This is a genomic window from Streptomyces sp. NPDC014861, from assembly GCF_043081625.1.
Lineage (GTDB): Bacteria > Actinomycetota > Actinomycetes > Streptomycetales > Streptomycetaceae > Streptomyces.
The window spans coordinates 580907-637450 of sequence record NZ_JBIBWV010000002.1 but is presented as its reverse complement, the minus strand read 5'-3'; the positions used below and the strand labels follow the sequence as shown (position 1 = coordinate 637450).

Annotated in this window: 49 protein-coding genes and 2 pseudogenes (2 of these 51 only partly in view); 25 read left to right on the top strand and 26 right to left on the bottom strand. The window is 73.3% G+C overall.

Translation table 11 applies throughout. From position 1 onward, the window contains the following. The 3 genes in view from ACF1BN_RS06550 to ACF1BN_RS06540 are tightly spaced (at most 51 nt apart) and all read right to left on the bottom strand, a layout consistent with a single transcriptional unit that may run on beyond the window. A protein-coding gene (locus ACF1BN_RS06550; RefSeq protein ID WP_392330425.1) for an HAD family hydrolase crosses the window boundary here: on the bottom strand, positions 1 to 482 show its 5' portion. The gene continues 481 nt to the left of window position 1, outside the view; the window shows 482 of its 963 coding nt (coding positions 1-482); the start codon lies at positions 480 to 482; its stop codon lies beyond the left edge, outside the window. Continuing rightward, positions 479 to 3094: a phosphoribosyltransferase gene (locus ACF1BN_RS06545; protein ID WP_392330424.1), complete on the bottom strand. Its 2616-nt coding sequence runs from the start codon at positions 3092 to 3094 to the stop codon at positions 479 to 481. The genes ACF1BN_RS06550 and ACF1BN_RS06545 overlap by 4 nt, the downstream gene beginning before the upstream one ends. A 51-nt stretch (positions 3095 to 3145) precedes the next feature. Next, the gene (locus ACF1BN_RS06540; RefSeq protein WP_392330423.1) at positions 3146 to 4321 is read right to left on the bottom strand and encodes an HpcH/HpaI aldolase/citrate lyase family protein; all 1176 of its coding nucleotides are present in this window, start codon (positions 4319 to 4321) and stop codon (positions 3146 to 3148) included. 496 nt (positions 4322 to 4817) lie between these two features. Here ACF1BN_RS06540 and ACF1BN_RS06535 point away from each other — a divergent pair, with 496 nt between their 5' ends. Beyond that, positions 4818 to 5705 (top strand): TerD family protein, encoded by an 888-nt coding sequence (locus ACF1BN_RS06535; RefSeq protein WP_392330422.1) that lies wholly within the window; start codon positions 4818 to 4820, stop codon positions 5703 to 5705. An 83-nt stretch (positions 5706 to 5788) separates the two neighbouring features. Here ACF1BN_RS06535 and ACF1BN_RS06530 read toward each other — a convergent pair whose 3' ends face one another. The 6 genes from ACF1BN_RS06530 to ACF1BN_RS06505 form a co-directional block, all read right to left on the bottom strand. Continuing rightward, positions 5789 to 6526, bottom strand: a complete 738-nt coding sequence (locus ACF1BN_RS06530; protein ID WP_392330421.1) for a Tellurium resistance — start codon at positions 6524 to 6526, stop codon at positions 5789 to 5791. A 147-nt stretch (positions 6527 to 6673) separates the two neighbouring features. Continuing rightward, the gene (locus ACF1BN_RS06525; protein ID WP_392330420.1) at positions 6674 to 7822 is read right to left on the bottom strand and encodes a DUF475 domain-containing protein; all 1149 of its coding nucleotides are present in this window, start codon (positions 7820 to 7822) and stop codon (positions 6674 to 6676) included. 29 nt (positions 7823 to 7851) lie between these two features. Continuing rightward, positions 7852 to 8427, bottom strand: a complete 576-nt coding sequence (locus ACF1BN_RS06520) for a TerD family protein (protein ID WP_360311473.1) — start codon at positions 8425 to 8427, stop codon at positions 7852 to 7854. A gap of 142 nt (positions 8428 to 8569) precedes the next feature. After that, complete coding sequence (locus ACF1BN_RS06515; RefSeq protein ID WP_360311373.1) at positions 8570 to 9145, bottom strand: TerD family protein; 576 nt, start codon at positions 9143 to 9145, stop codon at positions 8570 to 8572. A gap of 165 nt (positions 9146 to 9310) precedes the next feature. Continuing rightward, complete coding sequence (locus ACF1BN_RS06510) at positions 9311 to 9769, bottom strand: peroxiredoxin (protein WP_392330419.1); 459 nt, start codon at positions 9767 to 9769, stop codon at positions 9311 to 9313. A 160-nt stretch (positions 9770 to 9929) separates the two neighbouring features. Beyond that, a complete protein-coding gene (locus tag ACF1BN_RS06505) occupies positions 9930 to 10352 on the bottom strand; it encodes a DUF3052 domain-containing protein (protein WP_392330418.1) in 423 nt (140 codons plus the stop codon). A 444-nt stretch (positions 10353 to 10796) separates the two neighbouring features. On the opposite strand from ACF1BN_RS06505, the gene aceE reads away from it, so the two are divergent. Together aceE and ACF1BN_RS06495 are read left to right on the top strand one after the other, a co-directional pair. Next, complete coding sequence (aceE, locus tag ACF1BN_RS06500) at positions 10797 to 13529, top strand: pyruvate dehydrogenase (acetyl-transferring), homodimeric type (RefSeq protein ID WP_392330417.1); 2733 nt, start codon at positions 10797 to 10799, stop codon at positions 13527 to 13529. A gap of 100 nt (positions 13530 to 13629) precedes the next feature. Then, a complete protein-coding gene (locus ACF1BN_RS06495) occupies positions 13630 to 14616 on the top strand; it encodes a potassium channel family protein (protein WP_392330416.1) in 987 nt (328 codons plus the stop codon). Between the two features lie 100 nt (positions 14617 to 14716). On the opposite strand, the gene ACF1BN_RS06490 is transcribed toward ACF1BN_RS06495, so the two are convergent. Together ACF1BN_RS06490 and ACF1BN_RS06485 are read right to left on the bottom strand one after the other, a co-directional pair. After that, on the bottom strand, positions 14717 to 15145 hold the full coding sequence (locus ACF1BN_RS06490; protein WP_392330415.1) for a peptidase inhibitor family I36 protein: 429 nt from the start codon (positions 15143 to 15145) through the stop codon (positions 14717 to 14719). Between the two features lie 122 nt (positions 15146 to 15267). Beyond that, positions 15268 to 16890, bottom strand: a complete 1623-nt coding sequence (locus ACF1BN_RS06485; RefSeq protein ID WP_392330414.1) for an MFS transporter — start codon at positions 16888 to 16890, stop codon at positions 15268 to 15270. A 129-nt stretch (positions 16891 to 17019) separates the two neighbouring features. Between ACF1BN_RS06485 and ACF1BN_RS06480 the strand changes: the two genes are divergently transcribed. The 7 genes from ACF1BN_RS06480 (at position 17020) to ACF1BN_RS06450 (ending at position 25006) form a co-directional block, all read left to right on the top strand. Beyond that, the gene (locus ACF1BN_RS06480; protein ID WP_392330502.1) at positions 17020 to 17664 is read left to right on the top strand and encodes a TetR/AcrR family transcriptional regulator; all 645 of its coding nucleotides are present in this window, start codon (positions 17020 to 17022) and stop codon (positions 17662 to 17664) included. Positions 17665 to 17864: 200 nt separating this feature from the next. After that, positions 17865 to 19079 carry an alpha/beta hydrolase gene (locus tag ACF1BN_RS06475; RefSeq protein WP_392330413.1) on the top strand — a complete coding sequence of 405 codons (1215 nt, stop codon included), beginning with the start codon at positions 17865 to 17867 and terminating at the stop codon, positions 19077 to 19079. 74 nt (positions 19080 to 19153) lie between these two features. After that, on the top strand, positions 19154 to 20020 hold the full coding sequence (locus tag ACF1BN_RS06470; RefSeq protein WP_392330412.1) for a DUF4429 domain-containing protein: 867 nt from the start codon (positions 19154 to 19156) through the stop codon (positions 20018 to 20020). Positions 20021 to 20369: 349 nt separating this feature from the next. After that, complete coding sequence (locus ACF1BN_RS06465) at positions 20370 to 21713, top strand: sensor histidine kinase (protein WP_392330411.1); 1344 nt, start codon at positions 20370 to 20372, stop codon at positions 21711 to 21713. A 241-nt stretch (positions 21714 to 21954) separates the two neighbouring features. Continuing rightward, a complete protein-coding gene (locus ACF1BN_RS06460; protein WP_392330410.1) occupies positions 21955 to 22632 on the top strand; it encodes a response regulator in 678 nt (225 codons plus the stop codon). Between the two features lie 182 nt (positions 22633 to 22814). After that, positions 22815 to 23813, top strand: a complete 999-nt coding sequence (locus ACF1BN_RS06455; protein WP_392330409.1) for an alpha/beta hydrolase — start codon at positions 22815 to 22817, stop codon at positions 23811 to 23813. Continuing rightward, a complete protein-coding gene (locus ACF1BN_RS06450; RefSeq protein ID WP_392330408.1) occupies positions 23810 to 25006 on the top strand; it encodes an acyltransferase in 1197 nt (398 codons plus the stop codon). The genes ACF1BN_RS06455 and ACF1BN_RS06450 overlap by 4 nt, the downstream gene beginning before the upstream one ends. A 95-nt stretch (positions 25007 to 25101) precedes the next feature. Here the strand turns inward: ACF1BN_RS06450 and ACF1BN_RS06445 are convergent, their stop codons facing one another. Together ACF1BN_RS06445 and ACF1BN_RS06440 are read right to left on the bottom strand one after the other, a co-directional pair. Next, on the bottom strand, positions 25102 to 26124 hold the full coding sequence (locus ACF1BN_RS06445) for an aldo/keto reductase (RefSeq protein ID WP_392330407.1): 1023 nt from the start codon (positions 26122 to 26124) through the stop codon (positions 25102 to 25104). Beyond that, positions 26121 to 26540 (bottom strand): annotated as a pseudogene (locus ACF1BN_RS06440) (MerR family transcriptional regulator). Before ACF1BN_RS06440 ends, ACF1BN_RS06445 begins: the two are co-directional and overlap by 4 nt. 51 nt (positions 26541 to 26591) lie before the next feature. Here ACF1BN_RS06440 and ACF1BN_RS06435 point away from each other — a divergent pair. Then, entirely contained in the window at positions 26592 to 27422 is an 831-nt protein-coding gene (locus tag ACF1BN_RS06435; RefSeq protein WP_392330406.1) for a serine hydrolase domain-containing protein, read from the top strand. Between the two features lie 2 nt (positions 27423 to 27424). On the opposite strand, the gene ACF1BN_RS06430 is transcribed toward ACF1BN_RS06435, so the two are convergent. The 5 genes from ACF1BN_RS06430 to ACF1BN_RS06410 all read right to left on the bottom strand — a co-directional run bounded on the left by ACF1BN_RS06430 (position 27425) and on the right by ACF1BN_RS06410 (position 33170). Continuing rightward, positions 27425 to 28051, bottom strand: coding sequence for a hypothetical protein (locus ACF1BN_RS06430; RefSeq protein WP_392330405.1), 627 nt, complete (start codon positions 28049 to 28051; stop codon positions 27425 to 27427). Then, on the bottom strand, positions 28048 to 29493 hold the full coding sequence (locus tag ACF1BN_RS06425) for an ATP-binding protein (protein ID WP_392330501.1): 1446 nt from the start codon (positions 29491 to 29493) through the stop codon (positions 28048 to 28050). Before ACF1BN_RS06425 ends, ACF1BN_RS06430 begins: the two co-directional genes overlap by 4 nt. A 161-nt stretch (positions 29494 to 29654) precedes the next feature. Further along, complete coding sequence (locus ACF1BN_RS06420; RefSeq protein WP_392330404.1) at positions 29655 to 30338, bottom strand: response regulator; 684 nt, start codon at positions 30336 to 30338, stop codon at positions 29655 to 29657. 61 nt (positions 30339 to 30399) lie between these two features. Beyond that, positions 30400 to 32022, bottom strand: a complete 1623-nt coding sequence (gene murJ / locus ACF1BN_RS06415) for a murein biosynthesis integral membrane protein MurJ (protein WP_392330403.1) — start codon at positions 32020 to 32022, stop codon at positions 30400 to 30402. Next, on the bottom strand, positions 32019 to 33170 hold the full coding sequence (locus ACF1BN_RS06410) for a lipid II:glycine glycyltransferase FemX (RefSeq protein ID WP_392330500.1): 1152 nt from the start codon (positions 33168 to 33170) through the stop codon (positions 32019 to 32021). The genes murJ and ACF1BN_RS06410 overlap by 4 nt, the downstream gene beginning before the upstream one ends. A 264-nt stretch (positions 33171 to 33434) precedes the next feature. On the opposite strand from ACF1BN_RS06410, the gene ACF1BN_RS06405 reads away from it, so the two are divergent. Continuing rightward, positions 33435 to 34616: an Ig-like domain-containing protein gene (locus tag ACF1BN_RS06405; RefSeq protein ID WP_392330402.1), complete on the top strand. Its 1182-nt coding sequence runs from the start codon at positions 33435 to 33437 to the stop codon at positions 34614 to 34616. A 9-nt stretch (positions 34617 to 34625) separates the two neighbouring features. On the opposite strand, the gene ACF1BN_RS06400 is transcribed toward ACF1BN_RS06405, so the two are convergent. Then, on the bottom strand, positions 34626 to 35279 hold the full coding sequence (locus ACF1BN_RS06400) for a pirin family protein (protein ID WP_392330401.1): 654 nt from the start codon (positions 35277 to 35279) through the stop codon (positions 34626 to 34628). An 82-nt stretch (positions 35280 to 35361) separates the two neighbouring features. Between ACF1BN_RS06400 and ACF1BN_RS06395 the strand changes: the two genes are divergently transcribed. From ACF1BN_RS06395 to fabF, 5 genes are all read left to right on the top strand, one after another. Then, complete coding sequence (locus tag ACF1BN_RS06395) at positions 35362 to 36543, top strand: PucR family transcriptional regulator (RefSeq protein ID WP_392330400.1); 1182 nt, start codon at positions 35362 to 35364, stop codon at positions 36541 to 36543. Positions 36544 to 36632: 89 nt separating this feature from the next. Continuing rightward, positions 36633 to 37550: an ACP S-malonyltransferase gene (locus tag ACF1BN_RS06390; protein ID WP_392330399.1), complete on the top strand. Its 918-nt coding sequence runs from the start codon at positions 36633 to 36635 to the stop codon at positions 37548 to 37550. Positions 37551 to 37568: 18 nt separating this feature from the next. Then, positions 37569 to 38600: a ketoacyl-ACP synthase III gene (locus ACF1BN_RS06385; RefSeq protein ID WP_392330398.1), complete on the top strand. Its 1032-nt coding sequence runs from the start codon at positions 37569 to 37571 to the stop codon at positions 38598 to 38600. Between the two features lie 57 nt (positions 38601 to 38657). Continuing rightward, positions 38658 to 38906: an acyl carrier protein gene (locus tag ACF1BN_RS06380; RefSeq protein ID WP_030756408.1), complete on the top strand. Its 249-nt coding sequence runs from the start codon at positions 38658 to 38660 to the stop codon at positions 38904 to 38906. A 109-nt stretch (positions 38907 to 39015) separates the two neighbouring features. Beyond that, positions 39016 to 40278 carry a beta-ketoacyl-ACP synthase II gene (gene fabF / locus ACF1BN_RS06375; RefSeq protein ID WP_392330397.1) on the top strand — a complete coding sequence of 421 codons (1263 nt, stop codon included), beginning with the start codon at positions 39016 to 39018 and terminating at the stop codon, positions 40276 to 40278. 74 nt (positions 40279 to 40352) lie between these two features. Here the strand turns inward: fabF and ACF1BN_RS06370 are convergent, their stop codons facing one another. Beyond that, positions 40353 to 41048 carry a hypothetical protein gene (locus ACF1BN_RS06370; protein ID WP_392330396.1) on the bottom strand — a complete coding sequence of 232 codons (696 nt, stop codon included), beginning with the start codon at positions 41046 to 41048 and terminating at the stop codon, positions 40353 to 40355. 79 nt (positions 41049 to 41127) lie between these two features. Next, complete coding sequence (locus ACF1BN_RS06365) at positions 41128 to 41622, bottom strand: DUF3145 domain-containing protein (protein WP_392330395.1); 495 nt, start codon at positions 41620 to 41622, stop codon at positions 41128 to 41130. 265 nt (positions 41623 to 41887) lie between these two features. Here ACF1BN_RS06365 and ACF1BN_RS06360 point away from each other — a divergent pair, with 265 nt between their 5' ends. Next, complete coding sequence (locus ACF1BN_RS06360; protein WP_392330394.1) at positions 41888 to 42823, top strand: SGNH/GDSL hydrolase family protein; 936 nt, start codon at positions 41888 to 41890, stop codon at positions 42821 to 42823. 47 nt (positions 42824 to 42870) lie between these two features. Here the strand turns inward: ACF1BN_RS06360 and ACF1BN_RS06355 are convergent, their stop codons facing one another. Further along, positions 42871 to 45333, bottom strand: a complete 2463-nt coding sequence (locus ACF1BN_RS06355; protein WP_392330499.1) for a glycoside hydrolase family 3 protein — start codon at positions 45331 to 45333, stop codon at positions 42871 to 42873. Between the two features lie 117 nt (positions 45334 to 45450). Between ACF1BN_RS06355 and ACF1BN_RS06350 the strand changes: the two genes are divergently transcribed. After that, positions 45451 to 46047 (top strand): TetR/AcrR family transcriptional regulator, encoded by a 597-nt coding sequence (locus tag ACF1BN_RS06350; RefSeq protein WP_392330393.1) that lies wholly within the window; start codon positions 45451 to 45453, stop codon positions 46045 to 46047. A 304-nt stretch (positions 46048 to 46351) separates the two neighbouring features. Next, positions 46352 to 47077 carry a carbon-nitrogen hydrolase family protein gene (locus ACF1BN_RS06345; protein ID WP_392330392.1) on the top strand — a complete coding sequence of 242 codons (726 nt, stop codon included), beginning with the start codon at positions 46352 to 46354 and terminating at the stop codon, positions 47075 to 47077. A 149-nt stretch (positions 47078 to 47226) separates the two neighbouring features. Here the strand turns inward: ACF1BN_RS06345 and ACF1BN_RS06340 are convergent, their stop codons facing one another. Next, positions 47227 to 49419: a M4 family metallopeptidase gene (locus ACF1BN_RS06340; protein WP_392330391.1), complete on the bottom strand. Its 2193-nt coding sequence runs from the start codon at positions 49417 to 49419 to the stop codon at positions 47227 to 47229. Positions 49420 to 49555: 136 nt separating this feature from the next. Between ACF1BN_RS06340 and ACF1BN_RS06335 the strand changes: the two genes are divergently transcribed. Further along, entirely contained in the window at positions 49556 to 50536 is a 981-nt protein-coding gene (locus ACF1BN_RS06335) for a LysR family transcriptional regulator (RefSeq protein WP_392330390.1), read from the top strand. A 160-nt stretch (positions 50537 to 50696) separates the two neighbouring features. Here ACF1BN_RS06335 and ACF1BN_RS06330 read toward each other — a convergent pair whose 3' ends face one another. From ACF1BN_RS06330 to ACF1BN_RS06320, 3 genes are all read right to left on the bottom strand, one after another. Then, positions 50697 to 51524: an EI24 domain-containing protein gene (locus ACF1BN_RS06330; protein WP_392330389.1), complete on the bottom strand. Its 828-nt coding sequence runs from the start codon at positions 51522 to 51524 to the stop codon at positions 50697 to 50699. A gap of 109 nt (positions 51525 to 51633) precedes the next feature. Next, the gene (locus ACF1BN_RS06325; protein ID WP_030756379.1) at positions 51634 to 52056 is read right to left on the bottom strand and encodes an organic hydroperoxide resistance protein; all 423 of its coding nucleotides are present in this window, start codon (positions 52054 to 52056) and stop codon (positions 51634 to 51636) included. A 64-nt stretch (positions 52057 to 52120) separates the two neighbouring features. After that, the gene (locus tag ACF1BN_RS06320) at positions 52121 to 53140 is read right to left on the bottom strand and encodes an NADP-dependent oxidoreductase (RefSeq protein ID WP_392330388.1); all 1020 of its coding nucleotides are present in this window, start codon (positions 53138 to 53140) and stop codon (positions 52121 to 52123) included. Between the two features lie 91 nt (positions 53141 to 53231). Between ACF1BN_RS06320 and ACF1BN_RS06315 the strand changes: the two genes are divergently transcribed. The 4 genes and pseudogenes from ACF1BN_RS06315 to ACF1BN_RS06300 all read left to right on the top strand — a co-directional run. Continuing rightward, positions 53232 to 53666 (top strand): MarR family winged helix-turn-helix transcriptional regulator, encoded by a 435-nt coding sequence (locus tag ACF1BN_RS06315; RefSeq protein ID WP_392330387.1) that lies wholly within the window; start codon positions 53232 to 53234, stop codon positions 53664 to 53666. Positions 53667 to 53713: 47 nt separating this feature from the next. Next, entirely contained in the window at positions 53714 to 54706 is a 993-nt protein-coding gene (locus tag ACF1BN_RS06310) for a hypothetical protein (RefSeq protein WP_392330386.1), read from the top strand. A 445-nt stretch (positions 54707 to 55151) separates the two neighbouring features. Then, the gene (locus tag ACF1BN_RS06305; RefSeq protein ID WP_392330385.1) at positions 55152 to 56249 is read left to right on the top strand and encodes a rod shape-determining protein; all 1098 of its coding nucleotides are present in this window, start codon (positions 55152 to 55154) and stop codon (positions 56247 to 56249) included. A 96-nt stretch (positions 56250 to 56345) separates the two neighbouring features. After that, a pseudogene (locus tag ACF1BN_RS06300) lies at positions 56346 to 56544 on the top strand (GAF domain-containing protein); its annotated part runs 1425 nt beyond the window's last position; the annotation flags it as partial.

The following is a 56544-nucleotide window of genomic DNA, read 5'->3' as shown; positions in this document are numbered from 1 at the left end:
ACGGAGGCGTGCCAGTCGTCGTCGGTGACGCCGTCGACGAGGATGTGACCGCCGTTGGAGCAGATCGCGTACTTCGGTGTGGTGCCGGGGAGTTGGATGCGCTGGTACTGCTTGCGCGTCCTGGTCGTGGTGGGCACGAAGACGGTCTCGGCGGTGAGGCGCGCGAGGAGCTCGGCGGCCTCCTCGGTCATGTACGAGAGCGGCTTGGACTCGTGGACCTCGACGCACAGCAGCCGGGGCGCCTGCGCGTCCGGCATGCCGAGGGCGAGGGCCGCGGTCGAGTAGATCAGGGTGCGGTCGAGGTCGCTGGCGACGAGCGTCGTCCCGGAGACGGGCGCGGGCGCGGAGGCGCGCGCGGACTCGGAGTCGGGAGCGGATGCGGGCGCGGAGACGGGCGCGGGCGCGGAGACGGGAACAGAGACGGAGGCGGGCGCGGAAGCGGGGGCGGTGGCGGTGGCCGGGGTGGTGGCGAAGGCGTTCATCGGGACACCACTGCCTTGCCGTCGGCGCCTGTCGCACCCCGTGTGTACTGGGGGTGGATCAGGCCCACGCAGGTGTACGGGAGGTCGTCGACCTCCTCGACCGGGACGCCGCGCTGCTCCGCGAGCAGGCGGACGTGGGCGAGGTCGGCGCCGGCGCCGCGTCGGGCGAGGATCTTCCAGGGGACGCGTCGGAGGAGGACGCGGGTGGTCTCGCCGACGCCCGGCTTCACCAGGTTGACGTCGTGGATCCCGTACTCCTCGCTGATCCGCTCGACGGCCGCCCAGCCCTCCCAGGTGGGGGTGCGGTCGCCGGCGAGGAGGTCCTTCACGTCGCGGTCGACGGTGTCGGCGACCTCGTCGAAGCGGGCCTCCACGGCGTCGAGGAAGGCGTTCGAGACGTCGGCGCCGGCCAGGTCGCGGTAGAACTTGGCGCCGTGGAAGTCGTCCGCGCCGACCAGGTCGGAGCGGAGCACCGTCCGGGATATCAGGCCGGAGACGGTGGAGTTGAGGCAGGCGGAGGGGATGAGGAAGTCCTCGCGGGTGCCGTAGGTGCGGACGCAGGAGCCGGGGTCGGCGAGGACCGCGATCTCCGGGTCGAAGCCGGCGAACTCCTCGGACTCCCGCAGGGCGGCGGCGAGTTCGCGGGTGATCGCGCCCTTGCCGGTCCAGCCGTCGACGAAGACGACGTCGGACGGGTCGTGGTGGGCGGCGAGCCAGCGCAGGGCGTTGGCGTCGATGCCGCGGCCGCGGACGATGGAGACGGCGTAGTGGGGCAGTTCGAGGCCGTGGCGGCGGTGCGCCCAGCGGCGCATGAGGACGCCGACGGGGGTGCCGGCGCGGGCGAGCGAGACGAGGACCGGAGGGCCGGGGCGGCCGGCCTTCTCGGCCAGGACGGTCTCGGTGACGGTGCCGACCGCGTGGGCGATGCGGGCGGCGGAGGACTCCAGGGCGCTGTGGAAGAGCTCCTGGTAGCGGGCGCTCGGCTGGTACTCGACGGGCAGCGACTCGGCGTAGTGCGCGCCGCCGCTCTGGATGGCTTCCTCGCGTTCCTCGGTGGGCGCCTCCAGCTCGACGTCCGAGAGGTCCTGGAGCAGCCAGCCGACCTCCTCGGGGGCGTACGAGGAGAAGGTCGGGCCGCGGAGGGGCTCGGGCAGCATGGAGCTCCTTTCGGGAGCTTCGGATCCGATGGCTACGGATGATCCGACGGCTACGGATGACCGGATCGACTCGGATGATCCGATCGCTTCGGATTCGGTTTCGGCGACCGGTTCCACGGCCGCCTGCGGGTGCGGGTGCGGTGCGGAGGGCGACGCGGCCCGCGGCGCGTACGACGGGACGACCGCCAGGACGACGTGCGGGATGTGGGCGGCGAGCTGGGCGAGCAGGCCCTCGGGGGCGTGCAGCTCCGGGGTGTCGGCGGCCGAGTCGACGACGGCGACGACGGCGTCGTAGCCGCCGCCCGCCACGTTGTAGGCGTACCGCTCGCCGGGGCCGTCGGCGGGGGCGTCGTGGGCGGGGAAGACGAGCCGGGTGCGGATGGCGTAGCCGGGGTCGTCGACGGCGAGGACGGGCGAGCGGGTGGTGGTGGAGTAGCGGACGTCGAGTCCGGCGTCCTCCAGGGCTCCGGCGAGCCGCAGCGGCGCGTACATCAGTTCCTCGAAGCCGAGGACGAGCACGCGGGGGGCGCGGGGGGCGCCGCCGGGGGCCGGGGCCGTCGTACCGACGGCGAGCGCCTCGGTGAGGGCGTCCGTCATCACCGGCAGGGCCGCCTCCAGGCGGGCGCGGTGGGCGGGCGTGAAGCCGTGCCGGCCGCCGTCGGGGAGCTCGGCGGGCCAGTCGAGGTCGACGCGTACGGGGGTGGCGACGGCCGCGTACCCGCCGCGGGAGCGCGGTGCCGGGGCGGTCCCGCCGGCGGGCTCGTGCCGGGCGACGAGCTCCTGGCCCTTCTCCAGGACGCCGTCCGGGAGGCCGACGGTGCCGGCGGCGAGGCTGATCAGGTCGACGCGGGCGCCTATCTCGGCGGCGAAGCCGGTGAGCCGGTCGCGGTCGGCGGGGGCGCGCATGTCGACCAGGGCGACGACGACGTACCGGTCACGGGGGTAGCGCTCGTGGAGGCCGCGGATGGTGTTGAGGACGGTGTTGCCGGTGGAGAACTCGTCGTCGACGAGGACCAGGGGGCCCTTGCCCGCCAGCAGCTCGGGGTCCTCGGGGAGGAGGAGGTGCGAGGTGGCGTGGGAGTGGGACTCCTCGAAGCCGCCCGCGGTGGCGACGCCGGCGACGGGGCGGCGGGTGGAGTGGAGGTACGGGGCGGTGCCGAGGCCGTCGGCGACGGCGTGGCCGAGGGCGGTGGCGGTCTCCGCGTAGCCGAGGACGACGGCGTTCTCGGCCTCGTCGGCGCCGAGGAGCTCGCGGACGCGCAGGCCGAGGCCGAGGCCGGAGCCGTAGACGACGGAGGGGTGCTGCGGCACGTGCTTGCCGAGCACGCTGGAGACGAGCAGGTGGGCCCGCTTGGGGTTGCGGCGCAGCGCGAGGCCGAGGAGCGCCGTCAGATCCTCGTCGCCGACGAGCTCGACGCCGAGTCGCTCCGCGACCCATGTTCCGGTCCACACCACGTCGCCGCGGTCCTTTCGTTCGGCCGGCCAGGAGGCCGGCGGTGAGGGCAGTCAGCCGGCGAGGCCGGCGGTGAGCAGTTCCACGAAACCGACGTCCTCGCGGGCGACGCCGAAGACCTCGGCGCGGACGAGGGTGCGCTCGGCCCAGGCGCGGTGCGGTTTCACTTCGTTCATCTTGTTCGTGTAGGCGGAGCGGAGCACTCCGCCGCCGTCCCGCTCGGGCCGGAGGATGTCCTGGGCGTCGCTCCACTCCTCGTGGCTGACCACGGAGAGCGCGTGGACGGGCAGCACGTGGGTGGGGTGGATGCAGGTCTTGCCGAGGAGGCCGTTGGCGCGGTCGAGCTCGATCTCGCGGAGCAGGCCGTCCATGTCGTGCTCGATGAGGGCGGTGCGCAGGTCCTCGGCGCGGCCCTCCAGGAAGGGGCTGCGGCGCAGCTGGGGCTTGAAGATGCGCTCGCCGGGGCGGAAGTACTCCCAGACGGGTCCGGTGATGGTGAAGCCGGTGCCGTCGGCGCGGCCGAGGACGTTGACGACGTCGGCGATGACGTGGGCGACGACCTTGACGTCGTAGGCGGTCATGTCGGGTGAGCGGCGGAGTCCGTAGGCGGAGCAGAAGTCGGTGACGCCGAGGCGGAGGGCGAGGACGTGCTCGCGGTACTTCTCGGTGATCGAGGCGATGCCGGCGAGGGTCTCGGCCCGGGTCTCCAGGTGGAGGAGCTCGGGGGACTCCAGGACGGGCATGGCGTAGAGGCGGCGCCCGGCGGTGTGCTCGGCCCGGGTGAGGGCTTCGAGGAAGGCGGCGCCGCGGGCCTCGGTGAATTTGGGCAGTACGAATCCGGCCAGCAGGCCGATCGTGTCGCCGAGGCGGGCGGTGAGGTCGGTGATCTGGTGGGGTTCGCGGACGCGGACGAAGAGGAGGGGTACGTCGGGGCCGCCGGCGGCCCGTGCGTCGGCGAGGTCGCGGAACTGGCGGACCAGGTTCTCCTCGCCGGCCTCGACGTCGGCGTCGCTGATCGAATCCTCCAGGCAGAGGACCATGGAGACGACTCCGCGGGCGGCCTGCTTGCGGATGTCGTCGGCGAGCCGGGGCCGGGTGGCGGGGCTGTAGAGGGTGGCGCCGAGGGCTACCGCGAGCGTGCGTGCGGGCGAGTCGGCGGTGAACTCGGCCGGCTCGTGGTGGAACAACCCGTTCCGCACCGCGGACGGGATGTGCCCGAAATGACGCATGTGAAGCCCCCGTCTGGTTGCCTGGGCCGTGTTGATAGGTGGCCGGTAATAGTACGTAGGTGCGGGTGTCCGTAGTTCCCACCCTGCATGAAATCCAGGTAACTCGTCCCCGTCGGACACCCCGCTTCCCCTTGGTTCCGCCCGGTGGACTCTCCGTGATCCCGCCAGGTGAACCCCTCCGGCTCCGCCGGCCGGGCGCCGCCCGACCCGCCGGGTGGACCGCCTCCCTCCGATTCCGCCGGGTGCGTTCCCTCCGATTCCGTCGGGTGCACCCCTCCGGCTCCGCCGACCGGACGCCCCTCGATCCCACCAGGTGGACTCCCTCCCTCCGATTCCGTCAGGTGCACCCCTCCGGCTCCGCGTCCCGGACGCCCCCGGTTCCGCCGGATGGACGGGTGCGGGCGCGGCCCTCGCGGCGTCCGGGACGCGACCGGTGGCGGCGGCTCCGCTACACGTGGTGCCCCCGCGTTGTCCCCCGGTCGGGCAGGAGGGCAGGATGGCCGTCATGACGCACGCGATGCTGAAGGGCTCCAACGTCCCTCTCGACACCGCGGCCGTACGGGCCGTGCTCCGCTGGACCCCGGGCCCCGGGGTCCCCGACGTGGACGCCTCCGCCCTGGTCCTCGGTCCCGACGGGCGGTGCCGCTCCGACGAGGACTTCGTCTTCTACAACCAGCCCCGCCACCCCTCGGGCCTGGTGCGGCGGCTGCCGAAGAAGCGGGTCGCGGACGGGCTGACGGACACCGTCGAGGCCGACCTCGGGGCGCTCGCCCCCTCCATCGACCGGGTGGTCCTCGCCGCCTCCTCGGACGGCGGGACCTTCCGCTCGGTGACGGACCTGCGGATCGTGCTGTACGACGCCACCGTCGCGCCCGAACGGGAGCTGGCGCTCTTCGACGTGACGGCGGAGACCGGCGAGGAGACCGCGGTCATCTGCGGCGAGCTGTACCGCCGCGGCGAGGGGTGGAAGTTCCGCGCGGTCGGCCAGGGCTATCCGACCGGTCTGGTGGGTCTGGCGACGGACTTCGGGATCTCGGTCGACGAGGACGCCGAGGAGCCGGACGGCGCGCCCGGGACGTCCGCGGAGGCCTCCGTGGACGCGCTCGCCGAGACCGCGGCCGTCGACGCCGCCGAGGCCGGTACGGGCTCCGCCCCGCACGGCGACCTCGACGCGACCGTCGTGCACGCCCCCGTGCCGCCGGTGCCGACCGTCCCGCCCATGCCGGACCGGGCGCCCTCCTACGGCTACCCGCAGCCGCAGGTGCCGGGCCCCGGGCCCTCGTACGGCTATCCGCAGCCCGTCCACGCCGGGCAGGGCGCGGAGCCGGTCCACGAGTTCCGGATGCCGCCGATGGGTCCGCAGTTCCAGAACGGCCGCTCCTAGGTCGTCTCCGCCGGGCCGCGTCATGGGCCCGGCGGGGTCCGGGGGAAGCCGCCCAGGGCTTCCGGGGGGTGCCGGGGGCGCGGTCAGGTCTTCGTCTTGTAGCCGCGGCCCCACTGGAGGCCCCAGCCGTAGAGCCGGTCCAGCTCGGCCTGGAAGCCGTACACGAACCGCACCTCGCGCCGGACGAGCAGTTCGCCCTTGCTGTTGTCCACGGAGAAGACGGCGCAGGAGCGGGCCTGCGGGGCGCGCTCGTCGAGCTCGATCTCGATCCGGGGGCCGTTGCTCGGATAGAGCGTGATCTTGGCGTGCGTCCGGTCGAAGGCCGGCGTCTGGTCGTAGATGTACGCGAAGAACAGCAGCCGCTTGATCTCGTCCTTGTGGTCGAGGTTGACGAAGATCGTCTCGCCCGAGGGGGCGCCGAACCGGTCGTCGCCGCTGAGCTTGACGTACGGGGCGGTGTTGAGGTCGCCGAAGAAGCCGCCGAGCGGCTGCACCACGCCCTTGCTGCCGTCCTTGAGCTCGTACAGGCAGCCGAGGTCGAGGTCGACGTTGACCATGCCCTGGGTGTGGGCCTGGACGACCTCGGGCTTGAAGAACTGGGCGGGGTTGCGCAGCAGCCGGCCGCTCTGCCGGGAGCGGCCCTCGATGTCGGAGGTCCGCATCCGCCAGGAGAGGTTGACGCGGAGGTTGCCGGTGGCGCCGCCCTGCTGGGCCAGCGAGACCGTGGGGCGGCGCCTGGTCAGGTCGATGGTGTGGGACGCGCCCACACCCGTGTCGAAGGACGTCGTCCGCCCCGGAATCAGGTTGTCCCAGAAGGCCATCGGGCCCCCACCCCCCACAATCGGTCGCTTGCCCGGCCGTCACACGCCTGCGGGGCGACCGGACGGGCCGGTCGCCCCGCAGGGAAGCGTTCCTCATTGTCCCCGGTGTCACACCCCGTGGCGGGGCGCACACCAGGGTGCAGGGTGTCACACCCCGGAGCTCACCTCGGCCTTGTCCCCGGAGGAGCCGGAGCCGCCGTCGGCCGCCGCCAGCGCGCGGTTGCGGCGGACCGAGGACCAGAAGGACCAGGCGATCAGGATGACGCCGATGGAGCCGGTGATGACCTCGGGGATCTCGTGCTGGATGGTGACCAGGAGGAGGACGGCGAGGGCGCCGATGGCGTAGTGGGCGCCGTGCTCCAGGTACACGTACTCGTCCAGGGTGCCCTGCTTGACCAGGTAGACCGTGAGGGACCGGACGTACATGGCGCCGACGCCGAGGCCGAGCGCCATCAGGACGATGTCGTTGGTGACGGCGAAGGCGCCGATGACCCCGTCGAAGGAGAAGGAGGCGTCGAGGACCTCCAGGTACAGGAACATGAAGAAGGCGGCCTTGCCGGCCAGCTGGACCGCGGAGACCTTCTTGCCGCTGCGCCGGGCCGCTTCCTCGGCCTCGTGCTCGCGCTCCTCCTCTTCCTCCAGCTTGCCCTCGAAGAAGCCGGAGAGACCGCCGACGACGAGGTACGTGATGAGGCCGGCGATGCCGGAGATGAGGACCGTCTGCGCCTTGTCGACGTGGGCGCCGCCGTGCTGGTGGGCCTGGGTCGCGAAGGTCATCGAGGTGACGAGCAGGACGATCAGCGCGATGCAGACCGACAGCATGTCGACCTTGCCGAGCTTGGCGAGCGGGCGCTCGATCCAGCGGAGCCACTGGATGTCACGGTCCTCGAAGATGAAGTCGAGGAAGATCATCAGAAGGAACATGCCACCGAAAGCGGCGATCGACGGGTGCGCGTCGGTGACGAGTTCCTGGTAGCGGTCCGCGTCGTTGAGCGCGAGGTCGACGGCCTCGATCGGGCCGATCTTCGCACTGACCGCGACGATCAGGACGGGGAAGACCAGTCGCATTCCGAAGACGGCGATCAGAATGCCGATGGTGAGGAAGATCTTCTGCCAGAAGGCATTCATCTTCTTCAGGATGCCGGCGTTGACCACCGCGTTGTCGAAGGAGAGCGAGATCTCGAGGACGCAGAGGATCGCGACGATCCCGAAGGCCTCCCACCCCCCGTAGAACACCGCGGCGACCAGGCCGAGCGCGGTGATCGCGAACGACCAGCCGAAGGTTTTCAGAACCACTGCCTACCCCATTGTGTGATAACGCGGCTTTACGAAACGTTGACCCCGAAGTCTAGAGCGATGCCCCTCAGCCCGGACGCGTACCCCTGACCGACCGCGCGGAACTTCCATTCGCCGTTGTAGCGGTAGAGCTCGCCGAAGATCATCGCGGTCTCGGTCGAGGCGTCCTCGGAGAGGTCGTACCGGGCCAGTTCCTGACCGTCCGCCTGGTTCACCACGCGGATGAAGGCGTTGCTGACCTGACCGAACGTCTGGCCGCGGTTGTCGGCGTCGTGGATGGAGACCGGGAAGACGATCTTGTCGCACTGGGGCGGGACGCGGGTGAGGTCCACGATCAGCGACTCGTCGTCGCCGTCGCCCTCGCCCGTGAGGTTGTCACCGGTGTGCTCGACCGAACCCTCGGGGCTGCGCAGCTGGTTGTAGAAGACGAAGTACTCGTCACCGAGCACCCGGCCGGCCTGACACATCAGCGCGCTGGCGTCGAGGTCGAAGGGGGCTCCGGTGGTGGACCGCGCGTCCCAGCCGAGACCCACGAGGACCTTGACGAGGTTGGGTGCGGCCTTGGAGAGGGAGACGTTGCCTCCCTTGGCGAGCGTGACGCCCATGGTGTTCGGTTCCTCCCCGGTGGATGCTGCTGCCATGAGGCACGTCCGGCGCCGCACGTGAGGTGCGGCGCCGGACGTCGTCGAGCGGGGTCCGGTCCCGGGCCTCGACGGCCCGGCCCGGACGGCCCTGGAGGTGTTCGGCTCAGACGTTGACGCCGAAGTCCTGCGCGATGCCGCGCAGACCCGAGGCGTAACCCTGGCCGACCGCGCGGAACTTCCACTCCGCGCCGTGGCGGTACAGCTCGCCGAAGACCATGGCGGTCTCGGTCGAGGCGTCCTCGGAGAGGTCGTACCGCGCGATCTCGGCGCCGCCGGCCTGGTTCACGACGCGGATGAACGCGTTGCGCACCTGGCCGAAGGACTGCTGGCGGTTCTCGGCGTCGTAGATGGACACCGGGAAGACGATCTTGGACACGTCGGCCGGCACGCCGGCCAGGTTGACCTTGACCTGCTCGTCGTCGCCCTCGCCCTCACCGGTGAGGTTGTCACCGGTGTGCTCGACGGAACCGTCGGCGCTCTTGAGGTTGTTGAAGAAGACGAAGTCCTGGTCGTTCCGCACCTTGCCGGCCTCGCTCACCAGGATGGCGCTGGCGTCGAGGTCGAAGTCCGTACCGGTGGTGGTGCGGACGTCCCAGCCCAGACCGACGGTCACGGCGGTGAGGCCAGGGGCCTCCTTGGTCAGCGAGACGTTGCCGCCCTTGCTGAGGCTGACTCCCACGAGTCCCTCCATCATTGGTTTCCAGGGGCAGCGCCCCCGGTCGTGCGTTGGCATCGGATCAACGACTGGATCCTAGTGACGGGTTCCCAGTCGAAACAGACGATTCGCCCGGGGAATCGGGGGTGTCGGCCCCGAGCCGCCGATTTCCGGTCCGCCGCGGCGGGCTCAGAGGGTTTCGAGGGCCTTCACGTACGCGTCGAGGTCACGGGCGTCCGGCAGGGCGTTGACGACCGTCCAGCGGACGACGCCCTCCTTGTCGATGATGAAGGTGCCGCGGACGGCGCAGCCCTTGTCCTCGTCGAAGACGCCGTAGGCGCGGGACGCCTCGCCGTGCTTCCAGAAGTCGGAGAGGAGCGGGTACTCCAGGCCCTCCTGCTCGGCGAAGACGCGCAGGGTGTGGATGGAGTCGTTGGAGACGGCGAGGAGCTGGGTGTCGTCGTTGACGAACGCCGGCAGGTTGTCGCGGAGCTCGCACAGCTCGCCGGTGCACACGCCGGTGAAGGCGAAGGGGTAGAAGAGCAGCACCACGTTCTTCTCGCCGCGGTAGTCGGAGAGCCTCACGGTGCGCCCGTGGTTGTCCTTGAGCTCGAAATCGGGGGCCTTGGTGCCGACCTCGATCGCCATCGCGTACGCATCCCTTCGACGGGGCCCGGCCTCTGGGCCGAACCGGTGAACCCCACCCTACGGCCTGGCCGGCGGCCCGCCGCGCGCCCGCCGCGGGCCGGGGCGTCGGTGCGCGAAAGCCCCCGCCGTGGCGACGGCGGGGGCTTCGCGCAGCAGGGGATCAGCGCTTGGGAGCGGCCAGGCGGGTGCCCGTCCAGTCCTTGGCGACGCTGATGCTCTTGGTCTGGGAGAGACCTGCGGTCTGCGCGGCATCGTTGATGTCGCTCGGCTCGATGTAGCCGTCGCGGCCGGTCTTGGGGGTCAGCAGCCAGATGTTGCCGCCGTCCTCCAGCAGACCGATGCTGTCCACCAGTGCGTCGGTGAGATCACCGTCCTCGTCACGGAACCAGAGGACGACGGCGTCTGCGACGTCGTCGTAGTCCTCGTCCACGAGCTCCTGGCCGATGATGGACTCGATGCCTTCACGGAGATCCTGGTCGACGTCTTCGTCGTAGCCGATCTCCTGGACCACCTGTCCGGGCTCGAACCCCAGCCTCGTCGCCGGGTTGGTCCGCTCCTCCGCGTGGTCCGCGGTCGCGCTCACGGCTTGCCTCCTGATCATGTATCGGAAAATGCTCGGGCCGCGCATGCGCGCGGCGCTGGCCGTAGTCCACACGTGACGGGGCGGATCGCGCAAGTACCCGGCCGTGGAGACCGCCGAAACGGTGACGTTTGGGGCCGTCTCACCGCAACTTCCGGCCGCTGCCGGCAGCTCTCCGTGATCGGGAGTACACGATTCGTCCCGCTTCGCGGGCTTCTGCGGTTTCAGTCTGCCGAACGCTTTGCCGAAACGCATGCGCGGATTGGGCGTAAGGTTGCGATTTGACCGCACCCTTTGCGCAGGGAGGGCGCAGGGAGGATCTCCTCTCGGTAAAGATGACGTGTGCCGCGAGCCGGGTACACGATGGACGTCCCCGGCCTCGGACATCCCGGCCTCCACGGGGCTCCCCTCCCTCGTGGGGCTCCCCCCGACCAGCGAAGGAACAGCGTGGCTCCCGGATCCGATCGCAACCCGATCATCATTGGCGGCCTTCCCAGCCAGGTCCCGGATTTCGACCCCGAAGAGACCCAGGAGTGGCTCGACTCCCTCGACGCGGCCGTCGACGAGCGGGGCCGGGAGCGGGCCCGCTACCTGATGCTCCGACTGATCGAGCGTGCCCGCGAGAAGCGGGTGGCCGTGCCCGAGATGCGCAGCACGGACTACGTCAACACCATCGCCACCAAGGACGAGCCCTTCTTCCCCGGCAACGAGGAGATCGAGCGCAAGGTCCTCAACGCCACCCGCTGGAACGCGGCCGTCATGGTCTCGCGCGCCCAGCGCCCCGGCATCGGCGTCGGCGGCCACATCGCCACGTTCGCCTCCTCCGCCTCGCTCTACGACGTGGGTTTCAACCACTTCTTCCGGGGCAAGGACGAGGGAGACGGCGGCGACCAGATCTTCTTCCAGGGCCACGCCTCCCCCGGCATCTACGCCCGCGCGTTCCTCCTCGACCGGCTGACCACGACCCAGCTCGACGGCTTCCGCCAGGAGAAGTCGAAGTACCCGAACGGGCTGTCCTCGTACCCGCACCCGCGGCTGATGCCGGACTTCTGGGAGTTCCCGACGGTGTCGATGGGCCTCGGCCCGCTCGGCGCGATCTACCAGGCGCGGATGAACCGCTACATGGAGGCGCGCGGGGTCGCCGACACCTCCAGGTCGCACGTGTGGGCCTTCCTCGGCGACGGCGAGATGGACGAGGTCGAGTCGCTCGGCCAGCTCTCCATCGCGGCCCGCGAGGGGCTCGACAACCTGACCTTCGTCGTCAACTGCAACCTCCAGCGGCTCGACGGCCCGGTCCGCGGCAACGGCAAGATCATCCAGGAGCTGGAGTCGATCTTCCGGGGCAACGGCTGGAACGTCATCAAGCTGATCTGGGACCGCTCCTGGGACCCGCTGCTGGCGCAGGACCGGGACGGCATCCTGGTGAACCGGCTGAACACCACGCCGGACGGACAGTTCCAGACGTACGCGACCGAGACCGGCTCGTACATCCGCGACCACTTCTTCGGCGACGACCACCGGCTGCGGGCGATGGTCGAGTCCATGTCGGACCACCAGATCCTCCACCTGGGGCGCGGCGGCCACGACCACAAGAAGATCTACGCGGCCTACGCCGCGGCCAAGGCCCACAAGGGCCAGCCGACGGTGATCCTGGCGCAGACCGTCAAGGGCTGGACCCTGGGCCCCAACTTCGAGGGCCGCAACGCCACCCACCAGATGAAGAAGCTCACGGTCGACGACCTCAAGCGCTTCCGCGACCGGCTGCACATCCCGGTGACCGACAAGGAGCTGGAGTCCGGCCTGCCGCCGTACTACCACCCGGGGCGGGACTCCGAGGAGATCCAGTACATGCACGACCGCCGCAACTCGCTCGGCGGGTACGTGCCGACCCGGGTCGTGCGGTCCCGGCCGCTGGCGCTGCCGGACGACCAGACCTACGCGGCGGTCCGCAAGGGCTCGGGCCAGCAGTCGATCGCCACCACGATGGCCTTCGTCCGGCTGCTGAAGGACCTGATGCGGGACAAGGAGATCGGCAAGCGCTTCGTGCTGATCGCGCCGGACGAGTACCGCACCTTCGGCATGGACTCCTTCTTCCCGAGCGCCAAGATCTACAACCCGCTGGGGCAGCAGTACGAGGCCGTGGACCGTGAACTCCTCCTGGCCTACAAGGAGTCCCCGACCGGGCAGATGCTGCACGACGGCATCTCCGAGGCCGGCTGCACGGCCTCGCTGATCGCCGCCGGCTCGGCCTACGCCACCCACGGCGAACCGCTGATCCCGGTGTACGTCTTCTACTCGATGTTCGGCTTCCAGCGGACCGGCGACCAGTTCTGGCAGATGGCCGACCAGCTCGCGCGCGGCTTCGTCCTGGGCGCCACCGCCGGCCGCACCACGCTGACCGGCGAGGGCCTCCAGCACGCGGACGGTCACTCGCACCTCCTCGCTTCGACGAACCCGGCCTGCATCTCCTACGACCCGGCGTTCGGCTTCGAGATCGCGCACATCGTCAAGGACGGTCTGCGCCGGATGTACGGCCCCCAGGCGGAGGACGTCTTCTACTACCTGACGGTCTACAACGAGCCGATCCAGCACCCGGCCGAGCCGGAGGACGTGGACGTCGAGGGCATCCTCCAGGGCATCCACCTCTTCAAGCGGGCCGAGGCGGGCGCGATCCCGGCGCAGATCATGGCCTCCGGCGTCTCCGTCCCGTGGGCGATCGAGGCGCAGCGGATCCTGGCCGAGGAGTGGAACGTCAAGGCCGACGTCTGGTCCGCGACCTCCTGGAACGAGCTGCGCCGCGAGGCGGTGGCGGTCGAGGAGCACAACCTGCTCCACCCGGACGAGGAGCAGCGCGTCCCGTACGTGACCCGCAAGCTCCAGTCCGCCGAGGGCCCCTTCGTGGCGGTCTCGGACTGGATGCGCTCGGTGCCGGACCAGATCTCCCGCTGGGTCCCCGGCCCGTACACCTCGCTCGGCGCCGACGGCTTCGGCTTCGCGGACACCCGCGGCGCCGCCCGCCGCTACTTCCACATCGACGCCCAGTCGGTCGTCCTGGCGGTGCTGACCGAGCTGGCCCGCGAGGGCAAGGTGGACCGGGCGGTCCTGAAGCAGGCGGTGGACCGCTACCAGCTGCTGGACGTGGCGGCCGCCGACCCGGGTCCCGCGGGCGGCGACGCCTGACGTACGCGGCGGGAGGCAGGTGCCGGCCAGGGGTGGTGGGAGCGTCGCTCCCGCCGCCCCTGGCGCGTTCCTCCCTGGCGCGTTCCCTACGATGCCCCGCATGTCCGTGAAGAAGGAGCGCCCCCCGCTGGTCCGCTGGGAAGAGCGCACCCAGACCCCGCTGCTGGTGCTGGCGGTGGCCTTCGGCGTCGCGTACGCCGTGCCGATCGTCGCGCCCGGCGCCGAGCCGTGGGTGCACCGGCTGTGCCACCGGGTGGAGTGGGCGGTGTGGGGCGTCTTCGCCCTGGACTACCTCGTCCGGCTGTGCCTCGCTCCGGCCCGCTGGGCCTTCGTCCGCTCCCACCCCCTCGACCTCCTCGCGGTCCTGCTGCCGCTGGTGCAGCCGCTGCGGCTGCTGCGTGTGGTCTCCACCCTCCTCCTCGTGGGCCGGCGGGCCCGGATGGCCCCGCAGATCACGCTCACCACCTATGTGGCGGGCGCGGTGGTCGGGCTGATGATGTTCGGCTCGCTCGCGGTGCTGCACGTGGAGCGGGACGCGCCGGACGGCAACATCAAGACCCTGGGCGACGCGGTCTGGTGGTCCTTCACCACGATGACGACGGTCGGCTACGGCGACCACGCGCCGACGACCGGTCTCGGGCGGGTGCTCGCGGTGGGGCTGATGCTCTCGGGCATCGCCCTGCTGGGTGTGGTCACGGCCAACATCGCGGCCTGGTTCATCGCCCGCTTCGAGCGGGACGACGCGGTGGAGCGCCGCCAGACGGAGCTCCTGGAGGCCCTGACCGGAGAGGTCCGCGAGCTCCGCGCCGAGGTGGCCCGCCTCTCGGCCCCGGTGCCGCCGCAGACCGTACGACGGGCGGCCGGGGCGGGAACCGAGGCGGAAGCTGCTCCGGGAAGCCCGGCGGAGGCCGGGACGCAAGGCCAGGCGGAGGGCGGGCCGGGAGGCGTACCGGAGGGTGCGGCAGCGGACGCCGTACCGGACGGCGCGGCAGCGGACGCCGTACCGGACGGCGCGGCAGCGGACGCCGTACCGGAGGGTGCGGCAGCGGACGCCGTACCGGAGGGTGCGGCGGGAGCCGTGCCGTAGGGCCTCTCGGAGGCGGCGGGGCTCGTGAGGGCCGTTGAGGGGCCCCGCCGAGGGTGGCGGGGCCTCCTGCGGGCGGGTGCCGGCGCCGGCTCCGCGGCGGCTAGCGCTCCCAGAGCTTGAACGCTCTGACCTCGTAGGGCGCCTGCGGAACCCACGTCCCCCGGCCCGGATAGGTCTCGAACTCGCCCGCCTCCGCGCACTCCTCCGACTGGTACGTCGTCACCGGCCGCCCCGTGCGGACGGCGAGGGACTGGGCCGAGGCGCCGGCCGGGAGGAGGACGCAGCTGTCGAGGTCCGTCGTCGCCAGTTCGTACGTCCACGGCCGGCCCTTGAAGTCGGGCTTCGGCCAGAGGCAGAGCCGTCCGGGCCCGCACTTCCCGAGCGTCGTCCCGGCGGCCGGGGCGGCCGACACTCCCGGGGCGGCCGGTGCTCCCGGGGCGGCCGAAGCTCCCGGGGCGGCCGTGGCCGGGAGGGCGGCCAGGAGCAGGACGGCCACCCCCGTGAGCACGGTCGTCAGCTTCACGTTCATACAGATCAACCCCCATGTCGTCACTCTCTGTAATCACGATCATGGAGGAGTGATCCGCCGAACGGAAGAGGGGCCGCCCCCGTTCCTTCGAACGGGTGACGGCCCCCTAGGGAAGGTCGGGGTCAGATGTGCCCGCCGCCCATGCCCGCCTGCGCGTTCTCGCCGCGCTTGGTCAGGGTGGCGACCAGGGCCGCGACCACGGCGACGACACCGGCGACGGTGAAGGCCAGGCCCATGCCCTGGAGGAAGGTGTCATGGATGACGTCGGAGATCTTGGCGAAGAGGTCCGGGGTCATGCCGGGCGCCTCCTTCATGGCCTCCGGCGCCATGCCGAACTCGGCGGCCTCCTCCAGGCGCGGGTCGGCCGGGACCGGGATGCCGGCCTCCTTCCAGTTGTCCTCGAAGGCGCCGGCGACCTTGGAGGACATGACCGCGCCGAGCACGGCGGTGCCGAGCGCGCCGCCGACCTGCATGGCGGCCTGCTGGAGACCGCCGGCGACGCCGGAGAGCTCCAGCGGGGCGTTGCCGACGATGACCTCGGTGGCGCCGACCATGACCGGGGCGAGGCCCAGGCCGAGGAGGGCGAACCACAGGGACATGGTCAGCGTGCCCGTGTCGGCCGAGAGCGTGATCATGCCGAACATCGCGGCGGCCGTGCAGACCATGCCGCCGACGAGCGGGACCCGCGGGCCGAACTTCGTGATGAGCGCGCCGGCCAGCGGCGAGGAGACGATCATCATCGCGGTCAGCGGGAGGAGCCGCAGACCGGCGTCGATCGGGCCGAGCCCCTTCACGCCCTGGAGGTAGAAGGTCACGAAGAAGAGGCCGCCCATGAAGGCGAAGGCCATCAGGACCATCAGGACCACACCGGCCGAGAGCGGCACGGAGCGGAACATGGCGAGCGGGATGAGCGGCTCCGCGACCCTCCTCTCCCAGACCGCGAAGACGGCGAAGAGGACGATCGAACCGAGCAGGCAGCCCCACGTGTTGCCGCTGGTCCAACCCCAGTCGGCGCCGGCCTTGATGAGGCTCCAGACCAGCAGGCCCATCGCGCCGGAGAGCAGCGCGATGCCGAGGACGTCGAAGGAGCGCGGCGCGTTCTCGGCGCGGTGGTCCCTCAGGATGATCAGGCCGAGCGCGAGCGCGAGCACGCCGACCGGCACGTTGATGAAGAAGACGGACTGCCAGCTCACGTGCTCGACGAGGAAGCCGCCGAGGATCGGGCCGCCCGCCGTGGAGGCGCCGATGACCATGCCCCAGATGCCGATGGCCATGTTCAGCTTCTCGGCGGGGAAGGTGGCGCGCAGCAGGCCGAGCGCGGCCGGCATCAGCAGGGCGCCGAAGAGGCCCTGGAGCACCCGGAAGGCGATCACGAGGGCGATCGAGTCGGAGAGGCCGATGGCGGCGGAGGCGGCGGCGAAGCCCGCGATGCCTATGAGGAAGGTCTGGCGGTGGCCGAAACGGTCGCCGAGCTTGCCGGCGGTGATCAGGGCGACGGCGAGCGCGAGCAGGTAGCCGTTGGTGATCCACTGGAGCTGGTCCAGGGTGGCGCCGAGGTCGGCCTGGATGGCGGGGTTGGCGATGGCCACGATCGTGCCGTCCAGCGCCACCATCATGACGCCGGCCGCGACGGCGAACAGGGTCAGCCAGGGGTGGCCGCGCAGGCCCTTCGCCGGGACCGGACCTGGCTCCCCGGCGCCCCCCTGGCCCTGCGGGGCCTTTTCCACGGTGGTCTGACTAGTCATGGGACGAGGCTAGTGACAGTCACTGACAATTGACAAAGTGATTCACGCGTCGGTAACTGTCATGTAGCTCACAGGTACCCTGAGCAGGAAGAACCTCCCGCGATCGACCGAAAAGAGACTCCGTTGACCGTGCCCGCGCCCGGCCTGCGCGAGCGGAAGAAGCAACGCACCCGCGACGCGCTCGTCCGGGTCGCCCTGGAGCTCTTCACCACCCAGGGGTACGAGCGGACCACCGTCGACGAGATCGTCGACGCGGTCGAGGTCTCCCAGCGGACCTTCTTCCGCTACTTCTCCTCCAAGGAGGAGGTCGCGTTCGCGGTCCAGCGGATCGTCGAGGAGGAGTTCGTCCGGGCGCTGACGCTGCGCCCGCCCGAGGAGGGCCCGTTCGACGCGATGCGCAACGCGGTGCTCGCCGCGTGGGACCGCGTGGGCGACACGATCGACCGGATCGTCCCGGTCGAGCTGTACCTGCGGACCTTCTTCATGATCGAGTCGACGCCGGCGCTGCTCGCCGCGCACCTGCGGCGCTCCAGCGAGATGGAGGAGACGATCTCCCGGCTCGTCGCCCGCCGCGAGGGGCTCGACGTGGACGCCGATCCGAGGCCCCGGATCGCGGTGGCCGCCTTCAGCGGCGTGATGCGTGTCACCGGGCAGATGTGGGGCAAGGGGCCGGACCGGAGCCTTGAGGGGATCCGGGCTCTCACCGAGTGGTACCTGGACCACCTGGGCCCGGCGCTCTCGCTGCACTGGCGGGAGCCGGACCCCGCGGGCTGAACGCCGCGCCTCCAGAGGGGTTTCCGGCGGCTGACGGCCCCTCCGCCCGTGGGTTCCCGGCGGCCGGACGCCTCTCCGGCGGGCCGGCGGCGCCGTCGCCGGCCGGGAGGCGGGGCGGGTCCGGCGGGGCGCGGCCGCGGAGGTCCGTGCTCCGGCGGCCGGGACGGTTCCGTCATCTTCGGCGTCTAGGGTGTGCGCCCGTGACCTCCGCCGACGTCCCGCCCTCCCTCACCGTCCTGCGCACCCTGCTCGTGCTGGGTGTGGTCCTCGTGATCCTGTCCACCACCGGATGGACCGCCCTGAGGCACCGACCGCCCTCCGGGACCTCCATGGAGGCCGCGCTGTCCGCGTGGGAGCGGGAGCGGATCGGCGACGCGCCGCCGCCCGACCCGGCCACCACCCCGCCCCGCACGGTCGCGGAGTGGTTCGCCGCGCTCGGGCCGGGCCGGGCCGCAGGTCTCGCCGAGCGGCATCCCTTCGTCGTCGGCAACCTCGACGGGGCCCCACCGGCCCTGCGCTACCGCGCCAACCGGATCGGCCTCACCCGCGCGCTGGCGGCCGAGCGGCCCCGCCTCGACGACCTGAGGCTGTCCGCCGAGGGCCGGCACGAGGCCCGCCGTCGGGTGGACCGCTTCCGCTCCCTGCTGACCCCGGGGCGGCGGATCCTCGCCTTCGACCCCACCGGCACGGGCCGGGCGGCCGAGGTGCTGGGCGACCTGGAGCGGGCCCGGCGGATCTCGGTGATCGTGCCCGGTGTCGACACCCATCTCCTCACCTTCCAGAAGACCCACGGGCAGTACACCGCCCCCGTCGGCATGGCGCAGGCGCTGTACGAGGCGGAGCGGCGCACCGTGCCCGGCGCCCGGGTCGCGGTCATCGCCTGGGCCGGCTACACCGCCCCGGCCCGGGTCGGCGTGGACGCGGCGACCGGGCGGCTCGCCGCGACCGGCGCCGACCGGCTGGTCCGGCTCACCGAGGGGCTGCCGGGGAAGGCGCGGATGGCGCTCTTCTGCCACAGCTACGGCTCCGTGCTCTGCGGGCTCGCCGCGCCGCGGCTGCCGGAGCGGGTGACCGACCTGGCGGTGGCCGGCAGCCCGGGGATGCGGGCGGAGACGGCGGCCGAGCTGGGCACCCCGGCCCGGATATGGGCCATGCGGGACGCCGGCGACTGGATCGGGGACGTTCCCCACCTGGAGTTCGGCGGACTCGGGCACGGAGCGGACCCGGTGGCGCCGGAGTTCGGCGCCAGGCTGGTCTCGGCGGCGGGCGCGGCCGGACACAGTGGCTATTTCGAGCCGGGCACGGAGAGCCTCGGCAACTTCGCGGCGATCGGCGCCGGAGCCTTCGAACGGGTCGTCTGCGCACGTGACGACCGTGCGTGCCACGGGGGAATCTCCGGCGGCGGCAACCTCTGACGCGCGTAGATCACGGAATTTCCTGACAGTTCCGAGGGGCGACGCACGGCCACGCGCCGCATACGATGAGGCGTATGGGTGATGTGCTGGCCGGAATTCATGCCACCTGGGAGCTGGAGAGCGACGCACTTGTCATCCGCTTCGAACGGGGGATCCGTACGCCGAGGCTGTTCCAGGCGCTGCGCGAGCGACGCGTGCCGTACGAGGCGCTGGCCTCGGCGACACTCGCGCCGGGCCGGCGCGGGACCGTCGTGCTGCACGCCGTGCCGCGGCCGGGCGCCGATCCGCTGATGGAGGCGGCGGCGGGACAGCTCAAGGAGACCTGCGACCCGTACCGGCTGGCGCTGCCCGCCGACCGGGAGGAGCTCGCCGCGCGCTGGCGCGACGCGCTGGCCGCGGTGGTCCCCTCCGATCCGGCGGACCGGCTCGACACCGGCTTCCTCGTCGCGGCGCCGCAGGGACCGCGCTCCTTCAAGGCCTACGACGGGAAGGCGACGTTCGACGGAACGTCCGAGGTGTCCTTCCGCTGGTCCTCGACGATGGCCACGTCGGAGAAGTGGAAGACGGGCGACCAGTCCTACCGGGTCCGGGAGCTGAGCGGGGTCGAGTGGCGGACTCCGGACTCCCCCGGCGGCTTCCTGCGACTGCTCCCCCGGGGCGGTGCGGCACGGCCCGAGCGGCCGGACCACGATCCGGCCTCGGTCGTCTTCGGGCTCGGATACGGCCCGGTCCACGACTCCCTCCCCTTCGCGGCGGCCGTCCTCGCGGCGATCCGCGCCAAGGACCGCGCCCCCGTCCCCGCGGGGGCGCGCGGCGCGGCGCACGGAGACCCCGGTGCCATTGCTGAAAGGATTCGCCACCTGAGCGAACTGCATCAGGCGGGCCTGGTGACGGACGAGGAATTCGCGGCGAAGAAGACGGAGCTCCTCGCCGAGCTGTAGCGACGCGGGGCGGCGGGGCGGGGCGGTTTGCGGACCGGGTGCAGGGGCCGGGTGGCGGACCGGGCGCGGGGGCCGAGCTTTAGCGACGCGGGGCGGCGGGGCGGTCTGCGGGCCGGGGGCAGGGGCCGGGTGGCGAACCGGGCGCGGAGCCGGGGCGGCGGACCGACCGGGGGCAGGGCGCGGGGGCCGGGCTGCGGACCGGGTGCGGGACCGGGGGCAGGGGCCGGACGGCGCGTCTCGTGGGCGGGGCGCGCGACGAAAGTCGCGCGCCGTCATACCAGGGTCTGATCCGCGATTGTCACCCCTGGTACGACGACGGGACCGGGCGGCCGACCTAGGCTGACTCGACATGAAAGCGTTCGAGAAGCGGCCGGAGCCACGGCGGGTCGCGGCGCGGCTCCAGAGCTGGTCGCGGGTGGCTCTCCAGGCCCTGGAAGCCACCTTCGCCGCACCCGCCGCGCCGGGCTCCGCGCCGTTCGCGGCCGCCTCGTCCTGGTGGATGCGGCTGCTGCCGTACGCGTTCGGGGTCGCGCTCGTCGCCTCCCTGCTCCCGGTCACCGTCCACCTCCTCATCACCGACTACGACGTGCCCGGCGCGCTCGCCGGAGCGCTCGCCACCGCCCAGACCGCGCCGCTGCTGCTCGCCACCACCCGGCCGCTCCAGGCCTGGTGGGTGGTGCTGCCCGCCGACATCGCCGGGGCGCTCGTCCTGCTGGCCTCCGACGGGCCCCGCGCCCAGCTGTGGCCCTGGACCCCGCCGGTCGTCGTCGGGTACTGCGCGCTGATGCTCGCGCTCGGGCTGCGCGAGCCGCGCCGCACCCTCGTCGGCGTGTGGCTCGCCACCGGCGCGGCCGGCTACCTCCTGGAGACCGTGCGGCCGTACGGCGACACGGGCGTCACCACACTCCTCTTCGTGCTCAGCGGCGTGCTGCTGCTGCTCACCTCGGTGATACGGGCGCGGAGCGAGGCGCAGCGAAGACTCGCCGAGCAGGAGACGATCAGCGAGGCCGAGCGGGCCCACCGGACGCTCCTGGAGGAGCGGGCCAGGATCGCGCGCGAACTGCACGACGTGGTCGCGCACCACATGTCGGTGATCACCGTGCAGGCGGACTCCGCCCCGTACCGGATACCGGAGCTTCCGGAGGCGGCCCGGGAGGAGTTCGCATCGATCGCGGGCAGCGCGCGGGAGTCGCTGGCCGAGATGCGGCGGCTGCTCGCGGTGCTCCGCAGCGACGGCAGCGAGGGCGAGCGGGCGCCGCAGCCCGGCCTCGACCGGCTCCAGCAGCTGGTGGAGGCGACGGTCAGGGCGGGGGTGCCGGCCGAACTGTCGCTCGCCGCGGAGCTCGTGGACGGACGGACCGAGGTGCCGCAGGCGGTGGGCCTCTCCGCGTACCGGATCGTGCAGGAGGCGCTGGCCAACGTGGTGCGGCACGCGCCGGGCGCGCCGACCCGGGTGTCGGTGCGTGAGGACGGGTCCGGCCGGCTGACCGTCCTGGTGGTCAACGGCCCTGCGGCGGAACCGGTCTCGCCCCTGGAGAGCACCGGCACCGGGCACGGTCTGGTCGGGATGCGCGAGCGCGTCCGGCTGACCGGCGGCACCCTCGACACGGGCCCCCTCCCGGACGGCGGCTTCCGCATCGCGGCCCGGCTCCCGCTCGTGCCGCTCACCGCGGACGACCCGGCGTCGCCCTGACGGCCCGCCGAGCCACGCGACGGGTCACACGCCGGTCCTCATGACGGGCCTCGCGCCGGTCCACGCGTCGATCCTCACGACGTCCTCACGGTGGGGCCTCGCGCCGGACGGAGATACGGCCTGACGGTATGCCGAGCCACCACCACGGACGGGCCCGCACTTCTGGTGGACGCGGTGGGGCGGGTGGGGGATCGCCTAGGGTCGGGCGTCCAGGGGAACGAACGACGAGCAAGGATGCCGTGTGACCATTCGGGTGATCATCGTGGACGACCAGGCGATGGTGCGGGCGGGGTTCGCCGCGTTGCTGGCCGCGCAGAGCGACATCGACGTGGTCGGCGAGGCGCCGGACGGGCGGCGGGGCGTCGAGGTGGCGCGGGCCGTCCACCCCGACGTCGTGCTGATGGACGTGCGGATGCCGGAGCTGGACGGGCTCGCGGCGGCCCGGGAGATCCTGCACCCGCCGGCCGGGGTGACCCATCTGCCCAAGGTGCTGATGCTGACCACCTTCGACGTCGACGACTACGTGTACGAGGCGCTGCGGGCCGGGGCCTCCGGGTTCCTGCTCAAGGACGCCCCGCCGGCCGACCTGATCGCGGCCGTACGGGTCGTGGCGGCGGGCGACGCGCTGCTGGCGCCGTCCGTGACCCGCCGGCTGATCGCCGACTTCGCCGCCGCTCGCCCCTCCGCCCGCAAGGACGTGACGGCGCTCCGGCTCAACGGTCTGACACCGCGTGAGACCGAGGTGCTGGAGCTGATCGCCCGGGGCCTGTCCAACCAGGAGATCGCGGAGCGGCTCGTGCTCGCCGAGCAGACCGTGAAGACCCACATCGGGCGGGTGCTCGCCAAGCTGGACCTGCGTGATCGCGCCCAAGCGGTGGTCTTCGCCTACGAGTCGGGCCTGGTGACCCCCGGGGGTTAGCCCCACCACCGGCCGGGGGCCGGTGCCTCGTCCACCCCCTACCCCGGTATGGCACGGGAGTTGGCTCCCCGGTGTGACGTGCCGTCACCCACCCTCTTCCTACCTTCCTCTCGCCGACGACGAGTTCGCCGGCACCAGGTCGCCGACAGCGCGTCGCCGACAGCGAGAGAGGGAGGGCGGACATGCGCCGCATCACGAGGACCCTGGTGACCGCCGCCATGGTGGCGGCGGTCGTCGCGGGGACGGCGGGCTGGGCGTCCGGGACCGCGCAGGAGCCGGTGACCGGGCCGCCGGCCGGGACCGCCGAGTGGCGGGCGGCGGGGCTGCCCGACCCCGAGCGGATGGACCCCGCCGCGGTCGCCCGCTTCTTCGCCGGGCTCGGCCCCGAGGAGCGGCGGCGGCTCGTGGAGGCGCACCCGACGGTGGTCGGGAACCTGGACGGGGCTCCGCTCGACCTGCGCTACGCGGCCAACGCCCGTACCGCGCAGGAGACCCACCCGCACGCGAGCCACCCGGGCGCGAAGGTCCTGGCGCACGACGCCCGGGGGCGTGGACAGACGGTGCTGGTCTACGGGGACCTGGCGACGGCCGAGCGGATCGCGGTGCTGGTGCCGGGCTCCGACGTCGACGCCGGGCGCATGGACTCCCTCACCCGGAAGGCCACCTCCCTGCGGACGGCGACCGGCGGACGTACGGCCGTGATCGCCTGGGCCGGCTACACCACCCCGCTCGGTGTCGGCCTCGACGCCGCCTCGGGCGAACTGGCGGAAGCGGGGGCCGAGCGGCTGGCCCGCTTCACCGAGGGGCTGCGGGCCGCCGGGGTGCGCCCCGAGCCGTCCGTCTTCTGCCACAGCTACGGCTCGGTGGTCTGCGGGATCGCGGCGCACCGGCTGAAGGCCGAGGACCTGGTGGTGTTCGGCTCCCCCGGCATGCGGGCGGAGAACGTGGCCGAGCTGCGGACCACGGCCCGGGTGTGGGCGGCGAAGGACCCGACGGACTGGATCGACCGGGTGCCGAACGTGGCCGTCGCCGGCTACGGCCACGGCACCGACCCCACGGCGCCCGAGTTCGGCGCCCGGACCGTGCCCGCGCGGGACGCGGAGGGTCACGACGGCTACTTCGCGCCCGGCACCTCCTCGCTGCGCGCCTTCGCCGCGATCGCCGAGGGGGACGTCCGATGAAGACGCTCGTCCGGAAGATCGAGGCCGGCACCCCCGCCCACCGCGACCGCGCCGTCGACGGCCTGCGGGCCCTGGCACTGCTCGCCGTGCCCACCGGCCACTGGCTCCTCGGCGGGTTCACACTCTCCGGCGACGGCGCGATCCACAACGCCTCGCCGCTCGCGACCTTCGGCGCCCTCGCCCCGGCCAGCTGGATCCTCCAGATGCTGGGGATCTTCTTCCTGGTCGGCGGCTACGCCTCCGTCCTGTCCTACCGCCGGTGGACCGGCACCACCCGGGCCTGGCTCGGCGGCCGGCTCGCCCGGCTCGGCCGCCCGGTCCTCGGGGTGACCGCCGTGTGGGCGGTGCTGCTGCCGCTGCTCCACCACGGCCTCGGGGTGCCGGTGGACACCCTGCGGACGGCGTCGACGCTGGTGATCCAGCCGCTGTGGTTCGTCGGGGTGTACACGGTGGTGACGGCGCTGACCCCGCTGTGCCTGCGGGCCGCGCGCCGGTCCGGGGTGTGGGCGGCGGCCCCGCTGCTCGGTTCGGTGGCCGTCGTGGACTTCCTGCGGTACGGCCCGTACGCGGACGCCGTGCCGTCCTGGCTGAGCCTGCTGAACATCCTGCCGGGCTGGCTCTTCGCGTACCAGCTCGGCGTCTCCTGGGGCGAGGGCCGGGTGAACCGCCGGCACGCCTGGGCCCTGCTGCTCGGCGGGGCGGCGCTCTTCGCCACGCTGCTGCTCGCCTTCGGCTACCCGGCGTCGATGGTCGGCGTCCCCGGTGAGGCCCGCACCAACTCGCACCCGCCGTCGCTGCTGGTCCTGGCGCTCGCCGCCGGTCAGAGCGGAGCCGCGATCCTGCTGCGGGACCGGCTCGGGCGGCTGCTGCGACGACCCGCGCTGTGGGCGCCGGTCGTCGTGGTCAACCTGTCCGCCATGACGATCCTGTGCTGGCACCAGACCGCGATGCTCGCGGCGGCGGTCCCCGCCTCGTACCTGGGCGAGGTGCCCGGTCTCGTCGGGGCGCCGGACTCGGTCGGCTGGATCCTGGCCCGGCTGGCCTGGATGCCGGTCTTCGCCGGACTGCTGGTCCTCATCGGGCGGTACGCGCGCGGCTTCGAGTCGCCGTGGGCGCGCACCGGCCCGGCCCGCCGCACGCTCGCGGGGCTGCTCGCGGCGGGCTTCGCGGTCTTCGCCCTGGGCCTCGCGTGAGCCCCGCCGCACCCCCCACCCCGTGCCCCGGGCCTCGCGTGCGTTCGACCGCCCGTGCCCCGGGCCCCGTGTACGGAGTCCCGGGGCGGGGGCGGTCAGACCTCGCGGGCGGCCGAGGTGTGGCTCATGTCCGGGTAGCGGTCGCCGGCCACCAGGCCGGCGAGGGGTTCGAGGGCGGCGAGGTCGGCCTCGGACAGGGTGATACGGGTGGCGGCGGCGTTCTCCTCCAGACGGGACCGCTTGCGGGTGCCGGGGATGGGGACGACGGTCAGCCCGTGGACGGCGGCCCGCTGCTGCACCCAGGCGAGGGCGATCTGCGCGGGCGTCGCCCCGTGCGCGGCGGCGACGGCGCGGACCGGGTCGAGGAGGGCCGCGTTCCGCTCGGCGTTCTCGCCGGTGAAGCGGGGCTGGTGGCGGCGGAAGTCGTCGTCCGGCAGGTCCTTGCCGGCGTCCGCGAAGGCGCCCGTGAGGAAACCGCGCCCGAGCGGCGAGTACGGGACGAGGGTGACGCCGAGTTCGGCGGCGGCCGCCACGGCGGAGCGTTCGACGTCCCGGGAGAAGAGCGACCACTCCGACTGGAGGGCGGCGATCGGATGGACGGCGAAGGCCTCCCGCAGCTCGGGGCCGGTGACCTCGCTCAGCCCGAGGTGGCGCACCTTGCCCTCGGCGACGAGTTCGGCCATCGCGCCGACGGACTCGGCGAAGGGCACGGACGGGTCGCGCCGGTGCATGTAGTAGAGGTCGATGGTGTCGACGCCGAGGCGGCGCAGACTGCCCTCGACGGCCTGCCGGACATAGGCGCGGTCGTTGCGGACGCCCCGGTGGTCGGGCCGGGCGGGGTCGCGCTCGATGGCGAACTTGGTGGCGAGGACGAGTTCGTCGCGGTGGGCGGCGACGAAGGGGGCGAGGAACTCCTCGTTCGTCCCGCTGCCGTAGATGTCGGCGGTGTCGATCAGGGTGACGCCGGCCTCCAGGGCCGCGTCGAGGGTGTCCCTGGCCGCGGTCTCGTCGGTGGAGCCGTAGAACTCGCTGATCCCCATGGCGCCGAAGCCCTGGACGCCTATTTCGGGGCCGTCCCGGCCGGGGCCGAGGCGTACGGTGCCGATCCTGTCGGTCATGAGGTGGTCCCTCCGCAGATGGTGCCGTAGTGGTCGATCTTGAGGTCGAGCACGGCGAGCGTGTCCTGGAGCTCGGCGATCCGGGACAGGACGTCCCTGCGGGTCTCCTCCAGGAGGGCGCGCCGCGCCCCGTGGGTGTGGGCGCCCTCGCGCACCAGCTCCGCGTAGCGGACCATGTCCGCCACCGGCATCCCGGTGAGCCGGAGCTTGCCGACGAACTCCAGCCAGCCGAGGTCCCGTTCGGAGAACCGGCGCTAGCCGGTGTGCGACCGGTCGACGTGCGGCATCAGGCCGATCCGCTCGTACCAGCGCAGCGTGTGCGCGGTGAGCCCGGTCAGGGCGGCGACCTCGCTGATCGTGTAGCGGTCCTTGCCCCGGGGCCCGGTCGTGCTCTCGACGCTCTCGATCACGCTCATGCCTCCACGCTAAAAGGTTGGAGTGCACTCCAAGCAAGTAGGCTCGGCCCCATGGAGAGCAGCAGCGTGCCCAGCCTGGCGACGATCGAGAACTGGCCCGTCCCCGCCGCGGCGGCGGCCGTGGTCCGCGCGGACGGCACGGTGGCCGGGAGCCACGGGCCGACCGGGCACCGGTTCCCGCTCGCCTCGGTGACGAAGCCGCTGGCCGCGTACGCGGTGCTCGTCGCGTACGAGGAGGGCGCGATCGACCTCGACGAGCCGGCCGGGCCCGAGGGGGCGACCGTGCGGCACCTGCTCGCCCACACCTCGGGGCTCGCCTTCGACGAGAACCGGGTCCAGGCCGCGCCGGGCACCCGGCGGATCTACTCCAACACCGGTTTCGAGGTCCTGGGCGACCTGATCGCCAAGGCGACCGACATCCCCTTCGCCGACTACCTGCACCAGGCGGTCCTGGAGCCGCTGGGCATGGCGAGCACGTCGCTCGACGGCTCCCCCGCCAAGGACGCGGTGTCGACCGTGGACGACCTGGTGCGGTTCGCGGCCGAGGTGCAGGCACCCCGGCTGCTGGACGCCCGCACGGTGCTGGACGCGATGACGGTCACGTACCCCGGGCTCACCGGGATCCTGCCCGGATACGGGCACCAGCGGCCGAACGACTGGGGGCTCGGCTTCGAGATCCGGGGCGACAAGGTCCCGCACTGGACCGGCACCACGTCCTCGCCGCGCACCTTCGGCCACTTCGGCCAGTCCGGCACCTTCCTGTGGATCGACCCGGACGCGCGGGCCGCCTGTGTGGCGCTCACGGACCGGGCCTTCGGGCCGTGGGCGATCGAGGCCTGGACGCCGTTCACGGACGCGGTCCTCGCGGACCTGCGCCGCTGAGGTCAGGATCCCGCCGCTTCGCAGGTGGTGGCCGGGAGGGCGCCGTCCGGGCCCTCGACGGTGACCGACGCCGAGCCGGACCGGTCCACGGCGTGGGCCGCCGTGCACACCAGCTGGGCGAGGGCGCGCTCCGACAGCTCATGGGTGAGGAAGGGCGTCCTGAGCCGGACCTCGCCCGCCCCCTCCGACACGACCCGGATCAGCTCCCCGGTCTCGGGAAGATCCGTGGTGAGGCCCGCTTCGCGGTCGGCGCCGCCGGGGCCCGCGAGCAGGGCGGCGAGCACCTTCACGGCGGCGACGTCGGGGACGTCGGGATTCCCGAAGCCCCTCTCGAAGCCGGTGCCGGAGCCGTCGGCGTGGTCCGGGATCTCCTCCCGTTCGCCTCCGGGCAGGGTCCGCTCGGGGAGGGGGACGAAGGTGGTGCCGACCTCCCGGGCGACCGGCATCAGCTCGCCGTCGGGGCCGAGGTAGTAGAGCAGCATCCGGCTCTCGGGGACGGGCTGCACGACGACGACGGGCGCCTCCCCCGCCTCCACCACGTCGCTGCCCTGGATGCCGCAGCCGGCGAGCAGCGGCAGCGCGGCCGCCAGCAGCGCGGCCGGCGCGAGCAGCGGCGGGCAGCGCCTCACAGCGGGATCCTGACCGTGAACACGGCGCCTCCCGCCGGGTGGTTGCCGGCCCGCACGGTGCCCCCGTGCAGCCGCACGTTCTCCTGGGTGATCGCCAGGCCGAGGCCGCTGCCGGTCGAGCGGGTTCGGGCCGGGTCCGCCTTGTAGAAGCGCTCGAAGACGTGCGGCAGGACGTCCGGGTGGATGCCGGGGCCGCGGTCGGAGACCTGGACGACGAGCGTGCCGCCGGAGCCGCCGGGGCCGTCGGCGGCCACGGGGGCTTCGGGGGCGCCGTCGTCCACGTACACCCGGACCGTGACCAGCGCCCGCCCGTGCCGCAGGGCGTTGCCGACGAGGTTGGCGACGACGACGTCGAAGCGGCGGGGGTCGAGGCGGGCCCGGATGCCCTCGCCGAGGGCCGCGTGGACCTGCTCCGGGTCGGTCCAGTGCCGGCTGCTGAGGGTCTTGCGGACGCAGTCGGCGACGTCGACCTCGTCGGTGTGGAGCTCGGCGGCGCGGGCGTCGAAGCGGGAGATCTCCATGAGGTCCTCGACGAGCACGGCGAGCTTGACGGTCTCGGCGCTGATCAGCCGGACCGCGCGGGCGGTGTCGCTGTCCAGGGTGCCGGCGTCCTCGTCGAGCACCTCGGTGACGGCGAGCATCCCGGCGAGGGGGGTGCGCAGCTCGTGCGAGACGTCGGAGGCGAAGCGGCGGGCGCGGGCCTCGGCGCGGCGCAGCTCGGTGACGGAGCGTTCCAGCTCGGCGGCGGACTCGTTGAAGGTGCGGGCCAGGTCGGAGAGTTCGTCGCTGCCCTTGGCGTGGATGCGGGTGTCGAGCCGGCCCCGGCCCATGCTCCGGGCGGCGTGGCGGAGTTCGCGGACCGGGCGCAGGACGCTGCGGGCGGCGATGAGCGCGGGTATCAGGGCGATGGCGAGGGCGGGCAGGGCGCCGTCGCGGGCCGCGGTGACCATCGCCTCGATGTTGGCCTCCTCCTCGTCCAGTTCCATCACGGCGTAGACGACGAGGCCGGTGGGCTGGGCGGTTCCGTCCTTCTCGGGGAGGAAGACGGCGGGGACGGCCATCGTCAGGTAGGGGGTGCCGCCCTTCACGACGCGCTGGAAGGAGGTGTGCGGGGTGCCCTCCCGGGCATGGGCGCGGGCCCTCAGCTCCGGGGTGAGGACGGAGGAGGTGGGGCGGTCGGTGGAGGAGACGCGGAGGGTGCCGTACTCGGCGTAGACCCGCCAGGGGCGGGGCTTGCCCAGGCGGGCGATGTACAGGAGGCGTTCGCGCAGCGAGGCCTCGTCGAGGGGCAGGGAGACGTTGAGCTCGTCGACCTGCTCGCGGAAGGCGGAGACGGCGGTGTTCTGGGTCTGTTCCAGAACGGCGCTGCGGGCGGCCCGGTAGGTGAGGGCGGCGGTGGTGCCGCAGCCGACGGCCGCGACCAGGAGGAAGGCGAAGACCATGCGGGTGCGCAGGCCGAAGGGGCGGGGACGGCGGCCCCGGAACCGGCGTCGGGTCGCGTCGGCCGCCGGACCGGGCGGGGCGTCCTCGTGTCCGTCCGCGGTCGGCCCGCCGCGCTCCGCCGGGTTCGTCCCCGACTCCTCGCGGGGGTGCACGCAGGCCTTCACAGCGGGCCGAAGCGGTAGCCGAAGCCGCGCAGGGTCTGGATGTAGCGGGGTTCGCCGGGGGTGTCCTCTATCTTGGCGCGGAGCCTGCGCACACAGGCGTCCACGAGGCGGGCGTCCCCGTGGTAGTTGTGCTCCCACACGTGCTCCAGGAGCTGCTGCCGGCTGAAGACCTGCTCGGGGGCGGCCGTCAGGTGGAGCAGGAGCTTGAGCTCGGAGGGGGCGAGGGCGAGGCGTTCGCCGTTCTTGGCGACGGTGAGTCCGGACCGGTCGACGGCGAGGGCGCCGTGGTGCTCGATGGCGGGCCGGCCGCCGCCGATGTCCTCGATGCGGCGCAGGACGGCCCGGATGCGGGCCTCGATGACCTCGGTGCGGGCCGGTTTGACGATGTAGTCGTCGGCTCCGGCCTCCAGGCCGATGACGACGTCGAAGTCGTCGCCGCGGGCGGTGAGCATGATGATCGGGAGCTGGCTGCTCTCGCGGACCCGGCGGCAGACCTGCACGCCGTTCATGCCGGGCAGCATGAGGTCGAGCAGGAGCAGGTCGGGGCGGAACTCGCCGAGGGCGGCGAGGCCGGCCTCGCCGGTGGCCGCGGCGCGCACCTCGTGACCGCGGCGGCGGAGCCCGAGCTCGACGCCTTCGCGGACCGAGGGGTCGTCTTCGATGAGGAGCACGCGGGGCATGGGTGGAGTATCCCAGGGTCGGTGGAGGCCCCCGGCTCCGGGAGCCTCCTGGTGGACACGGTCAGGTGCGGCGGGTGAGACGCCCGGTGGCCTTGGCCAGGAGGGCGGAGACCTCGGTGAGGCGCAGCGGCCGGGCGAGGAGGGCGAAGACGCCGAGGACGGTGGCCGCGCCGGCGAGACCGGAGAGGACGGCGCCGGCCGGGGCGGTGGCGTCGGTGACGAAGAGCCCGTAGCCGGTGGCGGGGATCGCGGCGATCAGCAGCCGGCCGAGGCCGTCGCCGCCGTCCTTCGCCGCGGGGAGGCGCCGCCGGAGGACGTACGCGGTGAGTGCCCAGCCGGCCCAGAGGGCGAGCGAGTAGCCGGCGGCCATGCCGGTGACGACCCAATGGGTGGGCAGCCAGTGGTACGCGGCGAGCGAGAGGCCCGCGTTGAGGCCGGCGATCACCAGGTTGAGCAGGAAGGGGGTGCGGGTGTCGCGGAGCGCGTAGAAGGCGCGGGTGCACACGTACTGCCCGGAGAAGGCGATCAGGCCGGGGGCGAAGGCGGTCAGCGTCCAGGCCATGGCGCGGACGTCGGCCTCGTCGGTGGCGCCGTGGCCGAAGACGGCGCTCATCAGCGCGGTGGCGAGGGCGAAGAGGGCGCAGGCGGCGGGGACGACGGCGGCGGCCGTGGTCCGCTGGGCGTAGGAGACGTCCCGGCGGACGCCCGCGAGGTCTCCGTCGGCGGCGGCGCCGCTCATCCGGGGCATGAGGGCGGTGACGAGGGAGACGGTGACGATGCCGTGCGGGACGGCCCACAGGAGGTAGGCGTTGTTGTACACGGCGAGGCCGGCGCCGCCGGCCCCCTCGACGCCGCCCGCGGAGGTGGCGACCCAGGTGGTGACCCAGTAGGCGGCCTGGTTGGTGGCGACCAGGAGCACCAGCCAGCCGGCGGCGCGGAGCGGGGCGGTGAGGCCGCTGCCGCGCCAGTCGACGCGGGGCCGGAAGCGGAAGCGGGCGGCGCGCAGCGAGGGCAGGAGGGCGAGGGCCTGGGCGGCGATGCCGGCGGTGGTGCCCCAGCCGAGGAGGGCGGTCTCGTCGGGGGTGAGCTCTCCGCCGTCGCTGACCACGAGGAAGAGGCCGAAGACGGCGACGACCACGACGTTGTTGAGGACCGGGGTCCACATCATGGCGCCGAAGCGGCCGCGGGCGTTGAGGACCTGGCCGAGGAGGGTGAAGAGGCCGAGGAAGAGGATCTGCGGGAGGCACGCGCGCGTGAAGGCGATCGTGAGGTCCCGCTGGCCGCCCGCGTAGTCGGTGTAGGTGTCGACGACGAGGGGCGCGGCGAGCACGGCGCCGGCGGTGAGGACGGCGAGGGCGAGGGCGCAGAGGGTGAGGAGCCGGTCGGTGTAGGCGGCGCCGCCGTCCTCGTGCTCCTTGGCGGCCTTGACCAGCTCGGGCACGAAGACGGCGTTGAGGGCGCCGCCGAGGAGCAGCGTGTAGATGATGGTGGGGACGGAGTTGCCCACCGCGTAGCCGTCGGCGACCACGCCCGCGCCGAGCGCGGCGGCGACGACGGAGGCGCGGACGAAGCCGGTGGCCCGGGAGACCAGCGATCCGGCGGCCATGAGGGCGCCGCTGCGGAGCGCGGAGGCGGGCTTGCGCCGGGCGGGAGGGGGCGGGGCGAGGGTGGTGCCGTGGCTCATCGGCGGTTCATGTATGCCTGGAAGGCGCGGTACAGCGCCTGGTTGGTCGTGCCGTGCATCGGTGTCTCCCACTCCCCCAGCGTCTCGACGACCTGTCCGCCCGTGCCGAGCTTCCAGCGCAGCAGCCCGTGGGCGCGGTCGTCCGGATCGAGGGTGGAGGGTACCCCGCGCAGGTCGTAGACGTCCGCTCCGAGCGCCTGGGCGTCGAGGAGCATCCGCCACTGGAGGGCGTTGGAGGGGCGGACCTCGCGGCGGTGGTCGGCGGAGGCGCCGGTCTGGTACCAGACCCGCCGGCCGACCGTGATCATGGTGTGGGCGGCGAGGATCTCGCCGCCGTGGCGGGCGAGGTAGAGCTTCATCCGGCCGGGATGCTCGGCGTTGAGGACGGCGTACTGGCGCTCGTAGTAGGCGAGGGAGCGACCGAGGCGGAAGCCGTCGCGCTCCTCGGTGATGCGCAGCAGGCGGTGGAACTCGGGCAGGTCGGCGGCGGAGCCGACGGTGATCTCGACGCCGGACTTGCGGGCCTTGCGGACGTTGCGCCGCCATTCCTGGTTGAGGCCGGACCACAGGTCGTCGGGGGTGCGGCCGGTGAGCGGGACCTGGAAGACGTGGCGGGGCTGGGCGTCGGCGCCGTCCTCGGAGTCGCCGCCGCAGCGCTTCCAGCCGCGGGCGCGGAGGCGTTCGGCGACGGCGGTGCCGAGCGGGTCGACCTCGTCGGCGAGGACGTCGCCGAGCCGGCGGCCGGGTCCGCCGGCGGCCTTGACGGTGGCGGCGGTCCAGCGGCGGTGGTCGGGGCCCGGTCCGATGCGTACGGCGAAGGCGCCGGAGGCCCGCAGATGGGCGAGGAGCGGGTCGAGCCAGCGGTCGAGGTCCGGGTCGGCCCAGTCGGCGACGGGCCCCTCGGGGAGGTAGGCGAAGTGCTTGCGGGTGCCGGGGAAGGGGCGCAGCAGGACGAGGGCGACGCCCGTCAGTTCACCCGACTCGGGTCCCCAGCCGATGAGCTGGTGGCTCCAGCCGTCCTTGACCTGGGCCCAGGCGGGGAGTTGGAGGAAGCTGGGTCCGCCGGGTCCCGTGGCGCGGGACGCGAGGAAGGCGCGGTAGACCTCGGCGGTCACGGGGCCGAGCCGGACCGGGCCGGCGGACGGCACGGCGGCGGGACGGCGCTTGACGGGTGCGGGCGTCACGAGCAGCGCTGACACAACGAGAGCCTCCTTGGTTCGTCCGCCCCCTCGGTGGCGCGGCGCACAGCAGGCTCACAGCCGGATGCGACGGGTCCGCACGGCGTGTGTGACGGGACCGTGACCGTTTCCCATCAGCCCTCGTCACATGGGCCCCGGGCGGGGCGGCGGCCGGGTGGAGCGGCCTAGAGTCCGGGCATCCCACCCTTTTCTCTCCTCTTCCGGAGGTGCTCCGTGCCGCCGATACGCACGTCCCGCCCCGCTCTGGCCGCCGTCGCCCTGGCGGTCTCCCTCACCGCGTGCACGGCCCAGGCCGCGAGCGGTCCGGACTCCTCCGGCGGCTCCTCGGGGGGTGCCGCGCAGGACGGGCCGCCCGCGAAGGTGACGGTGGTGGACCGGGCCGCCGGGAAGCCGGTGACGGTGACGGCGGCCGGCGGGACGTTCTCGTCGGTGACGGTCACGGACGGGGAGGGCGGGAAGCTGGCCGGGAGGTCCGCGGCGGGCGGGGCCCGCTGGACCTCGGACCGGAAGGCGGTGCCGGGCGCCTCGTACACGGTGGAGGCGGTGACCCGTACCGCCGGCGGGAAGGAGACCACGACGCGGTCCACCTTCACGACGCCGGAGGCCGGGGAGGTCAACAAGCTGACGCTGGCGCCCGGGAAGAACACCACCGTCGGTGTCGGGCAGCCGCTGTCGATCGTCTTCGACCGGCCGGTGACGAAAAAGGCCGACGTCGAGCGGCAGTTGAAGGTCACCACCTCGAACGGCACCGAGGGCTCGTGGGGCTGGGTGACCGACCACTCCGGCCGGGACCGGGTGGACTGGCGGCCCCGGGCGTACTGGAAGCCGGGGACGAAGGTCACGCTGGAGGCGGATCTGAACGGGACGGACTCGGGCGGCGGTTGGTTCGTCCGCGACTACCGGACCGGCTTCACGGTCGGCGCCTCGCAGGTGGTGAAGGTGGACCTGGACGCGAAGCGGCTGACGCTGGTGAAGGACGGGCGCGCGGTCCGCACGATCCCGGTCTCCGGCGGGACGCCCGGCGGCGACAAGCGGTCCTGGCGGGGCACGGCCGTGCTGATGGCGAAGGAGGGGACGATCAACATGAACTCGGAGACGGTCGGCCTCGGCGACGCCTACGACAAGATGGTCGACTACTCGATGCGGCTGACGTGGTCGGGGATGTACGCGCACGCGGCGCCGTGGAACGCGGGCAACTTCGGCCGTGTCAACGCCAGTTCGGGGTGCATCGGGATGAGCACCGAGGACGCGGCGTCCTTCTACGCGAGCGTGAACGTCGGGGACCCGTTCGAGATCCGCGGCGGCGACACGAAGGGCGTCGTCGCCGAGGGCAACGGCTACGGGGCGTGGAACCTGTCCTGGACGGCGTGGAAGGCGAAGAGCGCGCTGGGCTGAAGGGCCGCCTCAGGTGCCGCCCGACTCCCAGACGAGTGCCTCCGCGGCGGTGGACGCCCGGAGCGTCAGCCCCGCCGCCTCCGTCACGCGTGCCGCGTCGCCGGGCGCCAGCTCCTCGCCGGCCAGGGCGACCGTCCCCCGGACCACGTGGACGTAGAGGGCGGCGGCGCCGGGCAGCTCCGTCCCCTCGCCGGGCGCCAGGCGGTGGACGTGGAGGACGGCGCCGACGGCCGGCAGCTCGTACCGGCCCGGTAGACCGCGCAGGAGGGTGTACGCGGGCTCCCCGCCGGTCTCGCGCGGGGCCAGCCACATCTGGACGAAGGCCAGGGGCGCGTCGCCGGCGTTCCGCTCGACGTGCCGGACACCGGCCGCCGAGGAGAGGTGCTGGAGGTCGCCGGGGCGGACGACCGTCTCGTGGCCGGTGGTGTCGCGGTGGGTGAGCTCCCCCTCCACCACCCACGTGACGATCTCCGTGTGGGAGTGCGGGTGCTCGTCGAAGCCCGCGCCGGGGGCCAGCCGCTCCTCGTTGACCGCGAGGAGCGGGCCGAAGCGGAGGTTGTCGGGGTCGTAGTACGGCCCGAAGGAGAGGGCGTGCCGGGTCTCGATGCCGGCCTCGGGATCGCCGCCCGGGTACCGGTCGCCGGAGCGCTGGATACGGATCACCCTGCGTACGGTAGCGGGGGCGGCGCGGGTGAAACCGCCCCGACCCCGCACGTCGGTGCCCGGATGAGGCAGTCTTGTCCCCGTGTCTGAACCCACGAACGCCGCTCATCCGCACGCCGCGACCCTGAAGCGCCTCGAACAGTCCTCCGGGCGGCTCGCCGCGAACGCCATCGCCCGCATGGACGAGACGCTGCCGTGGTACCGGGCGATGCCGCCCGAGAACCGCTCGTGGATCGGTCTGGTGGCGCAGGCGGGCATCGCCGCGTTCACCGAGTGGTTCCGGCACCCCGAGACGCCCCAGGCGATCTCGACGGACGTCTTCGGCACGGCGCCGCGCGAGCTGACCCGGGCGATCACGCTCCGGCAGACCGTGGAGATGGTCCGGACGACGATCGAGGTCATGGAGGTCGCGATCGAGGACGTCGCGGCGCCCGGCGACGAGTCGGTGCTGCGCGAGGCGCTCCTCGTCTACGCGCGGGAGATCGCCTTCGCGACCGCCCAGGTGTACGCGCAGGCGGCGGAGGCGCGGGGCGCCTGGGACGCCCGCCTGGAGTCGCTGGTGGTGAACGCGGTGCTGTCCGGCGAGGCCGACGAGGGCGCCGTCTCCCGGGCCGCCGCGCTGGGCTGGAACTCGCCGGACCACGTGTGCGTGGTGCTCGGCACCGCCCCCGACGGCGACAGCGAGCTGACCGTGGAGGCGATCCGGCGGGCCGCCCGGCACGCCAAGCTCCAGGTCCTGACCGGGGTGCTCGGCAACCGCCTGGTGGTGATCGCGGGCGGCTCCGACAATCCGCTCGGGGTGGCGAAGGCGCTGATCGGACCGTATGCGGCGGGCCCGGTGGTGGCCGGTCCCGTGGTGCCCGACCTGCTGGCGGCGACCCGGTCCGCGCAGGCCGCGGCCGCCGGGCTGAAGGCGTGCACGGCGTGGCAGGACGCGCCCCGCCCGGTGCTCGCGGACGATCTCCTTCCGGAGCGGGCGATCGCCTCCGACCCTTCGGCGCGCGAGCAGCTGGTGGAGGAGATCTACAGACCGCTGGAGGAAGCGGGCTCGGCGCTGCTGGAAACTCTGAGTGTCTATCTGGAACAGGCCAGCAGTCTCGAAGGCGCGGCGAGGATGCTCTTCGTCCACCCGAACACCGTGCGCTACCGGCTCCGACGTGTGACCGACGTCACCGGCTGGTCACCCTCCGATGTCCGATCCGCCTTCACCCTGCGGATCGCCCTGATCCTCGGACGCTTGGCCGAGGCGGAGGGGCAGTCCTAGACTTTTGTCGAACACCAACAATTACCCCGACGGTTCTTCGTCCTAGTCCCCACGGGCGCCGGACGCCGTCCCCAAGAGAGAGTGTGAGGGTGCTCGTACTCGTCGCTCCCGGCCAAGGCGCCCAGACGCCCGGCTTCCTGACCCCCTGGCTCGAACTCCCCGGCGCCGCCGACCGCCTCGCGGCCTGGTCCGACGCCATCGGGCTCGACCTCGTCCACTACGGCACGAAGGCGGACGCGGACGACATCCGTGACACCGCCGTGGCCCAGCCGCTGCTCGTCGCGGCCGGCCTCCTCTCCGCCGCCGCCCTCGGGCGGACGGCCCCCGACGCGGTCGCCGGCCACAGCGTCGGCGAGTTCACGGCCGCCGTCCTCGCGGGCGTCCTCGACGACACCGCCGCCCTGAAGCTGGTCCGCACCCGCGGTCTCGCGATGGCCGAGGCCGCCGCGATCGCCCCGACCGGCATGTCCGCGCTGCTCGGCGGCGACCCCGAGGTGACCGTCCCGCACCTGGAGAAGCTCGGCCTGACCCCGGCCAACGTGAACGGCGCGGGCCAGATCGTCGCCGCCGGCACGCTGGAGCAGCTGGCCGCCCTGGAGGCGGACAAGCCCGAGGGCGTCCGCCGGGTCGTCGCGCTCAAGGTCGCCGGCGCCTTCCACACGCACCACATGGCGCCCGCGGTCGCCACCCTGGAGCAGGCCGCCCGGGAGCTGTCCCCGGCCGACCCGACCGTGCCGTACGTCTCCAACAAGGACGGGCAGGCCGTCGCCACCGGCGCCGAGGTCCTCGCGCGTCTGGTCGGCCAGGTCGCCAACCCGGTCCGCTGGGACCTCTGCATGGAGACCTTCCGGGCGCGGGGCGCGACCGCCCTGATCGAGGTCTGCCCCGGCGGCACCCTCACCGGGCTCGCCAAGCGCGCGCTGCCGGGCGTGGCCACGGTGGCGCTGAAGACGCCCGACGACCTGGACGCGGCCCGTACGCTCGTCGCCGAGCACACGGCCGTCTGACGAGGAGTGTCGAGAAGCATGTCGAAGATCAAGCCCAGCAAGGGCGCCCCGTACGCGCGGATCATGGGCGTCGGCGGCTACCGCCCGGCCCGGGTCGTGCCGAACGAGGTGATCCTCGAGAAGATCGACTCGTCCGACGAGTGGATCCGTTCGCGCTCGGGCATCGCCACCCGCCACTGGGCCTCCCCCGAGGAGACCGTCACCGCCATGTCGGTGGAGGCGTCGGGCAAGGCGATCGCGGAGGCCGGGATCACCCCGGAGCAAATCGGCGCCGTCGTCGTCTCGACCGTCTCGCACTTCAAGCAGACCCCGGCCGTCGCCACCGAGATCGCCGACAAGATCGGCGCCGGGAAGCCGGCCGCCTTCGACATCTCCGCCGGCTGCGCGGGCTTCGGCTACGGCCTGACCCTCGCCAAGGGCATGATCGTCGAGGGATCGGCGGAGTACGTCCTGGTGATCGGCGTCGAGCGGCTGAGCGATCTGACCGACCTGGAGGACCGCGCGACGGCCTTCCTGTTCGGCGACGGCGCCGGCGCGGTCGTGGTCGGCCCCTCCGACGTGCCGCACATCGGCCCGACCGTCTGGGGTTCCGAGGGCGACAAGTCGGAGACGATCAAGCAGACCGTGCCGTGGAACGAGTTCCACGTCGGCGACGTGTCGAATCTCCCGCTCAACGAGGCCGGCGAGATCAAGTTCCCCGCCATCACGCAGGAGGGCCAGGCGGTCTTCCGCTGGGCCGTCTTCGAGATGGCGAAGGTCGCCAAGGAGGCGCTCGACGCCGCCGGCATCTCCCCGGACGACCTGGACGTCTTCATCCCGCACCAGGCCAACATGCGGATCATCGACTCGATGGTGAAGACCCTGAAGCTGCCGGAGCACGTCACGGTCGCCCGTGACGTCGAGACCACCGGCAACACCTCGGCCGCCTCGATCCCGCTCGCGATGGAGCGGCTCCTGGCGACCGGACAGGCGAAGAGCGGCGACACCGCGCTCGTCATCGGCTTCGGGGCGGGTCTCGTGTTCGCCGCGACGGTCGTTACTCTCCCCTAGGCGACCGGGATCTCCCGGAAGCAAACCCACCGAAGCAACCACAGAAGGAGCGCCACCATGGCCTTCACCCAGGAGCAGCTCGTCGAAGGTCTCGCCGAGATCGTGAACGAGATCGCCGGCATCCCGGTCGAGGACGTCCAGCTGGACAAGTCCTTCACCGACGACCTGGACGTCGACTCCCTGTCCATGGTCGAGGTCGTCGTCGCCGCCGAGGAGCGCTTCGACGTCAAGATCCCCGACGAGGACGTCAAGAACCTCAAGACCGTGGGCGACGCTGTCGACTACATCCTCAAGCACCAGGCCTGATTCGGCCCTGGTGGACCAGGGCCCTACCGGGCCCGGTCCCCGCTGATTCGGTCCGCCACCCGGCGGTGGCGCCGTCTTCGACCATCACACACATGGAGAACGAATTCCTGTGAGCTCGACCAATCGCACCGTGGTCGTCACCGGTATCGGCGCAACCACACCGCTGGGTGGCGACTCCGCAACGACCTGGGAAGGTCTTCTTGCGGGACGCTCCGGCGTCAAGCCCCTGGAGGGCGAGCGCTTCGCCGAACTGCCCGTCCAGATCGCCGCGTTCGCCGCGGTCGACCCGGGCGACGTCCTGCCCCGCCCGCTCGCGCGCAAGCTGGACCGCTCGGCGCAGTTCGCGCTCATCGCGGCCCGCGAGGCGTGGGCCGACGCGGGTTACACCGCCCCGGCCGGCGAGGACGCCGCGATCGCTCCCGAGCGGCTCGGTTCCGTCATCGCCTCCGGCATCGGCGGCGTGACGACCCTGCTCGACCAGTACGACGTGCTCAAGGAGAAGGGCGTCCGCCGCGTCTCCCCGCACACCGTGCCCATGCTGATGCCGAACGGCCCCTCCGCCAACGTGGGTCTGGAGGTGAACGCCCGCGCCGGCGTCCACACCCCGGTCTCCGCCTGCGCGTCGGGCGCCGAGGCGATCGGCTACGCCATCGAGATGATCCGCAGCGGCCGTGCCGACGTGGTCGTCGCCGGTGGCACCGAGGCCGCGATCCACCCGCTGCCGATCGCCGCCTTCGCCAACATGATGGCGATGTCCAAGAGCAACGACGAGCCGACGAAGGCCTCGCGCCCCTACGACACCGGCCGCGACGGCTTCGTGCTCGGCGAGGGCGCCGGCGTCGTGATCCTGGAGTCCGAGGAGCACGCCAGGGCCCGCGGCGCGAAGATCTACTGCGAGGCGCTGGGGCAGGGCCTGTCGGCCGACAGCCACCACATCGCGCAGCCCGAGCCGACCGGCCGGGGCATCGCCTCCGCGCTCCAGCACCTGCTGGACTCCACCGACCTGAAGCCGTCCGAGGTCGTGCACCTCAACGCGCACGCCACGTCGACGCCGCAGGGCGACGTCGCCGAGATCAAGGCGCTGCGGAAGGTCTTCGGCGACGACCTCGACCACGTGGCGGTCTCCGCGACGAAGTCGATGACCGGTCACCTCCTGGGCGGCGCCGGCGGCATCGAGACCGTCGCGACGGTCCTGGCGCTCCACCACCGCCTGGCCCCGCCGACCATCAACATCGACGACCTCGACCCCGAGGTCGAGGCCGACATCGTCCGCGGCGAGCCCCGCGCCCTCCCCCAGGGCACGATCGCCGCGGTCAACAACTCGTTCGGCTTCGGCGGCCACAACGTGGTCCTGGCGTTCCGCACGATCTGACGCACGGCACCCACGTCGAAGGGCCCGCCCCGGATGTCCGGGGCGGGCCCTTCGCGTACGGACGGCCGGCGGGGTCAGAGGACGAGGCGGACGGGGACGGACGCGGCCGGGTCCCAGGGCGCCGGCCCACCGCGTACGGATCCGGCCGCGCCGTCCGGCGCGACGCGCGGCACGAGCGGCCCGTCGGGTTCCCGGGCGGGCGCCTCCGCCGTCCGGGGCTCCGGCCGCAGCGCCTCGTATCCGGCGATGCCGAAGGGGCCGCCGGCGACCAGCCCGAACAGGACGAGGAAGAAGACGAGGGCGTCGCGCCATCCGTCGTCCGCGCCCGCCACCCCGGCGGCCCTCCCACCGGCCTTGCCGGACGCCTTCACCTCCGCCACCACCACGCCCTCGCCCGGCGTGTCGGAGGTGGCCGAGCCCGGCGTGTCGGGCACAGCCGAGCCCGGCGAGGCGGGGACGGAGACGGCCGGGCCTCGCGTGTCGGGCACGGCCGAGCGCGGCGTGTCGGAGACAGGGGCACCCGGCGTGTCGGAGACGGCCGAGACCGGCGTGTCGGACAGGGCGACGGCGGCGTCCTCGTCCGGGAGCAGCGCGCCGAAGACGCCGAAGAGGACCACCGCCAGGAGCAGCAGCCCGAAGGCCCACCCGGCCAGGCCCCCGGTGGGTTCCCCGGCGACCAGCTGGTAGACGAAGCCCGCGAGGAGCACGAGGGCGGCGCCCAGCGTGGTCCCCGCCAGCGCCGCGGCGACCGCCCCGATCGTCCCGCGCAAGCCCGACATCCGCTTCCCCCGCCCCGCGCGCCCCCTGCGCGCCCAGGTGCGGGAAGCTATCGGGCCCGGGTGAACGCCCTCAGACGACCTGGTGAAGCCAGCGGACCGGGGCTCCCTCGCCCGCGTAGCGGAAGGGCTCCAGCTCGTCGTCCCAGGGCTTGCCGAGGAGCTTGGCGATCTCGGCCTCCAGCACGGTCTCGCCCTGCGCGGCGCGGACCAGGGCGGCGCGCAGCCGGTCCTCGGGGACGAGGATGTCGCCGTGCATGCCGGTGACGGCGTGGAAGATGCCCAGGTCGGGGGTGGCGCTGTAGCGCTCGCCCTCGGCGGTCGGGCAGGGCTCGGCGGTCACCTCGAAGCGGAGCATCTGCCAGCCGCGCAGCGCGGAGGCCAGTTGGGAGGCGGTGCCGGTCTCGCCCTGCCAGGAGAACTCGGCTCTCCAGGTGCCGGGCGCCGCGGGCTGGCGGATCCAGTCGAGCTGGACCCTCGCACCGAGGACGCCCGCCACCGCCCATTCGACGTGCGGGCAGAGCGCGCGCGGTGCGGAGTGTACGTACAGGACTCCACGTGTCGTCACCGGGACCTCCAGTGTGGGACGAGGTTCGCCTTCCCAGCGGCCTCAGTAAACAGCATCAGGCGAAAAACTTCGCAAACCTTCTAAAAAGGGACAGCATGTGACGTGATGTAATTTACCGGAGCCGGTCGGCGCGGGCGCGCCACTGGTTCGACGGGGGAAAAGCTACCGTGCCGCACCGTCATCGGAGTGACGTACGGTCGGTCCGGGGGCGGGTGGACACGAAGCTTTCACCCGCCGGGAGGCCGACAGCGCGAAGGAGGGGCCGGTGTCGCACGGCCGTCGCCGATTCCGTACCGCCGCCGTGGGCGCCGTGCTCGCGGTGGCCGCGCTCGCGGGCTGCACGAGCGGCCCGGCGGCCGGACCGGCCGCCCCCGGCACGGCTTCCGCGCCCCCGTCCGCCTCGGCACCATCCCCGTCGAAGCCGGCGCCGACGTCCGCGCCGACACCCGCGCCGACGTCGCCGTGGGGTGGATCCCCCGGCTCCGTCGCCGCCGTCGGCGACTCCCTCACCCGCGCCTTCGACGCCTGCTCGCTGCTCGCGGACTGCCCCGAGGCGTCCTGGGCGACCGGCACCGACCCGGCGGTGAACAGCCTGGCTCTGCGGCTGCTCGGAGCCGGGCGGGTGGCCGGGAACAGCTGGAACCTGGCGCGCAGCGGCGCCCGGGTGGCGGCGCTGCCGGAGCAGATGGCGCGGGCGGCGGCCGAACGGCCGGGCCTGGTCACGGTGATGATCGGGGCGAACGACGCCTGCCGGCCGACCCCGGCCGGGATGACGCCGGTGGCCGACTTCCGCCGGTCGTTCGAGACGGCGATGGCCCGCCTGCGGAAGGGCGCCCCCGAGGCGCGGGTCTACGTGGCGAGCGTGCCGGACCTGCTGCGGCTGTGGGACACCGGCCGGACGAGCCCGACGGCACTGCGGGTCTGGGAGCTGGGCGTCTGCGGGGCGATGCTGGCGGATCCGGAGGACCTGGGCGCGGCGGCCGAGGAGCGGCGGGCGGCGGTGCGCGACCGGGTGGTGGCGTACAACGAGGTCCTGGCGGACGTCTGCGCGGCGGACGGGCTCTGCCGGTACGACGGCGGCGCGGTGTTCGGCTTCCGCTTCGACGGGTCGCTGCTGAGCCCCTGGGACTGGTTCCATCCGAGCCGCGAGGGCCAGGCGCGCCTGGCGGAGCTGGCGTACCGGAGGATCACCGGGAAGTAGCCCCGGGGCGGGCGTCAGGTCCCGCCCCGGGGCCGGTCCCGGGGCGCCTACAGCTCGACCTCGGTGGTGAGGCGGGCGTCGGTCAGGGAGTGGGCGGCGTGGAGTTCGTAGCGTCCGGGGACGGTGGTCCAGGCGTTCTTGTCCTCGTCCCAGATCTCGAAGGCGCGGCGCGGGAGGGCGATCACCGCCTCGACGCTCTCGCCGGGCGCGGCCTCGACGCCGCCGAAGGCGGCGAGCCAGCGGGCGGGGCGCTCGACGGTGTCCCGGACGGGCGCGAGATAGAGCTGCACGGTCTCGCGGCCGGGGCGGTCGCCGGTGTTGGTGAGGCGGACGGTGACGGTCTCCGGGGTCGCGCTGACGGAGTCGTACGACCAGGTGGTGTAGCCGAGGCCGTGGCCGAAGGGGTACGCGGGGACGGCGCCGGCCCTGTCCCAGGCGCGGTAGCCGATGAACAGGCCCTCGGTGTAGTCGAGTACGCCGTCGGTGGGGGTGACCTCGGTGACGGGGACGTCGGCGAGGGCGACGGGCCAGGTGGTGGGGAGGCGGCCGCCGGGCTCCTCGGCGCCGGTGAGGACGTCGGCGAGGGCGGCGCCGCCCTCCTGGCCGGGGAACCAGCTCAGGAGGATCGCGGCGACCTCGTCGCGCCAGGGCAGTTCGACCGGTGAGCCGGCGTTGACGACGACGACCGTGTTCGGGTTGGCCGCGGCGACGGCGCGGACGAGGTCGTCCTGGCGGCCGGGCAGGGCGAGGTCCTTGCGGTCGAAGCCCTCGGACTCGACGCGTTCGGTGGTGGCGACGACCACGACGGCGGTGTCGGCGGCACGCGCCGCCTCGACGGCTTCGGCGATCAGTTCGTCGGGGTCACGGCGGGGACCGAGGTGGACGAAGGAGAACATGACCGCGGGCAGCGGCGCCGCGAACTCCTTGGCGAGGGTGTGCCGGAGGGAGACCTCGACGGTCCGCCCGGCGGTGAGCTCCACGGTGCCGCGCTCGACCGGGGAGCCGAAGAAGGCTTCGAAGGGGTCCGTCTCGGGGCCCATCGCCTGGACGCCGTCGAAGAGTTCGCGTCCGTCGACGGTGAGGGCGAAGGCGCCGAGGCCGCGGGTGCCGAAGGCGTGGGCGCCGGACTCACGAGGCGTGAAGGAGCCGGTGACCTCGATGGAGGCGAGGGCGTCGTGGGTGACGCCGGCCGGGAGGTCGTCGCCGATCCACTGGACCTGGCCGTTGGGGAGGGTGCCCTCGCCGAGGACGGTGCCGTCGGCGTCGCGGCAGACCGCGCGGAGGGTGAAGCCCTGGTCGGCGGGGGTGAGTTCGTCGCTGGGGTCGGCGCCGATCACATAGGTGAGCGCGCCCTCGTCCAGGACGGCGGCGAGGCCGTCGAGCGGGGAGACGACGTGCTCGGGGAAGACCTGGGCGGAGCCGCCGCCGAGGACGCGGGCGTCGCGGGCGGCGGCGCCGGAGAGGGCGACGGTGCCGGGCCGCAGGGGCAGCGCGCCGTTCTCGTTCCGGACGAGGACGAAGCCGCGGCGGGCGACCTCGCGGGCGAGGGCGTCGCCGTCGACGGTGGCGGGGGGCTCGGGGACGGCGGCGGGGGCGCCTTCGAGGGCGCCGACGCGGGCGGCGAGCCGGAGCACGTTCCGTACGGCGGCGTCGACGGCCGACTCCTCGACCCGGCCGGCCCGGACGGCGGCGGCCAGGTGCTCGCCGTAGACGGTGCCGGGGCCGGGCATGGCCACGTCGAGGCCGCCGTCGATGTCGCCGGTGGTGGAGCGGGCGGCCATCCAGTCGGAGACGTTGGCGCCGTCGAAGCCCCATTCCCCGCGCAGGACCTCGTTGACGAGGTGGCGGTGCTCGGTCATGGTCACGCCGTTGACCTGGTTGTAGGCGGTCATGATGCCCCAGGGGTGGGCGTTCTCGACGATCGCCTCGAAGGGCGCGAGGTAGAGCTCGCGGAGCGGGCGCGGGGCGATCGTGTTGTCGACGGTGAAGCGGTCGGTCTCGGCGTCGTTGGCGACGAAGTGCTTGACGGTGGTGCCGACGCCGCCGTCCTGCACGCCCTGGACGTAGCCGGTGCCGATGGCGCCGGTGAGGTACGGGTCCTCGCTGTACGCCTCGAAGTGGCGGCCGCCGAGCGGGGTGCGGTGCAGGTTGACGGTGGGGGCGAGGAGGACGTGGACGCCCTTGCGGCGGGCCTCCTGGGCGAGGAGCCGGCCGGCCCGGCGGGCGAGGGCGGGGTCCCAGGTGGCGGCGAGCGCGGTCGGGGACGGCAGGGCGACGGACGGGTCGTCGGCGGTCCAGCGGACGCCGCGGACGCCGATGGGGCCGTCGGACATCACGAGCGAGGCGAGGCCGATCTCCGGCAGGGCGGGCAGGGACCACATGTCCTGGCCGCCGAGCAGCCGGGTCTTGGCGTCCAGGTCGAGCTGGGCGAGCGCTGCCTCGACGGCTGCCTCGCGCACGGCGTCCTCGTTCACGTCCGTACCTCCGCGTTGAAGTGCTGGTCCGGCCATCATGAACCCACTTACCTGTAGATCGGTAGGCGATGTATCCTTTTCGTTATCTTGCTGCGTCGTGCGGGGCATGACGTACGGTCCTGTCGACGGGGACCCGCGGAAAGGGGCCGGACCATGGCACGGACCAGGAGCGTGGAGCGCCGCGCGGAGATCCTGCGCGCCGCCCTCGAGGTGATCGCGGAGCGCGGCTACCGGGGCGCCACGCTCGGCTCCGTCGCCGAGCGCGTCGGCCTGACCCAGCAGGGCCTGCTGCACTACTTCCCCACCAAGGAGGCGCTGCTCGTCGCCGTCCTGGAGGAGCGCGACCGCTGGGACACCAGCGGCGGCAGGGACCGGGAGGGCTGGCGGCTCGACCTGCTGGAGTCGCTGGTGGAGTACAACGCGATGCGGCCCGGCATCGTGCAGACCTTCTCCGCGCTGCTCGGCGAGAGCGTCACGGACGGGCATCCGGCCCGGGAGTTCTTCACCGAGCGGTACGCGCAGGTGCGGGCCGGCATGACGGACGTGCTGCGGCTGGAGTTCGGCGAGCGGCTGCCGGGCGGGCTCACCCCCGAGCGGGCGGCGCCCCTGCTCACGGCCGTGATGGACGGTCTCCAGTACCAGTGGCTCCTGGACCCGTCCGCCGTCGACATGCCGGGCGCCTTCCGGGACTTCCTGCGGCTGCTCGCGAGCCCCCCGCCCGGCTCCCCGCCTGGCTCCCCTGAGGTGTAGCGGGCGTACGGGCGGGTGCGGGGCCGGCGGGATTCGAACCCGCGCGAGCCTGCCGCCAGGTCCGGCGGCCGCTCCCTCTTCCCGGGTTCCGGGGACCTCCTCGACCCGGGTCCGCAATCGTCCGCTCTGCCACGGCCCCGCACCCTGCGGTACCGCGCGCGACACCGCTGCCGGCGAGTCTAGGAGCGGCGGCAGCCGGACGCCCGGGGTTTTCGCGGGACCGGGAGCGGTCGCGGGGCCAGCCGGGCAGGTGCCGGCCAGGGCCCGGGGAGCGGTCGCGGGGGCCCGCCGGGCAGGTGCGAGCATGGGGGCCATGATGCTCGCCGCCGCCCAGTTCGCCCCGGTCCCCGGGGACGTCGAGGCCAATGTCCGTACGATCGCCGGCCTGGTCCGGGAGGCCGGGGCCGCCGGGGCCCGGGTCGTCGTCCTCGCCGAGCTGTCGCTCACCGGCTACGACACCGCCCTGATCCGGGAGCGCCCCGGCCTGACGCTCGCCGAGGACGACCCCCGGCTCGAGCCGGTCCGCGACGCCTGCCGGGCGGCCGGCGCGGCGGCGGTCGTCAACGGGCCGGTGCGGGGCGGGGGTTCGCTGCCGGGTCTGGCGACGCTGGTGATCGGCCCGGACGGGACGACGCTCGCCCGGTACGACAAGCGGCACCTGTACCACGGGGACGAGCAGGACACCTTCACGGCGGGCACGGCCGACGGGCGGTTCACCCTCGACGGGGTCCGGTTCGCCCTCGCCACCTGCTACGACAATCGCTTTCCGGAGCTCGCCGAGCGGGCCGCCGCCGACGGCTGCGCGGTCTATCTGGCGAGTTCGATGCTGGAGGCGGACAACGACTCCTTCGAGACCGTCTACCCGGTCCGGGCCCGGGAGTTCGGCCTCTTCGTCGCGCTGGGCAACGCGCTGGGGCCGAGCGAGGTCGGCGTCGGCGGCGGCGGGTCCGGGATCTGGGGTCCCGACGGCTCCCTGCTCGCCGGTGCGGGGCCGGAGAAGCCCGGGTTCGTGCTCGCCGAGGTGGGCTGAGGCACCGGACGCCGAAGGGGCCGGGCCGCCGTGGGACTCCGGCGGCCCGGCCCGGGAGGCCGTACGACGGAACCCCCGGTCCGCCGTACGGTCTCCCTCCCCCGGTGCGGGGTGTCAGGCGCCCCGCACCGGGGCGCTCGCGTCGCCCGTCACGGGGCGCTCAGGCCCAGCGTGTAGGCGCCGGAGCCGCTGTAGGCGTGCACGACGTAGCGGTAGTAGCCCGCGGTGCCCCGGTAGCTGGTGTTCTCGTCGGCGCCCGCGGTGCCGCCGACGGCCACGTCCGCCCAGCCCGCCCCGTTCCACTTCTGCAGGTACAGGTCGAAGTCGGTGCCGGCCGGGCCGCGCAGGCAGCCGGTGTGGGTGCCGGTGGTCGCCGAGTAGTAGTACGAGCCGTCCGGCTGGGCGGCAGCCTGACCGGAGGCCAGCGTCCCCCGGTAGGTGTACTCGCTGTTGTCGCAGCCGGTGGGCGGGGTGCCGGTGCCGACCGTCAGCTGGTAGGTGACGGTGTGGGTGGCGGAGCCGGTACCGGTGACGGTGATCGGGTAGGTGCCGTTCGGGGTGCCGGCGGCGACCTTGACGGTCATCGTCGAGGAGTTGCCGGAGGTCACCGACGCCGGGTCGAAGGAGACGTTGACGCCGCTGGGGGCGCCGCTCGCGGAGAGCTGGACGGTCTGCGCGGAGCCGCCGGTGGTGCTGGTGTTCACCGTGGCGGTGACCGAGGTGTCCGGCTGGGCCGAGCCCGAGGACGGGTTCAGGGAGAGCGAGAAGTCCGGGTTGGTGGTGCCGCCGCAGTCGGTCTCGCCGGACTGGGCGGGGACGCCGATCGCGTTCCAGGCCGCCTTCACCGCGTTGCACTCGGCGGCGCCGTAGGTGTTCTTGGCGGTGGTGAGGGTGGCGCGGCGGGCCGCGGGGTGGTTCCAGGAGGAGGTCTTCAGGAGCAGGGCGCCCATGAAGATCTTGCCGGCCTTCTGGATGCCGATGCCGGTGACGGAGGACGGGCCGCCGGAACATATCGGGCTGCTGGGCTTGCCGCCGCCGGGGTTGGAGCCCTCGGCGAGCAGGTAGAACCAGTGGTTCTGCGGGCCGGCCGCCGCGTGCACCTCGGTGCCGGAGGTCAGCTGCGGGTAGCAGTTGGGGTCGTTGTTGATGAGCGAGGGGTTGTACATGTTGCGGATCGGCTGGTTGTTGCCGGTGAAGTTCAGCTCCTCGCCGACCGTGTAGTCCGGGGTGTCGTTCGGGTTGTTCGCGTAGTGCTCGGTGAGCGCGCCGAAGATGTCGCCGGTGGACTCGTTCATCCCGCCGTTCTCGTTGGACGAGCCGGCCGAGCCCGGGGTCCGGTCGAAGATCTCGTGGCCGTACTCGTGGGCCACGACGTCGATGCCGGTGAGCTGGTTGGTGCCGTTCTGGTTGCGCCCGTACGTGGTCTTCGTGCCGTCGTAGTAGGCGTTGACCTGGGAGAGTCCGGCGCGGGCCGGGACCATGCCGCCCTGCCCGTTGATGCCGTTGTAGCCGAACCACTCCTTGAGCATGTCGGACTCGCGCTGGGCGGCGTACATGATGTCGACGCAGGCGGTGACGAGGTCGTTGGCTCCGCCGTTGCCCCACGGGGAGGAGCCGGTGTACGCGCTGCCGTTCTGGCCGCCGCACTTGAAGCCGCCGCGGCTGGTGTCGGTCATGGAGCCGGCGGCGGTGTCGATGGTGACGTTGCCGTTGTGGTAGCCGCGCCCGTCGGCGTGCCGGATCTTGTCGGTGGCCTGGGCGACCTTGCCGGTGCGGGCGTCGACGTAGGTGTCGAGCGAGCTGGGCACGTCCTTGGCGGTGCGGCCGACGACCAGGGTGTGCCAGGCGAGGACGGGCTTGCCGGCCTTGAGGAGCACGGTGAGCTCGGGGGCGCTCGCGCTCTCCACGGCGGCCAGTTGGCCGCGGGCGGTGGCGAGGGCGGCGGCTGACGTCACCCGGGCGGTGGTGGTGACCGCCTTCAGGGCGGGGGCCGGGGCGCCGGTGACGTCGCGGACCTTGCCGGAGGAGTCGGACAGGACGACGGCGTCGCCGCCGCCGCGGACCGGGAGGCCCTTGTACGTCCGCTGGTAGGCGGTGTAGTAGAGGCCGTTCGACCACGGGGTCACGGAGGTCCGGACGAGGTCCTCGTCGGCGCCGTGGCGCAGTTCGTCGAGACCGCTGGCGGCGGCGGTGTCGGCGGCGGCCAGGGCGAGGGACCTGCCGTGGCCCGGCGGGACCGGCTGCTCCTGCGGGACCGCGGCCGCGGGGGTGGCCAGGGCGGTCGCGAGGCTCGCCGAGAGGGCCAGGGCGGCCACGGCCGCGGTGAGTCTGGTGGGGTGCAACGTCGTGCTCCGTTCAGGGTGGGGGAGACGGATCGTCGCGCCGAGTATGGGCGTGGACATGGCCAGTTAGGGACATCTCATCCGGCATAAGACGCGGGTTATGGTGCGGCCGTCCGACCCTGCGTACGCTGCTGAAATGCAGCTGGAGTTGAGGCATCTGGAAGCCGTCTGCCGGATTGCGGAGGCGGGCAGCCTGGGCCGCGCGGCGCAGCTCCTCGGCGTCTCGCAGCCGGCCCTCTCGGCGCAGTTGCGGCGGATCGAGCGGGTCGCGGGCGGGGAGTTGTTCCTGCGTGGCAGGCGCGGGGTGGAGCCCACCCCGCTGGGCGAGTTCGTCCTCTCCAAGGCCCGGCTCGTGCTCGGCGAGATGGACGCGCTCGCGGCGGGGGCGCGGGCCGCCGACCCGGACACGCCGCTACGGCTCGGCTGCATCCTGCTGGTGCTCGTCGACACGCTGCTCGGCCGGCTCGACCAGGTCGTGGCCGGGCGGGAGATCGCGGTGACGGTGGAGCACTCGGCGACGACGCTGACCCGGCAGCTCGGCGCGGGCCGCTACGACGCGGTGCTGTACGGCGAGGTCAACGACCACGAGGTGCCGCTGCCGCAGGGCACGACGGCCCGGACCCTCATCGCGAGGGAACCGTTCTGCGTGCGCCTCTCGGCGGACCATCCGCTGGCGGCGAAGGAGCGGATCCCACTGGCCGAGCTGGCGGGCGAGTCCTGGATGACGCTGGTCGAGGACGACGACGGCGGTCCCGAGGCGCTGGCCGCGGCCTGCGAGCGGGCCGGCTTCACCCCGTCCCTGCGGCACCGGGTCTCCGACCGGAAGATCCACTACGACCTGATCGCCTCCGGCCGCGCGATCTCCCTGAGCCAGCCCACGGCCCCGCCCACCGACGGCACGGTCCTGCGTCCCCTGGAGGGCGACCCGGTGACCGGCCGCATCCGCCTCGCCTGGAACCGCTCCACGGTCTCCGCCCGCCACGCGGAGCTCCTCTACCGCGCGGCGGCCGAGGCGTACCTGGCGAACGTCACCAACAACCCCTTCCACCAGGAGTGGTGGGCCGCCAGACCGGAGCTCCACCCGGTCCTGGCGGACGGCGGCGACGACCGGCCGTAGCCGGCGCAGGTGGCCGGGCGGCGGCAGGCCGCGGGGGCGGAGGCCGGGCGGCGGCAGGCCGCGGGGGCGGGCCGGTGGCTCCGCACGCGGCCTGGGGCCGCCGAGGGGCGCCCCGCGGCGGCCGGTCCCGCGCCTGTCCGGCGTCGCGGGGTGTCCTTCCTCAGTGGGGAAGGTGGCGCGCCCCCTGGTCGCCGCCCGGGGAGGAGAGGCCGCCGTCCTCGTGATCGTCTTCTCCGCCGGTCCGGTCGCCCGTCTCGCCGCGCAGGTCGCGGACCATGAGGGTGGCGCCGGCGACGGCGCCGGGCATCAGGAAGACGGCCACGAAGGGGACGATGAAGACGACGGCGAGCGGCACGCCGAAGCCGAGCGTGGCCCCGCGCCGGCCGCGCAGCAGCGCCAGGCGCTCCTTGAGCTCCACGCCCCGGCGCTGGAGGGCGACGGCGGTCAGTTCCTCGGCGAGGAAGAAGCCGGAGACGCAGAAGCCGAGGGCGGGGACGACGGTCTGGCCGACGACGGGGATGAAGCCGCACGCGAAGAGGAGCACGGCGTAGAAGGCGACCCGGAGGACCACCCGCAGGCTGTCGCGGGCCGAGATCAGCAGCTCGCGCCAGAGCGGCAGGCCGGACTCGGGGACGTCGCCGCCCTGGCTGCGGTCGACGTCCTCGGAGAGCGTCTCGTAGAAGGGCTGGCCGATGAGGAGGGTGACGGCGGTGAAGGTGATGACGGCGAGGAAGAGGCCGAAGACGAAGACGAGCGCCGTCAGCGCGTTGCGGAAGAGGCCGAGCCACGGGGAGGACCAGTCGTCGGCGAAGGGCGTCGCCCAGGCCACCAGGTCGTCCGCCCCGAATCCGAGGCCGACCAGCGCGCCGAGGTAGAGGACGAGCGTCACCAGACCGGGCAGCAGTCCGAAGCCGAACCGGCGTCCGTGCTGTGCCGCCCACTTCTGGCCCTGGACCAGATAACCGAAACCCACCCCGAAATCGCGCATGCGGGCAGCCTAGCGGCACGCGATCACCGGGTCCGCACATGCGTGCGGGCCGCACCCCGGTCGGTCGGGGTGCGGCCCGCACGGGTCCGTGCGCGGCGGGGCCGGTGGCTCAGACCGCGAGCTCGACCGTGATGTTGCCGCGGGTCGCCTTGGAGTACGGGCAGACCTGGTGCGCCTTCTCGATGAGGCTCTTGGCGGTCTCGGCGTCCACGTTCGGGATGGAGGCCGAGATCTTCACGATGATGCCGAAGCCGTCGTCGTTCTTGCCGATGCCGACCTCGGCGGTGACCGTCGAGCCGGAGATGTCCGCGTTCTCGTTCCGCGCGACGACGCCGAGGGCGCCCTGGAAGCAGGCGCTGTAGCCGGCCGCGAAGAGCTGCTCGGGGTTGGTGCCGTCGCCGGAGCCGCCCATGGCCTTGGGCGGGTTGACGACGACGTCGAGCTTGCCGTCGTCGGTGGCGACACGGCCGTCACGGCCGTTCTCCGCGGTGGCGACGGCGGTGTAGAGAACGTCGGAGTGCTGGATGGACATGCTGGTTCCTGCCTTCTTCTCCCCGCCTCGACTCGCGCCCACGATCGCGACGGCTGAGGGAAGACTACCGGTCCAGCGAGACGATCATCTTTCCGGTGTTGTCACCGCGGAGCAGACCGAGGAAGGCGTCCACGCCGTTCTCGATCCCGGTGACGAGGGTCTCACGGTACTTCAGCTCGCCGGAGCGCAGCTTGCCGCCGACCTCCTCGACGAACTTCTGCTGGAGGTCGTAGTGGTCGCGGACGAGGACGCCCTGGAGGCGGAGCCGCTTGCCGATGATCATCGCCATGTTCCGCGGGCCGGGGACCGGCTCGGTGTCGTTGTACTGGGCGATCATGCCGCAGATGGTGGCGCGGCCGTGCACGTTGAGCGAGGAGATCGCGGCCTCCAGGTGCTCACCGCCCACGTTGTCGAAGTAGACGTCGATGCCGTCCGGGGCGGCCTCGCGGAGCTGGTCGCGCACCGGGCCGTTCTTGTAGTTGAAGGCGGCGTCGAAGCCGAGCTCCTCGACGAGCCACTTCACCTTCTCGTCGGAGCCGGCCGAGCCGATGACCCGGGAGGCGCCGCCCAGCTTGGCGAGCTGCCCGACCTGGCTGCCGACCGCGCCGGCCGCGCCGGAGACGAAGACGACGTCGCCCTCCTTGAAGGAGGCGGTCTCGAAGAGGCCCGCGTAGGCGGTCAGACCGGGCATGCCGAGCACACCGAGGTAGGTGGAGAGCGGGGCGAGGTCCGGGTCCACCTTGGTGGCGTGCTCGGCGGGCACGCTCGCGTACTCGCGCCAGCCCAGGCCGTGCAGGACGTGGTCGCCCTCGGCGAAGCCCTCCGCGCTCGACGCGACGACGACGCCGACCGCGCCGCCGTCCATCGGGTGGTCCAGCTTGAACGGCGGCGCGTAGGACTTCACGTCGTTCATCCGGCCGCGCATGTACGGGTCGACCGAGAAGTGGAGGTTCTTCACCAGGATCCGGCCTTCGGCGGGCGCCTCGACCGGGACCTCGCGCAGGGCGAAGTCGGTGGGGGCGGGCCAGCCGTGCGGGCGGGCGACGAGGTGCCATTCACGGCTGGTGGCGGGCAGAGCGGTCATGGGGGGAACCTCCTCGGAAAAGCTTCACTTGATGAAACAACCATGCTCCTGAATATTTCATGTTGTCAAGCATCGGAGTACGATGGTGCCCATGCCCACCTCACACACCGACCCCGTGACCCTCGAAGTCGTCGAGCTGATCGGCACGGTCGTGGCGCGCTACCACCAGGAGTACGAGGAGGCCGCCGCCGCCCACTCGCTCACCGGCGCGCAGGCCCGCGTCCTCGGGCTGCTCACACTGGAGCCCACGCCGATGCGGAAGATCGCCGAGAAGCTCAAGTGCGAGCCGTCCAACGTCACGGGGATCATCGACCGCCTGGAGTCCCGGGGCCTGGTCGAGCGGCGCCCCGACCCCGCCGACCGGCGGGTCAAACTGGCCGCGCCCACCGACGAGGGCCGGGACACCGCCCGCCGGCTGCGCGACTCCCTGCACTTCGCGCGCGAGCCCCTGGGCGAGCTGACCGGCGTGGAGCGCACCCTCCTCCGCGACCTGCTGCTCCGGATGCTCGGCGGCACCCCGGCCTGACCGGGCGGGGCGGGGCGGAGCCCTACACGCACCACCACAGGAAGGGGGTGCAGCTCTCCGAGGGCTCCGGCGTCGGAGTCGGCGCGGTCGTCGGCGGACGGGTGGTGCTCGCGGAGGCGCTGGGCGCCGGGCCGCCCGGGGACGGGGCGGTGGACGAGTCCGAGGCGCTCGGCGTGGGTCCGGGCCCCTCGCCCTGCGGTCCCCCGGTGACCTCCGGCACGGTCGGCGTTGGGGAGGAGGGGGCTGCCGACGAGGGGGCGGGGGACGACGGAGCGGAGGACGCGCCCGTACCGGAGCCGGGCCCCACGCCCGTACCCGTACCCGTACCGGAGCCCACCCCCGATCCCGCACCGGAGCCCCCACCGGAGCCCGTGCCCGCACCCGGCCGGCCCGCCGGGGCGGCGACCGCGCCGGAGCCGCCGCTCGATCCCGTACTGATCCGGCGCGGACGCGCGGTCGGCGCCGCCGGCGCCCCGGAGCCCTCGACCGCCTCGCGGGACTCCCCGCCGTCCTCCCCCGCCCCGTCGCCCGGGCCGCGGGACGGCAGCGCGGGCGGCAGCGGGGTCTCGGTGACCTCCAGCTCCTCCACCGCCGTGGCGGGCCCCGTCTCCTCCGGCTCCTCGAACACCGACTTCGCCAGGCCCAGCGACCCGGCCGCGAGGACGAGGCCCAGCGCGCTCACCGCGACCGTCCGCCCGCGCCCGCCGCGCCCGCCGCGCCGGCCGCTCCCGCCGCTCCCCCGCTTCCCGCGGCGCGTGGCGGACCGGTCCGCCGCCCGCCCGCCGGACCTCGGCGGCACCACCACGTCCAGCTCGAAGACGTGCTCGGGAGCGAGCGGCGCGCCGGCCTCGGGCTCCGGGGCCTCCTCCCGCGCCCGCGGCTCGGGCGCGTACGGCGTGTCCGAGGCGTACGCCGTCGGGGCGCAGGGCTCGGAGGCGTACGCGCCGGACCCGCCGTGCGCCTCGGACACGCCGTACTGCCCCGGCGCGCCGTACGGCCCGGACGGGTACGGCGGGGACCCGTACGGCTCGGAGGTGTGAACACCGGGGCCGTACGTCCCGGGGGCGTACGGCTCCGCCGGATACGCCTCCGGCGGATACGGCACCGGAGTCTCGGCGCCCTCGTGAGGCGCGGGGTGAGACGGGGCCTGGGGGGTGTCGTACCGCAGCCGCTCGACGGGAGTTCCGCACCCGGCACAGGCGAGGGCCCCGTTGAGATGCCGCCGGCACGCGTGGCAGTAGTCCATGGGGCTCGCACGCTAGAACGAGCGGCGCGGCCCCGGGGAGGCAAAGACGTGAGGATCTTGTGAGGAAACCACAGGTGAGCGCCGTGGCGCCGTGATTCACCCGGTTCGCCACCTCCGTCCGCCCGGCCCCGGGCGGCGCAGCCCAGCGCGCGCGGCGGGCCCGGCGGTCGCACCATGCGAACAGGAACCCGAAACGCGACACCTCGCCCGTGTCAGCACCGCACTCCGGAGGATCCGCCGTGACCGTCAGCCTCGATCAGCTGCGCCGTTGCCATGTCGCCGTCGACCTGGGTGCCGCCCGCACCCGGGTCTTCGTCAAGGGAGCCGGGCTCGTCGTCGACGAGCCGAGCGTCGCCGCCGTCAACACCCGCACCGGAGCGCTGATCGCGGTCGGCGCGCTCGCCGAGAAGATGACCGGCCGCACCCCCGACTACATCCGGGTCGTGCGCCCGGTCTCCGGCGGCACCGTCGTCGACATCGAGATGGCCCAGCGGATGCTCCGCCACCTCCTCGGCGAGAAGCTCCGCCGCCAGCTGCGCAGGAAGCCCCGGCTGCGCGCCGCCGCCTGCACCCCGCACGACAGCGACCCGCTCGCCCAGCGGGCGGCCGTGGAGACCCTGGTGGGACTCGGGGCGCGCCGGGTCGAGCTGGTCGACACGCTGATCGCGGCGGCCGTCGGCTGCGGCCTGCCGGTGGAACAGCCCACCGCCACCATGATCCTGGTGTGCGGGGCGGCGACGACCCAGGTCGCGGTGCTCTCGCTCGGCGCGATCGTGACGGCCGAACGGATGCCGGTCGGCGGCGACGCCATCGACCACGCGATCATCCAGCACCTGCGCCACCACCACGAGCTGATGCTGCCGAGCCAGTCGGTGCGCCCGCTCCAGCTCGCGCTGAGCGGCAACGGCCTCACCCCGCACGGCCCGGCGTCCACCGAGATCCACGGCCGGGACGTGGCCACCGGCCTGGCCCGCTCGGTCACCGTCGACACGGCCGCCGTGCGCCAGGCGATCCACACCCCGCTGACGGCGGTCCTCGACGGCATCGGCAAGGTGCTCCGGGACTGCCCGCCGGATCTGGTGGCCGATCTCGCCGATCGCGGGATCATGATGGTCGGCGGCAGCGCGCTGCTCCCGGGCCTGGACCAGATGCTGCGGGATGCCACCGGGATGCCGGTGCACATCGCCGAACGGCCCGACGTCTGCGCCGTGCTGGGCCTCGGGGCGATGCTGGAGGGCAAGGTCCAGCCGATGATCCTCGACCCGCTCGGCGCCCACCGCGGCCTGGCGGGCGACCGCGATCACGACCGCGAGCTCGCCGACGACCTGACGGAGTGACCAATCCTGACATCGCCCGATTCGTACGCCGATGAGACCATGGTGATCATGGACGAGGACGCCGAGCAGGGGCAGGAGCGGGCCCGGCTGCCCATGCTGCTCGAAGCCGTCCTCGGCGTCGGCACGGACCTCGAACTCCGCGCCACGCTCCAGCACCTGGTGGACTCGGCGGTCGAGCTGGTCGGGGCCCGCCGCGGGGCGCGCGGGGGGGGGGGCCCCCCGCGCCCCCCCCGCCCCCGCCGCGTCACCCCCCCGGTGTCCGCCGCGGCCCGGGCCCCCCCCCCCCCGCGCCCCC

Bases quoted from the DNA above. Each gene is read 5' to 3' on its own strand.
- ACF1BN_RS06540 (WP_392330423.1), bottom strand. From the start codon at position 4,321: ATGCGTCATTTCGGGCACATCCCGTCCGCGGTGCGGAACGGGTTGTTC.
- ACF1BN_RS06535 (WP_392330422.1), top strand. From the start codon at position 4,818: ATGGCCGTCATGACGCACGCGATGCTGAAGGGCTCCAACGTCCCTCTC.
- ACF1BN_RS06530 (WP_392330421.1), bottom strand. From the start codon at position 6,526: ATGGCCTTCTGGGACAACCTGATTCCGGGGCGGACGACGTCCTTCGAC.
- ACF1BN_RS06520 (WP_360311473.1), bottom strand. From the start codon at position 8,427: ATGGGCGTCACGCTCGCCAAGGGAGGCAACGTCTCCCTCTCCAAGGCC.
- ACF1BN_RS06510 (WP_392330419.1), bottom strand. From the start codon at position 9,769: ATGGCGATCGAGGTCGGCACCAAGGCCCCCGATTTCGAGCTCAAGGAC.
- ACF1BN_RS06495 (WP_392330416.1), top strand. From the start codon at position 13,630: ATGTCCGTGAAGAAGGAGCGCCCCCCGCTGGTCCGCTGGGAAGAGCGC.
- ACF1BN_RS06490 (WP_392330415.1), bottom strand. From the start codon at position 15,145: ATGAACGTGAAGCTGACGACCGTGCTCACGGGGGTGGCCGTCCTGCTC.
- ACF1BN_RS06485 (WP_392330414.1), bottom strand. From the start codon at position 16,890: ATGACTAGTCAGACCACCGTGGAAAAGGCCCCGCAGGGCCAGGGGGGC.
- ACF1BN_RS06470 (WP_392330412.1), top strand. From the start codon at position 19,154: ATGGGTGATGTGCTGGCCGGAATTCATGCCACCTGGGAGCTGGAGAGC.
- ACF1BN_RS06465 (WP_392330411.1), top strand. From the start codon at position 20,370: ATGAAAGCGTTCGAGAAGCGGCCGGAGCCACGGCGGGTCGCGGCGCGG.
- ACF1BN_RS06455 (WP_392330409.1), top strand. From the start codon at position 22,815: ATGCGCCGCATCACGAGGACCCTGGTGACCGCCGCCATGGTGGCGGCG.
- ACF1BN_RS06450 (WP_392330408.1), top strand. From the start codon at position 23,810: ATGAAGACGCTCGTCCGGAAGATCGAGGCCGGCACCCCCGCCCACCGC.
- ACF1BN_RS06445 (WP_392330407.1), bottom strand. From the start codon at position 26,124: ATGACCGACAGGATCGGCACCGTACGCCTCGGCCCCGGCCGGGACGGC.
- ACF1BN_RS06435 (WP_392330406.1), top strand. From the start codon at position 26,592: ATGGAGAGCAGCAGCGTGCCCAGCCTGGCGACGATCGAGAACTGGCCC.
- ACF1BN_RS06425 (WP_392330501.1), bottom strand. From the start codon at position 29,493: ATGGTCTTCGCCTTCCTCCTGGTCGCGGCCGTCGGCTGCGGCACCACC.
- ACF1BN_RS06420 (WP_392330404.1), bottom strand. From the start codon at position 30,338: ATGCCCCGCGTGCTCCTCATCGAAGACGACCCCTCGGTCCGCGAAGGC.
- murJ (WP_392330403.1), bottom strand. From the start codon at position 32,022: ATGAGCCACGGCACCACCCTCGCCCCGCCCCCTCCCGCCCGGCGCAAG.
- ACF1BN_RS06385 (WP_392330398.1), top strand. From the start codon at position 37,569: ATGTCGAAGATCAAGCCCAGCAAGGGCGCCCCGTACGCGCGGATCATG.
- ACF1BN_RS06380 (WP_030756408.1), top strand. From the start codon at position 38,658: ATGGCCTTCACCCAGGAGCAGCTCGTCGAAGGTCTCGCCGAGATCGTG.
- ACF1BN_RS06355 (WP_392330499.1), bottom strand. From the start codon at position 45,333: ATGGCCGGACCAGCACTTCAACGCGGAGGTACGGACGTGAACGAGGAC.
- ACF1BN_RS06350 (WP_392330393.1), top strand. From the start codon at position 45,451: ATGGCACGGACCAGGAGCGTGGAGCGCCGCGCGGAGATCCTGCGCGCC.
- ACF1BN_RS06345 (WP_392330392.1), top strand. From the start codon at position 46,352: ATGGGGGCCATGATGCTCGCCGCCGCCCAGTTCGCCCCGGTCCCCGGG.
- ACF1BN_RS06335 (WP_392330390.1), top strand. From the start codon at position 49,556: ATGCAGCTGGAGTTGAGGCATCTGGAAGCCGTCTGCCGGATTGCGGAG.
- ACF1BN_RS06330 (WP_392330389.1), bottom strand. From the start codon at position 51,524: ATGCGCGATTTCGGGGTGGGTTTCGGTTATCTGGTCCAGGGCCAGAAG.
- ACF1BN_RS06325 (WP_030756379.1), bottom strand. From the start codon at position 52,056: ATGTCCATCCAGCACTCCGACGTTCTCTACACCGCCGTCGCCACCGCG.
- ACF1BN_RS06320 (WP_392330388.1), bottom strand. From the start codon at position 53,140: ATGACCGCTCTGCCCGCCACCAGCCGTGAATGGCACCTCGTCGCCCGC.
- ACF1BN_RS06315 (WP_392330387.1), top strand. From the start codon at position 53,232: ATGCCCACCTCACACACCGACCCCGTGACCCTCGAAGTCGTCGAGCTG.